This is a genomic window from Corynebacterium sp. HMSC06D04 (assembly GCF_001807315.1).
Lineage (GTDB): Bacteria > Actinomycetota > Actinomycetes > Mycobacteriales > Mycobacteriaceae > Corynebacterium > Corynebacterium simulans.
Genome location: NZ_KV788564.1, coordinates 56,281 through 105,781, shown reverse-complemented (window position 1 = coordinate 105,781; position 49,501 = coordinate 56,281). Strand labels below are relative to the sequence as shown.

The following is a 49,501-nucleotide window of genomic DNA, read 5'->3' as shown; positions in this document are numbered from 1 at the left end:
TATCAGGTGTCTACCAAACAGGGGTCAGGTCCAACAACCAGCGCTAGTACAAAACAGCCAGCGGCCAGTCTTCCCTACTTTGTGGCGGAAGCCCCGGCCGATGTTGTGGTTTTTATCGGGCGCCTGCTTAGTTGTAGTAACTGGCCTTGCCGATGATGCCGTGGACGATTTCAGCGATGTGTTGGGCGTTTGTGCCGGTGCCCTGTTCGATCTGAGTGCGGCAAGAAAAGCCATCAGCGATGACAACCTTGCCTTCCGTGGCTGCCTTCTTCACCTTCGGGAATAGTTCGCGCTCCCCCAGCGCCATGGACACTTCAGCGTGGCCTTTCTCAAAGCCCCAGTTGCCGGCCAGGCCGCAGCAGCCGGTAGCGATCTGTTCCTCGTTGATGCCCAATGCCCGCAGCACGGCAGCGGAATGTTGCGGATCGCCTAATGACTTTTCGTGGCAGTGCACCTGTGTCAACGCGGAGACATCGCCCGGCGCGATGACGCCGGCGGCGACGAATTGCTCAAGGCGCTTGGCAATAAACTCGCTAAACGAGTGGGTGTTGCGCGCCAGGTTTTTAATCACTGCGCCGTATGTCGGGTCGTCGCAAAGCTCAGCGGCTTCATGTTGCAGCATCACGGTGCACGAGGGCTCCACGCCAATCACAGGCAGCCCGCGGTCCAGGTAGGGCTTCATCACCTTGACCGTCTGCCGCAGCACGCGCTTTACCATGTCGAGCTGCCCAGTCGAGTGCCAGGTCAAACCACAGCACACAAACTCCTGCGGTATGACCACCGTGTACCCGAGCGCTTCGAGCACCTCCACCGTGGCCGTCGCGGGTGAAGTACCCAGAGAGGAATTGAAAGAATCCGGCCACAACACCACGGTGCGTTCCCCCGGTGGCAATGGTGGAACTGGAGCGGCCGAAGAAACTGCCTCATCGCTACTTTCCGTGCTTCGGTTTACCGCGGCGTCGCCAAGCACGGGCACCGGCTCATGCTCTTTGTGCCACTTGCGCAGCGAGGTATGCGCGAAGTGGATGAGCGGACGGCCAGCATCCAACCCGGAGACTTTCGCTATAAGCGGCGCCAGTCGCGGCGCAGACATCACCTTATCCAACAGCGTGGGCACCACCGGAATCTTGTGCGCCACGTAGCCCAAAAGCGGCAGCCAGCCCATCACATAATGCGCACCCGGACGCAACTTGCCCTTGTAGTGGTTGTGCAGGAACTCCGCCTTGTACGTCGCCATGTCCACGTTCACCGGGCATTCGGAAACGCACGCCTTGCAGGACAAGCACAGGTCGAGAGCTTCCTCAACCTCTTTGGAACCGAAGCCGTCCTTGATGGACTCGCCACGGAACATCTCACTGAACATGCGGGCACGGCCGCGGGTCGAGTGCATCTCGTCGCCGGTAATCTGGGAGGACGGGCACATCGAGCCTGTCTCACTGCGGCACGCGGATACACCCACGCACCTATTGATGGCGTTGACCAGCGAGCCCTTGTCCTTGCCCAACTTGTGCACCGGCGTGAGCTCAAAGCGTCGCTGCCCCGGCGCCATGCGCAGCCCCTCAGTCACTGCCTCCGGCTTTACTAGAACGCCCGGGTTAAAGAAATTCTCCGGATCGAAAATCTCCTTGAACTGTTCGAATAGCTCGCGCATCTCCTGCGAGTACATGCGGTCCAGCAACGCCGAGCGTGCGCGGCCATCGCCGTGCTCGCCCGAGAGCGAACCACCGTGGGCCGAGACCAACTCCGCTGCCTCATTCATGAAGGATTCGAACTGCGCGATGCCCTCATCCGTGCCGAAGTCGAAGGAGATACGCACGTGCACGCAGCCCTTACCGAAGTGACCAAATGGAATACCGCGCAGCTCATGCTTTGCCATCAAAGCGTACAAATCCCGCAAATAGGCCGCCCGCTTGCTCCTGGCCCACCTTGGAGCGCAGCGCCTCCAACAGGCCGCCGCCCATGCCCTCGATTGTTACCACGTCCGGCATGCGAAGCTTCGCCGCTGCCGCCGCCCTTCTCGACGCACGAGTCGAGGAAATCTGGGACGCTCACACTGGCGAGTTTTAAAGGCGCTTCTTCTTGCGCAGCGGGATTCGGCGGACGATAGCGCGGCGTTCTTGGAGAGTCTCACGGCCGCACAGCCAAGCCACGAGCCCCATGGCGGCCACGCCCGCGCATACCGCGAAGGCTTTGGCGAAGCCGAAGTAGTCCGCCAGGCCGCCAACCACGATGGGACCAAGAATCTGGCCAAAGTCACCGGCCATCTGGAAGGTGGAAAGCACCTGACCGCCGGAGCGCTTGTTGCCCACGACGTCGCCAATAGCGGCAGTCTGCGCCGGATTGATAAGCCCGGAGGCGACGCCGGCAAAAGCCGAGACAATGAGCAGCGTCGGGATGGTATCGGCCAAGCCCATAAGCCCCACGAACACGCCCGTGCCCACCAATCCGATGAGGATCATAGGACGACGGCCGTAGATATCGGCCCACCTGCCAGAAAATTGCAGCACCACAGCGTTTCCCGCAGCGAATACAGCTAGAGCAAAGCCGGAGGCAGCGGCGCCGTTATGAAAGACCGAGGCGGCAAACAACGGCAGCACGGAAACTCGCACGCCCATGTTGATCCAGCCCTGCGCAAAGTTTGAGGTCAACACCGCCCGATACGCGGTATCGTGCCATGCCTCGCTGAGCTTCATCGGCGGCAGCGCCGCGCCCGCAGAACCATCGCGCGAAAGCGAAGGCATGAGAACCCAGACCACAACCGCCGCAAGCGCGACGCCCGCGCCATAAAGCACGAAAGGCCACCTAAAGCCCATAAACGCGAGGCTGGCGCCAAGCAGCGGGCCGATGATATTGCCAAGCAGGAAGGCCGTGGCATAGGTTGCAGAACACTTGCCGCGGATAGTCGGCGGCGAAAGCTTCACGATAAGCCCCATGGCAGAGACCGTGAACATCGTGGAACCGATACCCGCCAGGGCGCGAAAGAGCACGATGTGCCAATACTCCTGGGCCACCGCTACGAGCGCCGTGGTAATCGCCACCGTAAATAGGCCCGTCAGATAGACCCAGCGCGAGCCAAACTTGTCCACGAGCTTGCCCGCACCGGGCGCAAAGATGAGACGGCTGGCGGAGAAAATCGAGACCACCATGCCCGCGGCGGCCATGGATACATCGAAGCTCACCACGAACTGTGGAAGCAGCGGCGCGATGATGCCGTAGCCCAAGGCGATAATGAAGGCCGCCGAGACCATAATCCAAATTTCACGGGGGATCTTTGGCACTGCTTGCGGTTTGGGCTCACCGGCACTTAATTCATCTGCTGCAATAGCTGCTTTTTCATTGTGGGGCATAGCAACATTTACCTTAACCCGCTTGGCAAACCGGCAGCTAAGGATGGAAATGACACTAGAAATAGTTTAGAAAAATCCCAATTCGAACAAATTTTCGCACAATTTTCTTTTCATGTCAGCTACACCAATTAGGTTGTGCGCCATGAAGAACTTCAAGAACTCCCCTGCTTCCACAAACACCTGTTTCGGCATCCGCCACGCCGCAAGCCGGCGTGCACGCACTACCCATAGCCATTCGCATGTGTCCGAGCGCCTCCGCGCCGGCGAGATAGCCGCTGACATCCTCTTCCATGAAACAGAAACGCTCAACGCTCTAAACGGGATAGTGCGCCATCCACGCTCGCTGGCGCGGCCCACGCCAACATGGCGGCCACCATTAAAGGAGCTTCCGGCAGTAGCAGGCTTTCCGGCACTAACCATGGCAATAACGCGCCATCGTGTGGGCGAGCGCGCCCGCGCACGAGTCTTGGGCTATGGCGAAGACCGAGTGCCCGCGTATCTCGTCTCAGTACGAATTACTGATTCGACAGGAGCCTCTGTTACCCCGGAGCTTGCCGAAGCATGGGTGCGTGCAATGGTGCCGCCGGAGCTAGCAAACGCTGTCCACGAGCTAACCAATGCCGAAGCGCAGCGGTTCGTGTGGCTGGTTGACAGTGCCTACCTTCCGGTTCACTCTCCAGTCTCACTCTTCGCAGGCTTTAGCCAGGCAGCATAGCGGCTGATACCACGGTCCATATAGCGCAAACCGCGGCGAATGCCATCGCCGTGCCCAAGGTTTTCGCTATTTTCACGGAAGACGCTATCCGCAATTGCTGCGTTTCCGGGATAGACGGCATAGGACCGCAAGCCGGCAGGGGCAAAACGGATGAGGAGACACGCCGCAACGACCGTGAAGGCCTTGTCAATGGAATCAGAGGTAAGCGCCTGGCAGATAATGGCCAAGCGGTCATTTCCAGTTACCATCTGGTAGAAGTTCAACAGGCCTTCACGCCCGATATCGCCTTCCCCACCGAGCGAATAGATCGTGGGATAGACGACAAGCATGCCGGACAAGCATCCGGCCAGCAGGCCAATCACGATGGTGGTTGCCACGTAACGGAACATGCGCCGTTGCGCCAGCGCACCGAAGATATACCCTACGAACATGGACACAGGGATAAAGGCTAAAGGATGCGCAGCATAACTAGCGCTCAGCACAGAAGCGCCGAGGCCTGTAGCCATACCCAAGGTAGGCCCATACAAAATGGCAACCACGATAGTGCCCAAAGTATCGAAATAAAAGGGGATGTTCGTTCCTACCACCAAAGAGCCAATAAGCATATTCAGCGCCATCCCCATCACGGGGTTGAACATCATATAGCGCGGAAATAGCCCGTACCTAGAAAGTAATAGGCCCGCAGTTGCAACCAAGCCCAACGCCCAAATGGTGATGGTCAAAGGGCTCGAGAAGGTATAGGTTATCTCCCGGAACTGCGGGGATGTCGACATAGACCACGCGCCTGCGGCAACCAGCACCGAGAAGAGGACGCTTAGTTGACGCCAGCGATTGCGGAAGAGGCCCGATACGGCGCCCAGTTTAGAGCTCATCCTCGTCATCGTAGTCATCGATGACATCATCATCTTCATCATCTAGCGCTTCATCCTCATCGTCGTCAGCGCCGAAGATGTCGTAGACGTCGGGCTCCTCAAACTGTGCATCGTCGAAGGAAACCAACTGACACTCCCAGTCCAGAGCTTGATCGGAGACCAAGCTCAGCACATCAAAGAGGCGATCGAAGTCAGTGTAGGTACCAAGCTCCAAGGCCTCGGCCGGGACTTCAATGATTGGGGCGGAATCGTGAGCCTCGCCGGCTTCAAACAATGCAAGACGCTGCTCCTCGCTCAAGTCATCGTCCTCGTCCTGCTCCCACAGCTCGTTGATAGCTTCATCCTCGAGCTCGTCAAACTCTTCCTCGTCAAAGTCGAATGCCAAGAAACGCACGATGGCAGAGGGCACGCCATCGACAGTCTCAACGAGCACGCGCAGCTCAGAGTCGTTAGCTACCTCAGCCACGACGAGGTTCGGGTTGAACTCATCCTGCATAAACTCAAGGTCCGCAATGCGCTCATCGGTGCCTTCCAGCAGGTCCCGCAAAACCGTCACTACCTGATCGGTAGCGATGTGCTTTGCCACAGCCTCAACTGCATCATCCACGGAGAAGGCCACCGAGACCAGCACGGCCTCAAAGTCTTCATCGTCTTCATCCACATCCGCTGCCGCAATGTAGACATTCGCGGCAGGCAGGATTGGGTCAATTTCCACTAGTTGAATCTCAAGATCCGAAGTAATGGGCACAAACATCACGTCATCATTGACGCGGGACTCAATTCCCTCAGCGTCCAACGCAGAAGCGATATCTTCAAAAAAGCTCATCAGTGCAATCCGTCCATGTGGCAGTTGGTCACCATGGCAATCACCAAGGCTCCTCAAAGCCTACCCGTTATCCTGCTGCCGTGTTTCTAAACCGAGTGCAGCCAAAAGCTCGGGTCGACCGCTTCCCCACTCGAGCATGTGATAGTTCTGCCATGCTTGGCGACGCCGCTCGAAGGGCGCATCCACGACCTGCGGCTCCGAGTCAAAAATCATGGTCTTGCGCTGGCTTGGCTCATAGCGCGGCCAGTTCTCGTTTGGCCGGCCAGTATGGATGAAAGAGGACCACTGCGACTGCATGAGTTGGGTCATGTCATCCATCAGGGCACTATCACCCATGCGGGTCAGTGCGGAGACCCGGGAAGCGCCAGGATCGCCGAAGATATTGGACAGCTCCATCGAGTGCATCGCTCCTAGCCCAAGCCACTTCAACGCCGCTGGCGCAAAATCGAAGCGATACATCCAGGTCTCGTGCTCCCGCGAGTGCGCATCGGCAACTCGTACGGTGGGCGCCCAGAACAGGGCGTCGGTAAGCAGGTGCGCAAAATCCTGCCGAGCAACTGCCCCGCCATAGGCCTCCACCACCGCTGGGGCGTTGACCTCGTCGAAGGAAGCAAGCAGGCGCAACGCGGCGCGCCGGCGCGCACTCTGACGCTGGTAGAGAAACTTGCCAAAGCTCGCCTCGTCCGAGTTCGTCCCCACCAAAAGCGGTACATCGGCTTGTTTGCCTTGGGCGAAAGCCTCCAACGGATGCAAAGGAATCAGATCGTCATCCACCGTGGGCGCGTAGCAGGAATTCAAGTGGAAAAGCTCGCCCGCACGCCACATCATCGATTGGCCGGCGCGCACTATGTCGCCGAATTCAGCCTCGCGCAAATCATCCACGCTGGCCGCGCGCGGCAAGGCCATACGGTTGACCAACTCGCGCGCCCAGAACGTTGATTGCGCCCGCGAATGCAGCATGCCAATCGGCGGCGACTGCGCAATCGCACGATGAAACAGCCCGTGCGCACGCGGCACCGTCATCAGTGTCAACACCGCTGCGCCACCGGCAGATTCACCCATCAAGGTGATGTTGCCATCATCTCCGCCGAAAGCGGCGATATTTTCCTTAACCCACTGCAAGGCCAGGAGCTGATCCGATACCGCTGGATTGGCCGAGCACTCGCCTCCCAGGCTGCGCAGATCCAAATAGCCCAGCGCCCCCAAACGGAAGTTGATGGAAACGTAGACCACGTTCATCTGCGCAGCCAGTTCGAATCCACGCAGCATAAGCATGTGCGAGGAGCCAACGATGAAACTGCCGCCATGGATGTAGACCACCACCGGCAGCTTTTCGTCGTTGTCTGGGCGAACGACGTCGAGATGCAAGCAACCCTCTCTGCCCGCGACGCGATCTTGCCAAGAATAGATAGGCTGCGGGGCTACTGGACCAAAGTCATAGCACTCGCGTACGCCTTCCCAACTGGGAGCTTTCTCGGCAGCACGAAAACGCTGGGCGCCGCTGGTATCGGCGCCGAATGGAATGCCCCTCCAAGAGCGCACGGGCGCGGAAATTGGGCGATCTGTACGGAGATCTTCTTCCCTCGTGCCACGTACCCAGCCAGATGAAGTCCGTACCGTCAGCTCGTCTTCCCACACGTTGGCTGCGGCCTCCGCCGCAGCGCGCGCACGACGATGCGCATCCGCTGCATGCATGCGGGCAGCGGCGGAACTAGTTTCACGGGGTACATCCCCGAAGCTCCCCTCAGCTTTCATACTTCTAAGACTAGAAAAGTTTCTGTCATTTAGACGAGTTTGGATACTTAAAAAGTTCTCGACCAACGCTATCGCTAAATCCACAGCAAGCGCTCAGGAAAAAGCAGAGACACTTCGCTACGGTGGTTTTACAACAGGCAACCAAATACCGGTTGTCATAAACAGTTTTAGAGGTGATTTAGAAGATGAGCATTTTAGATAAGGCAAAAGGCGCAATTGAAAAGAGGGTTTCTAACAACGCGACGGGCCCGGCAAATCCCACCAACTCCGACAATGTTTATGAGATCAACCCGGAGGAAGCCAACCGCGTCACCAACGCGCTTTTAGATGGCCTAGACAAAGCAGTCGCAGCGCAGTCTGGTGTTATCAAGAAATACGTTGATGGCCTTCGCAAACGCAATCCGGAGTCAAGCCCAGCACAAATCCAAGCAATCCTCGATAAGCACTTGCTTAACCTAGTCTCTGGCACTGGTGCTGCTGCCGGTGCTTCCGCCGCAGTTCCGGGTGTAGGCACCATCGCCGGCATCGCTGCTATCGCGGCAGAATCCGTGGTTTTCCTGGAAGCTGCCTCCTGGTACGTATTGTCTTCTGCTTACCTGCGCGGTGACAACATAGAAGACGAAGAACGGCGCCGTGCCCTGGTTCTGCTGGTGCTGACCGGTTCTAAGGGCAGCGCCTTGGTTGACACCTTGGTCGGCGACATGGGCACCGTCAAGGGCGTTACTTCCGCAGCCACCCTGTCGCGCTTTACCGGCCCAACCCTAAGCGGTCTCAACGGCCGTCTCACCAAGCTTTTTGCCAAGCAGGTAACCAAGCGCCTGAAATGGGCATGGGTCTCCAAGCTGATGCCAATGGGCATCGGTGCAGTGCTCGGCACTTCTGCCAACCGGAAACTTGCCAAGAAGGTAATTGAGCATGCTGGCGAGCAACTTTCGCCTTTGCCCACCTCATAAGGGGCGCTTTCACCCCTGACCTAGTGAGCAAAACAACTCGGAACGTATCATGGTTGAAGACACTTTTCGGGGTGCTGTGTGCACCCGCGCAAAGGCCCTACTAAAGTCCCATTAACGAACCGTAATTAACAAGGAAATGAGGCGAATTCCTGCCGTGAGCAACTCGAGCATTTTCGGCCCCAATGCGTGGCTGATTGACGAACAGTTCCAGCAGTACTCAAAGGATCCCAACTCCGTAGATAAGGAGTGGCGCGATTACTTTGAGGCCAACGGAGCACCGAAGAACGCGGTTTCTGCCCCAGCAGCCGCTGCACAATCCTCCGCGAAGAAGTCCACTCCGGCGAAGCCAGCTGCAGATTCTGCTACCCCGAACGGTGCGCCAGCAGCAAAGCCAGCGAAGGTAGCAGAGAAGCCAGGCAAGGATTCTGACTCCAAGAAGAACTACCCAGATTCCCCGCTCGATCGCATCGGCGAGGCTCCGGAGGCTGGCGAGCGTCAGCTCAAGGGCATGTTCAAGGCAATCGCTAAGAACATGGACGAGTCCCTCGAGATTCCAACCGCAACCACCGTGCGCGACGTTCCAGTCAAGCTGATGTGGGAAAACCGCGCGATGATCAACGATCACCTCAAGCGCACCCGCGGTGGCAAGATTTCCTTTACCCACATCTTGGGCTACGCCTTGGTCAAGGCGACCCAGATCCACCCCGACATGAACGTCCGTTACGAGGTCAAGGACGGCAAGCCGACTGTCGTACAGCCAGAGCACGTCAACCTGGGCCTCGCTATCGACCTCCCGCAGAAAGATGGCTCCCGCGCACTCGTTGTGGCAGCGGTCAAGGAAGCCGAGAAGATGTCCTTCTCCGAGTTCGTTGACGCATACCAGGACATCGTCAACCGCTCCCGCCAAAACAAGCTCACGATGGATGACTTCTCCGGCGTCACCATCAACCTCACCAACCCGGGCGGCATCGGCACCCGCCACTCCATCGCCCGCCTGACCAAGGGCTCCGGCGCCATCATCGGCGTCGGCTCCATGGATTACCCGGCTGAGTTCGCCGGCACCTCCGAGGACCGTCTGGCTGACATGGGTGTAGGCCGTCTGGTCACTCTGACCTCCACCTACGATCACCGCGTCATCCAGGGCGCGGAGTCCGGCGAGTTCCTGCGCACCTTGGGCCAGCTGATCACCGATGATCGCTTCTGGGACGAGCTGTTTGAGTCCATGGGCGTTCCTTACCAGCCATTCCGCTGGGCACAGGATGTCCCGAACACCGGCGTGGACAAGAACACCCGCGTCATGCAGTACATCGAGGCTTACCGCTCCCGCGGCCACCTCCTCGCCAACGTCAACCCACTTGGCTGGCGTCAGCCGGGCCTGCCTTGGCCGGATCACCGCGACCTTGACCTTAAGACCCACGGCCTGTCGATCTGGGATCTGGACCGCACCTTCAACGTCGGCGGCTTCGGTGGCCAGGAGACCATGAAGCTGCGCGACGTCGTCAAGCGTCTGCGTGATGCTTACACGCTGAAGGTCGGCTCCGAGTACGCCCACATCTTGGACCGCGATGAGCGCAGCTGGCTGCAGGATCGCCTCGAGGCTGGCATGCCAAAGCCATCCAACGCTGAGCAGAAGTACATCCTGCAGAAGGTCAACGCTGCTGAGGCATTCGAAAACTTCCTGCACACCAAGTACGTCGGCCAGAAGCGCTTCTCCCTCGAGGGAGCTGAGTCCCTCATCCCGCTGATGGATGCCATCGTGGACACTGCTGCGGGCCAGGGCCTCGACGAGGTCGTCATCGGCATGCCGCACCGTGGCCGCCTGAATGTCTTGTTCAACATTGTTGGCAAGCCACTGGCTGACCTCTTCGGCGAGTTCGACGGCAACTACAAGGGTGGCCAGCTCGGTGGCTCCGGTGACGTTAAGTACCACTTGGGTTCCCAGGGTCACCACATCCAGATGTTCGGTGACGGCGAAATCGACGTCAGCCTGGCTGCTAACCCGTCTCACCTCGAGGCCGTTGACCCAGTCTTGGAGGGCATCGCCCGCGCTAAGCAGGACCTGCTGGACAAGGGCCAGGACGGCTTCTCCGTTGTCCCAGTCATGCTGCACGGTGACTCCTCCTTCAACGGCCTGGGCATTGTTCAGGAGACCATCAACCTGTCCCAGCTGCGTGGTTACACCACCGGCGGTACCGTCCACATCGTGGTCAACAACCAGGTGGGCTTCACCACTACCCCGGATTCCGCACGTTCTACCCACTACGCCACCGACCTGGCAAAGGGCTTCGATTGCCCGGTATTCCACGTCAACGGTGACGACCCAGAGGCAGTTGTCTGGGTTGGCCAGCTGGCTACTGAGTACCGCCGCAAGTTCGGCAAGGACGTCTTCATCGATCTCATCTGCTACCGCCTGCGCGGCCACAACGAGGCAGATGATCCTTCGATGACCCAGCCGGAGCTGTACTCCATCATCGATGACCACAAGTCTGTCCGTGAGATCTACACCGAGGAGCTCATCGGCCGTGGCGACCTGTCCGAAGCAGACGCTGAGGCTGCAGCTCGTGACTTCCACGACCAGATGGAATCCGTCTTCACCGAGGTCAAGGAATCGGAGGCCGGTGCCCCTGGCGAGCAGCACGGTATCACCTCTGCGCAGGAGCTGACCCACGGTCTGGATACCTCCATCACCGCCGAGGAGATCGAGGAAATTGGCCAGGCCTACGCCAACGGCCCAGAGGGCTTCGAGTACCACAAGCGTGTTGCCCGCGTTGCCAAGGAACGCCTGAAGACCTCCACCGAGGGCGGCATCGACTGGGGCTGGGGCGAGCTTATCGCCTTCGGCTCCCTGGCTAACCAGGGCAAGCTGGTCCGCCTGGCCGGTGAGGATTCCCGCCGCGGTACCTTCACCCAGCGCCACGCTATCCCGGTCGATCCGCGCGATGGCTCCGAGTACAACCCGCTGAACTACCTGGCTCAGACCAAGGGCAACGGCGGCCGCTTCCTGATTTACAACTCCGCCCTGACCGAGTACGCAGGCATGGGCTTCGAGTACGGCTACTCCGTGGGTAACCAGGACGCACTCGTTGCATGGGAGGCACAGTTCGGTGACTTCGCAAACGGTGCACAGACCATCATCGACGAGTACCTGTCCTCCGGTGAGGCAAAGTGGGGCCAGCTCTCCAGCCTGGTTCTGCTGCTGCCGCACGGCTACGAGGGCCAAGGCCCAGACCACTCCTCTGCCCGCATCGAGCGTTACCTGCAGCTGTGCGCTGAGGGCTCCATGACGGTGGCTCAGCCTTCTACCCCGGCTAACCACTTCCACCTGCTGCGTCGCCAGGCGCTGGGCTCCATGAAGCGTCCGCTGGTCGTCTTTACTCCGAAGTCCATGCTGCGTAACAAGGCATCCGCTTCTGCTATCTCCGAGTTCACCGAAATCAAGCACTTCCAGTCCGTCATCAATGACCCGAACTTCGTTGACCACGAGGGCAAGGTTGTAGGCGACGCCGAGAAGGTCAAGACCATCATGCTGGTCTCCGGCAAGCTCTACTGGGAGCTGGCTAAGAAGAAGGAAGCAGACGGCCGCGATGACGTCGCAATCGTCCGCCTCGAGATGCTGCATCCGATTCCGTTCAACCGTCTCGCAGAGGCATTCAAGGCCTTCCCCAATGCCACCCAGGTTCGCTTCGTCCAAGACGAACCAGCAAACCAGGGCCCATGGCCTTTCTACAACGAGCACCTGCGTGAGCTCATTCCGGATATGCCGGAAATGGTCCGCGTATCTCGCCGTGCGCAGTCCTCGACTGCAACCGGTATCGCCAAGGTCCACCAGATCGAGCAGAAGAAGCTGCTTGAAGAGGCCTTCGATGTCTAAGGCTTAAAAGCCAGATATAACGGCTAAAGCGCCCTTGCCGCCTCGAATAGAGGTAGCAAGGGCGCTTTAGTATATTTTCGAAAAAGCAAGCTCTACGAGGAGCTGCTCAGCAGCCAAGCTAGGACTTCGGCTTGCTCGAATTGTCCTTTTTCTCATCGCCGGAGGTCAGATCGGATCCTCCGGAAGAGTTGGAATCACCGCCGGTATCCATGACTGTGCCCGCATTGGATTGCGAGTTCCAATCACTTACGGTTTGCTCCAGAGAACCGGACTCGTCGGTCTTTTCCAGCAGCTCACGGATTTCCCCATCGGTCAAAAACTTGGTCAGGGAAGACACTGCGAGGCGTTCCTCACGGTCAAAAAGACCCTTGTAATAAACCACGACGTAGTTCTGCGGCAGATCCGGCTCCGCTTCCTTGCACCCCTGCGCGCTGGAAGGCGCTACCACCGCGAGGTCCGGCGGTAGCGCATTCATCAGCGCCACGTGGGTAGTAGCCAAGAAATCCTCGCCCGAGGGGTCCTTTTGGTCTTCCTCGTAGCGCTTCGAAATCTCGCGTGCGGCAACAGGGTTGAAGGCATCGAGCAATTCACCGGTGCAACCGATGTAGAAGTTCGTTGCGCCGTCGCCGCTCTCGATAAGCGGGAGGTTCTGCTCGTTAGCAGAGGTGGCCTCCAGTTCCTCATTACTGGCCACATTTGCGGCTCTGCCCTGGGACTCCAAAGTCTGCTTATACAACTCAGCGAGCAACAGCTGCCGCTTGGACTTTGGGTTGACGGATATGGTTACCGCTTGGTGCAAGCCAGGCTTTTCATCCGCCGAAGGATCAAATTTGGTGCAGGAGCTCAATGCAGCCAATGCCAGTCCGGCAGTCGCTAGCGTCGCTACAAGGCGGCGGGATCGCATCGGCACAGTTCTCCTTAAAGTTATGGTTCTTCCTAAATATTCCTAAAATTCTACACGGCACTGCTGGGCTTTCCGACGCCGCCTTATCCCAGCGTTTTCCTGTATTTAATAAGGGGCTAAGATGGGTTGGGTTATGACTAGCGCTATTACTGAATCCGCCGTTCGGGAGGCCCTTAGCCGGGTTGAAGACCCAGAAATCGGCCGCCCTATCACCGAGCTCGACATGGTGAAATCCGTCGCCATCGACGGCAATGACGTCAGCGTCGAAATCTATCTGACCATTGCCGGCTGCCCGATGAAAAACACCATCGAAGCCAACACTCGAGCCGTCCTCGAGGACATCGAGGGCGTTGGCAATGTCAGCGTGACCATGGATGCCATGAGCGATGAACAGCGTCGCGCTTTAAAGCAGAAGTTGCGCGGCGGCCAGGCTGAGCCGGAGATTCCTTTCGCCAAGCCAGAATCCACCACGCGCGTGTTCGCGGTGGCCTCTGGTAAAGGCGGCGTCGGCAAGAGCTCCACCACCGTCAACCTCGCAGCCGCGCTTTCGGCCAAGGGCTTAAAAGTTGGCATTGTCGACGCCGATATCTACGGCCACTCCGTACCGGGCCTGCTGGGTTCGACCGCCGGCCCCACCGTCATTGATGATGAAATGCTGCTGCCACCAATTTCCCACGGCATCAAGCACATCTCCATTGGCCAATTCGTCGAGGGCAACGCCCCTGTGGTCTGGCGCGGCCCGATGCTGCACCGCGCGCTGCAGCAATTCCTGGCTGACGTCTTCTGGGGCGATCTGGACGTTCTACTGCTCGATCTCCCACCCGGCACTGGCGACGTCGCGCTTTCCGTGGCTCAGCTCATCCCGAACGCCGAGCTGCTCATCGTCACTACCCCGCAGGCAGCAGCCGCGGAGGTGGCAGAGCGTGCAGGCTCCATCTCGCAGCAGACTCGCCAGCGCGTAGCCGGCGTTATTGAGAACATGGGCGCCATGGTGCTGCCTGACGGTTCCACGATGGATATCTTTGGTACCGGCGGCGGCAAGGTTGTAGCAGAGCGCCTTAGCACCATCTTGGGCTACGAGGTGCCTGTCTTGGCTGAGGTGCCGCTCGATCCGGCTCTGCGCACCGGCGGCGATGCCGGCGAACCAATCATCACCGCCGCCCCGGATTCTCCTTCTGCAACGGCAATCAAGCAGCTAGCGGATAAGCTCGCCATCCGCAACGACTCTCTGGTGGGCAAGACCTTAGGTCTGGGCGTTACCCGCCACTAAAAAATTAGGCAGACGCCTAAAGCAGTTACTGCTTAGGTAACATCAGCCCAAGAAAAGCCGGTTCCTTCTGCGTTGTCATTTGCCGCAGTTGGTGCCGACTTTGGCGCCGACTTTGGCGTAGGTGCCTGCGGCTGTTGAGCCGAGCTCTGCTGCGGTTGTGCCGGTGCCGCGTAAATCTGGGAGTAGTCGAAGGTCGGGCGCTGCTGGCCCTGCTGACCTGAATTCGCCTGTTGACTGCGCTGACTGTGTTGGGCACGTGGCCCGGAAGCACCGCGCTGCGCTGCGGAGTGCGCTTGCTCATCGCCCGCGCTTAGATGCGGTTTGCCCATTCCCTCTGTCAGCTTGCGCGGGTCGAAATCATCCCAAGCGGAATCGTCTCCGTCAAAAAGAGCCTTGGTGATAGCACCGCGTGGGCCCAAGCGCGTCCATTCGGCGGCCTGGCTGATGGGGCCACGCAAAGTTTCAAATTCCTCGCTCAGGCCGCCCATTTCACCTTGTAGTTCGGCCTTGGCATTGTTGATTGCCTTACGCGCAGCATAGATTGCCGCACGGACATCCATGATTACGCCGGGGAGCCTCTCTGGACCGATGATCACGATGCCAAGAAGCACGATGACGGCAATCTCTGTCCAACCGATTGAAGAAAACACTATGCTATCTTAGCCCTCCGTTAGCGCCTGTGCGCTATGTGAAACGGGCACCAACCTCATTCGCCTTGACTCCGCTGCTAATAGCGCCACTTAGCGCCACTGCATTAACGCCTCTGATTGTGCTTGATGGCGCGAATGACCATCTCGACCTTGTCAAGGATATCGCGCTCGCCGACGCCACTGGTACCGCCGTGTGCGCTGAAATTGTTTCGCCCTTTTTCAGGTGTGGCGGCGTCCTCGTCAGCTGCTTCAGCTGCGATTCCGGCCAGCTTGGCCATCAAATCTTTCGGTGCACGCACTTGGTGGTCAACGTTGCAGTTGCGCACCCACTGGGAAGCACGGCGCTGCTCACGGACGTCGGCGCGACATTCAGCGCAGTGCACCAGGTGAACATGCACACGATGAGTGGCTTTGGGATCCATCTCGCCATCGACGAAGGCTGCCACAGCTTCGGGGCCTAAGTGCCCAATGGAATCAGCCCGCCGAGCCCTTGCTTTGGCCTTATCACGGGCCTTGGCAAGAGTCTTGTCAAAGGTGGTGGTGGCGCCTTCTACTCCACGCATATGAAACGAGGCGCGGTGCTGATGTGCAGAATCCTCCACGGGAGTTTTGCCACCTACCTTTCTATCGAACGTTGGGTTCGTTAATTAGTCTCCACAATAGACCTCATTGCACTTTAGCGTGGGCGGCCTAGCGGCTACGGAGCAAAACTCGGGCTTCGTCGTTGGTCTGCGCGGCGGTTTCGAGAGCCGCGCGCAGCTGTGCACGGCCGCGGTGGATGCGCGAACGAACGGTACCCATCTTCACGCCCAGGGTCTCTGCGATTTCGTCGTAGCTCATTCCCACGACGTCACACAGAACAACTGCTACACGGAAGTCAGGGGCCAGCTCGTCGAGCGCCTTTTGCAAGATCGGGTCCAAGTTGGCCACGGTATAAGCTTGCTCCGGGGTCATATCGGTGCCGGGCACGCGCTCATAATCTTCCGGCAGGGCCTCCATCCGTATCTTGGCACGATGGCGGACCATATCTAAGAAGAGGTTGGTGGTAATCCGGTGCAACCAGCCGCGGAAAGTACCGGGCTGATACTTATCAAGCGAGCGGAACACACGCATGAAGGTCTCTTGGGTCAAGTCCTCTGCATCATGCTGGTTACCGGACAAGCGGTATGCCAGGCGGTAAACGGAGTCTGCATGCTCGTCCACGAGCTCCGACCACGAAGGCATCGCAGCCTGGCCGGCGTCGAACGCGGCTGTGCCGCTGAGTTCTTCGGAAGCAGCGACGTGAGGCTCCGTTGGGCTAGTGGCCACACCAGTTTCCTGGCGCAAAGACGAATCGACGCGATGCTTCCTTTTCATGCTTTCATCTTCCTATACCGAGCTTCAAAACGCCAGACAGTACTCTGCGAAGTGACTGTGAGCGTCACCGAAAAACAAAAACTTCTACCTCATCAGTAACAATCCTGGCGTCTTGACACCGCATACACAGAAAATTACCTATGGTTTAGGTTGTGACTAATACGGCATACGACGCACTGCGTTCTTACATCGAATCCACCAGCGAAGTTTCTACGGCACTCGCCGGGGCCCGTTCCCATGCCGAGGAATTTGGCTTGTCCGTACCGGACGAAGCAACCGGGCAGCTTCTTTCCTCCCTTTCCGCAGCCAGCTCTGGCGCTGATCGCCCCCAGGCCATCGCCATTACTCCGGCTGCTGCTGTAGCCGGAATCTACCTCCTGCAGGGCCTGCCTAACAATGGAATCGTCACCTGCATCGATCCGGAGGCAGAGCATCAGGCCATGGCGAAGTCCACCTTCCGTGAGGCTGGCTTTGCCACCACCCGCGCGCGCTTTTTGCCCTCCCATCCTCTGGAGGTCATGGGACGTCTCGCCACCGATTCTTATCAATTGATCTTCGCAGACGTTCCCGCGCTGGATATGCCGGCTCTTATCAACGCCGCTTTCCCACTGCTGCGTAAGAACGGCACGCTGGTTCTCGCGAACTCTTTGTTGGATGGCACCCTCGCCGACACCACCCGCAGCGACCGCGACACTGCCGCTGCCCGAGAAGCAGACGAGCTCGCCCGCTCACTCGAAGACGCCGTAGTAACCCGTCTACCACTGGGTTCCGGCCTAACGCTTATCACCAAGCGCTAAGAAAGTAGAAACCTCACACGAGATACAGGCGGCTGCCCCTTCATCTCGTGTGAGGCTTCTGTGTTTTCTCCCCGCCGCGGTGCGCTAGACGGTTTCGTTCTTGCCCACGACGACAACGCCGCCGGCAGAGACCTTAAAGCGGGACTCGTCGCGCTCGCGGTCGCAGCCGATGATGGCACCTTCGGAAACCACCACGTTCTTATCCAAAATGGCATGGCGGACAACCGCGCCCTTGCCCACGCGCACGCCTGGCAGCAGCACCGAGCCTTCTACTGAAGCTCCGTCGGCCACATGCACGTCCGAGGACAGCACAGAGTTGCGCACGGTGCCGCCGGAGATGATGCAGCCGGGGGCCACCATGGAAGACTGCGCGATGCCGTTTTGGACGAACTTCGCTGGCGGAAGGTTGGACTCATCCGTGGAGTGGATGGGCCAATGATTGTTATAAAGATTAAAAATCGGGTGCACCGAAATTAAGTCCATGTGCGCTTCGTAGAAAGAATCGATGGTGCCCACATCGCGCCAATAACCATGGTCGCGCTCAGTGGAACCTGGCACGTCATTCGCCATGAAGTCATAAACATGCGCCTGCCCGCGCTCCACAAAGTACGGAATGATGTCGCCGCCCATGTCGTGGTCGGAGTTTTCGTTCTCCTCGTCCTTGAGCAGGGCCTCAATCAGAGCATCGGCCGTAAAGACGTAGTTACCCATGGACGCATAGGTCATGTTCGGATCATCCGGAGTCGAAGGCGGATTATCCGGCTTTTCCAAAAACTCCGTGATGGTTCCCATGCCGTCTGCCTGAATGCAGCCAAATGCGGTGGCCTCGCTACGCGGCACGCGAATGCCCGCCACGGAGCAGTCGAGCCCAGTAGCGATGTGTTCCTGAACCATCTGCTGCGGGTCCATGCGATAGACGTGGTCGGCGCCGAAGACGATGACATAGTCCGGCTTTTCGTCATAAATCAAGTTAAGCGACTGGACAATAGCGTCGGCGGAACCGTTGTACCAACGCTTACCGCGACGCTGCTGGGCGGGCACGGAGGCGATGTACTGGGAAGTCGGGCCAGACAAATTCCAAGCCTGCGAGATGTGGCGGTCGAGGGAATGGGACTTGTATTGGGTGAGCACCGCAATCTTGAGGTAGCCCGCGTTGACGAGGTTAGACAGGACGAAGTCGATGAGACGGTAGGAGCCGCCGAAGGGGACGGCGGGCTTTGCGCGATCTTCCGTAAGGGGGAATAGGCGCTTGCCTTCACCGCCGGCGAGGACAATGGCGAGGACATTAGGCTGGGTTTTCACATGTTCCAACCTATTCAGTTTTAGGCCGCTTCGCAGAGGAAATAGGTCAGAAACTACCCCCACGGGAATTTTCTGCACGGTATGGATTTTCTCCGTATTCTGGGAGGACATGAGAGCCGGAATTTTTTCCAAGGAATACCCACCTGAGATTTACGGTGGCGCTGGCGTGCACGTCGCCGAGCTAACCCGCTTCATGCGGGAGTTAATCGATGTTTCCGTTCACTGCATGGGTGGCCCACGCGAGGAAAAGGACGTCTTCAACCACGGCGTTGATCCAGAACTTTCCGCAGCCAACCCCGCCATCCAAACTCTTTCCACGGGTCTGCGCATGGCTAATGCAGCTTCCGATATTGATATCGCGCATTCCCACACCTGGTACTCCGGCCTCGGCGGCCATCTCGCCGCCCGCCTCTACGACATCCCGCATGTGGTCACCGCCCACTCTTTGGAGCCGCACCGCCCATGGAAGCGTGAGCAGCTCGGTGGCGGCTACGAGATTTCCTCGTGGTCCGAGAAAAACGCCATGGAATACGCCGACGGCGTCATCGCGGTTTCCGCCGGCATGAAAGCCTCCATTCTGGATGCTTATCCCCGCATCGATGAGTCCAAGGTGCATGTTGTGCTCAATGGCATCGATACCGAGCTGTGGCAGCCGCGCGAGGCAGACTACCTGGACAAACTCGGCGTCGACAAGCAGCGCCCCATCGTTGCCTTCGTCGGCCGCATCACCCGCCAAAAGGGCGTGAAGCACCTGCTGAAGGCCGCGGCCCAGTTTGATTCAGACGTCCAGCTGGTGCTGTGCGCAGGCGCTCCCGATACTCCAGAAATCGCCGCGGAAACCGCAGCTTTGGTCGAAGACCTGCAGGCCAACCGCGACGGCGTGTTCTGGGTGCAGGAAATGCTCTCTCGCAGCCTCATCCAAGAGGTGTACTCTGGCGCCGACGTCTTCGTGTGTCCTTCTATCTACGAGCCTTTGGGAATCGTTAACTTGGAGGCCATGGCGTGCGGGACTGCAGTAGTTGCATCTGACGTCGGAGGAATCCCCGAGGTTGTCGTCGACGGTGAGACCGGAATCCTCGTCCACTACGACGAAAATGCGGTCGCTGACTTCGAGGCCAACCTCGCTGCTGCCGTCAACCAGGTCGTCGCCGACAAGGAGCACGCAACCGCATTCGGCCAAGCCGGCCGCACGCGAGCTGTGGAGAAGTTCTCGTGGGCCACCATCGCCTCCCAGACCGTAGATATTTACCGCGCACTGATTTAAATCGAGAATCTTTAGAAAGGCACTTTGTGACAACCCATCGCCCCGAACTGCACTTCACCCCTGAGTCTGGAGTCCTCGAGGCTCCGGCCGGCGTGCTGCTAGACGGCAATACGTGGCACCTGTTTTTCCAGTACCGCCACGAACTTTCCGCCCCGGCGCGCTGGGGACACAACTATTCTGAAGAATTTCCATTCGATTGGTTGGAGTGCGACGACGCACTTGCCCCTGTCGGCGGTGAGCTTTCCTTGCGCGCCGGTTCTGTAGCCGCGGGCGAAGATGCTATCAACCTCTACTTCACCTCCGTGACTTCCACCGGCACCTCGGTGCGTTTAGCACGCTACACCGATTTCAACGATGTCTGCGAAATTTCGGATGACTCCAACGCACTAGACCCGAATGTCGTGCGCTATGGCGAGGTAGCCGCCAACGTCACCAATTACTCCCGCTTCCGCTCGCCTTCCGTGGTTCCAGACTGGGTCGCGGCCGACCGCGATGAAGGCCACGAGGGCTGGCTCATGCTCGCACTAACCGGCCACTCCGACGCGCCGCTGCCCGTTATCCTGCGCTCGGCCGACGGCTTGACCTGGGATGTGGAAGGCCCGCTCGAGTTCAATGGCGATCCTGGTTTCAACGAGGGCGAGGTCCCGGCAAACTCGCCGATTCCACCGGTTGTCTCTCCACGCCTGGTCCGCTTGCGTGACGAGGTAGATGAGCGCATTTACGACGTCCTCCTGGTTACCCTTGAGCGCGATAACCGCGATGTCTCCGGTTACCTCGTCGGCCGCTTGGAGGGCACCACCTTCACCGTCGCCTCCGGTTTCCAGCGCATCGACTTCGGCCACGATTTCTCCCGCCCGCGCAACACCAACGCCACCGAGGGCACCGTCCCGCAGGAGACCCGCTACGACGAAGCGGTTGTCCTGGGTCTTCTCAACGGCAATGGCCGCGGCGACGATCCTGCAGCGCATCCTTCCTTCGAGGAGGAAGGATGGGCCAATACCCTCGCACTGCCGCGTCGCATCACCCTCCAGGGAGGCAAGCTCTTCCAGACTCCGCCGCGCGGCCTGCCGGATGCCATCCGCCAGTCAGAGCGCGCCCGCTCCTGGGTCGGCGTAATGGATGTCCCGGAAGGCTCCTCCGTCACCGTCACCTTGCTCGACGGCAACGGCAAGCCCGCGGCAGTCATCACCCATGCTGGCAGCACACTGACCTTAGATCGTTCCATGGGCACTGCTTTCGATTCCTATTTCAAGGACTCGGCTCCTGCCGTAGCGCATTTGGCTGAGGGTGATTCCGATTCCCTCACCGTCGTGGTCGACGGTGCCACCGTAGAGGTCTACGCCGACGGCGGCCAGGTAGCCATGGGCTCCCGCGTCTACTTCGACGGCGGTTGCTCTGATCTCCAGGTCGAGACCGCCGGTGAGGCCGTCATCGAGCAATCCTGGCAGCGCAAAGGCTCGCAGCTCTAAGCGCGACGTGTTTTAACACTCAAAGCGACAATAGGGAAAGGCAGAGCATCTGTGCTCTGCCTTTCCCTATTGTTTGTGCAACCGGCCAGACCTTTGGCCTTGCCCACCGCTATTTAGACTGCGCGCAGACGGTCCAGGCGGGCATGAGCGGTGACCTGCATGGTCTCTGGCAATTTTGCCATGCGCTCAGCAAGCTCTTCCTTTTCAAGGTGGCGGGCAGACGGGCTCATGCCAACCTGCGCGGCAATAGAGGCGCGATCCAGGGTCATCGGATAAGAGATATCAACCGGATCTGCTGCCTGCTCCAGGTAGCCGGCGGCCTGCTCGTACATGCGCTCGATCTTGCCTTCTTCCACGCCCAAGATTCCCAGCGGCTCGCGCAGTTCATCCAGATGGCCGAGGTCCGGAGTCAAGACAATGACCTCGCCGCCTGGACGCAAGATGCGCTGGAACTCCGCTGGGTTGCGCGGGGCAAAGACCACCGATACCGCATCGATGGAATCATCCTGCAGCGGCAACCGCTCCCACACATCCGCCACCACGGCGCCAACGCGCGGATGGCACTTTGCCAGATGCTTGGCAGCATGTGGGGAAATATCCAAACCAACGCCACGGGCCTCAGCGATGGAATCCAAGGTATGTGCTAGGTAATAGCCGGTGCCGGCACCGACTTCAAGCAGCATAGGCTCGGCAGTCTCAGGCAACTCGTTGGCATCAAGTGCGTCCTGCACTGCGCCAGTGACAGCCTCCACAAATGGGGCGAAGTGGCCCAAAGACAAGAAGGTCTCACGCGCGGAAACCATCTCACTGGAATCGCCCTTATGCTTTAGCCCTGCCCCGGGGGCAAGGGTGACATAGCCTTGTTTGGCCACATCAAAAGAGTGCCCAGACTCAGAGACGAGACGAGCAAAATCGTCGGCGCCGCTTAGCGCGGTGCCATCGTTTGGGTCGGCCAGAACATCGATGACGTGTGAAAGCATGCCTTAAAGACTAGCTGGAAACTTCGGTCAGCAATGAACCAAGTTCCGCAGCCTCCTCTTTTGTGAGCTCCACAACAATACGGCCACCACCATCGGAGGGGATTCGCATGACAATTTTGCGGGACTCCTCAACCGCTTCCATTGGCCCACCTGTCGTGCGTGGCTTCATAGCTGCCATAGCTGTACCGCTCCTTTGGGATGTAAAATTTTTGGGTTACCCAAACCACTCTACGCCTTTATTGCTAGTCAAGGGGCGGTTACGAAATTGGTCTAGCTGTTTCGCCCTCGCTTCGGTAGCGCTTTTCTACCTCCGCCAGCAAGGCATCCACCTGGGATTGGCGGTATCCATGGGAAACGACGTCGAACTTGATGTCATCAAAGTTGCCATCTTGAAGCGCTCGCTGATTGTTTGCCAACACATCGCGTTTTTCATCAAGATCGTCTAGCACTTCCCCCCGCCCAAAAATCGAGCCCCACGCCCATGTCCCTAAAACCACCAACGCGAGCAGAACGACGATAAGCAAAATCCACGACAGCATGGGCTAAAGCTTACCGCCGGATGGTTCACGTTGAGCAACAGGACCTATTACTCCGTCGCGTGACAAAATCGTGCGCGCGACCACCTCAGCCATGGGCGCAAGCTCATGCAGCGGCCGGTTGCGGTGGATGCGCTCGCCAAGGTCTACTTCGGCGATGGAAGAAACACCGCAGCGCTTAGCGACGTCGATAAGCAGCCCGGCTTCCACCCCGTAGCCATCAACAAATGGCAATGCCCGAGCCAGCGACGTGCGCAGCGCATATTCGCCACCCAAGGGCTGTGCGATATCTCCGAGCTCCGGGAAGAAGGTGCGCAGCAAAGGCTTAGCGGTCAACTCCGTGACCCGCCCGCCGCCGCTTGGGGCATCGTTGAAGGTACGACGATAAGTAGCTTTGACCATCTGGATCTCTGGATCCGCAAACGGCGCAGCCAACTGCGCGACCATCCCTGGACACGCAGACTCCAAGTCGGCATCAACGAAGACCACGATGTCACCTTGCGCTGCGGCGACCCCGCGCCAGAGGGATTCACCCTTGCCCGGCCGCGGCGCAATCTCCGGCAGGATTTCGCGCCAGTTGTATACCTTTGCTCCGGCAGCGGCAGCGCGCTGCGCGGTGTGATCCGTGGAGTCAGCATCGACAACGATGACCTCCATTGGGTCATCTGCCAAACAGGCTCGTACCACGTTCGCGACGGTTGCTTCCTCGTTGAGCGCTGGGATGATGACAGAAACGCTCATGCGAGCCCACGGGTGGTGTTCAGCGGGGCCATCGTGCCTTCGATAGCTGCGGTCATACGAATGACGTCGAGGGTCTCCGCGACCTCGTGGACGCGGAAAGCGGCCACACCATGCGCCGCCGACCACGCGGTTGCGGCCAATGTCCCTGCCACGCGCTTGCCGACGCCGCGGTCCAAAGTCTCGCCTACGAAGTCCTTGTTAGACAACGCCATCAGTACCGGCCAGCCCGTGGCAACAACCTCGTCGATGCGGCGCAGCAACTCCAGCCCGTGAAAGGTGTTCTTGCCAAAGTCGTGGGTTGGGTCGATAAAGACCAGCTCCTCCGGGCACCCCAGGCTCGCCGCCTTTTCTGCCAGAGCAGTCGTCTCCGCGATGACATCCGCTACGACGTCGTCAAAGTGCACGCGGTGTGGGCGCGTGCGTGGGGTGACGCCGCCCGTATGCGAGCAGACATAGCCGACCTTATGTTCTCCGGCGACTTCGATGAGCTCAGGGTCCCAGCCCGCCCATGTGTCATTGATGAGCGTCGCCCCGGCTGTGATGGCGGCTTCGGCAACGCTTGCGCGCCATGTATCTACTGAGATGGTGACATCCGGGTAGCGCTCGTGCGCCGCGGCAATCGTGGGAACCACGCGCTCGATCTCTTCCTGCGCGTCCACGGCTTCGCCAGGCCCTGCCTTCACGCCACCGATGTCGACGATGCTGGCACCCTGCTCGATCACCTCGGCACAGCGGCGAAGGGCCTCAGCTTCGGCGAAGGTTGCGCCCTTGTCATAGAACGAATCCGGCGTGCGATTGACAATTGCCATCACCTGCGCCAACTTGGCGCTACGCGGATTAGCGCTCATCACGAATCCGCTTATCGCTCATCACCTTGTGCGAGTTCACGATGTGTGCGACCGCTTCGTCGACGTCATCAGTAAGCAGGAACAAGTCCATGTCTGATGCGCTGATAAGGCCGCGTGCTGCCATGGTGGACTTCATCCACTCTAGGAGTCCGGACCAGTACTCGGTGCCCATCAGGACGATTGGATAATTGGTGACCTTTCCGGTTTGCACCATGCAGGCCACCTCAAAGAACTCGTCCATGGTGCCCATGCCACCAGGCAGACAGATAAAAGCCTGGGAATACTTCAAGAACATCGTCTTGCGGGCAAAGAAGTAACGGAAGTTCAATCCCAGATCGACGTATTCGTTAAGTCCCTGTTCATGCGGAAGCTCGATGCCAAGGCCTACCGAAAGGCCTTTTTCCTCATAAGCACCACGATTCGCAGCCTCCATTAGTCCTGGGCCGCCACCGGTGATGACCGCGTACTGGGCATTGGTTAGCGCTTTGCCCACGCGAACGCCCAAGTCATATTCCGGCGTGCCCTCGCCCAGACGTGCGGAGCCGAAGACGGTGACAGCCTTCGGCAGCTTTGCCAAAGCATCAAAACCCGAGACGAATTCCCCCTGGATGCGCAGAACCCGCCACGGGTCCGCGTGCTGCCATTCGTGGTCGGCCCCGGATTCCAGCAGGCGCTGGTCATAGGTTGAGGTCTGCTCGCCCTCGGTGCGCAGCAATAATGGTCCGCGCAGGGTGCGATTACGTTCTGGCGACATATTGGTTAGGCCTCCTTGGCGTTTGCGCCGCTTAAATACTCAATCAAAGCATCGGACACGGAAGTAATTTGCGCAATTGGAACCTGCTCGTCTTTCTTATGCGCAAACCCCGGATCACCCGGGCCAAAATTCACGGCCGGAGTGCCCATCTCGGAAAAACGAGCAACGTCAGTCCAGCCGTATTTCGCACGGAAGTTACCGCCGACGGCGTCGACAAGCGCGCGAGCGGCGGGCTGGCCCAGGCCTGGAAGGGCTGCGGAGGATTCGTCATCAACCTCAATGGTGACGTTTTCATGCTCTCCGATAACCTCACGCATATGCGCCATGGCCTCGCGCAAGCTCCGGTCTGGCGCGAAGCGGAAGTTCACAAACATCCATGCCTCATCTGGAATGGTGTTGGTTGCTACTCCGGATTCCAGATGCACGATGTTGAGACCTTCCTTATAGGTACAACCATCAATGGTGACCTCGCGCGGAGCGTAGTTCGCCACGTTGACCATGATCGGTGCCAGTTTATGAGCAGCATTAGACCCCAGCCAGGCACGCGCGGAATGAGCGCGGGTTCCGTGCGCCGTGATGCGGAGACGGATGGTACCCTGGCAACCGGCCTCGATCATGGCGCCGGAAGGCTCTCCCAAAAGAGCTAGATCGCCGTGCAGCCACTCGGGGTGGTCTTTTTGCAGATGTCCCAGCCCATTAAATTCCGAGGAGACTTCCTCCCCCTCGTAAGCAATGACTGTTAAGTCATGGGCGAGGTCGGGGGCGTCGTAAAGCGCAGCAAAAGCGTGCAGGTACACGGCCATGCCAGACTTCATATCGACGGTGCCACAGCCCCACATGACATCGCCTTCCATGTGGTGGGGAACGTTATCCGCCAGCGGGACGGTATCGATGTGGCCAGCCAGAATCACGCGGGATTCGAGCCCGCGATTGGTGCGGGCGCAGACGGTGTTTGCGTATCGCACCACTTCGATCTTGTCATTATCAAGGCCCCGTAGGGCTGCCTCTATTGCATCAGCGATCTCCTCCTCATGATGAGAGGGGCTCGGGATGTCTACGAGCGCTTTGGTCAATTCGATTGGGGAGGCAAAGAGATCTAAAGTCACAAAGCGCCATCGTAGCGACCTTGCACGATGGCTGCATTGTGTAATATACCTCTCAATACTTTGTTCTAAATCACAAAAGGTGCATCGATATGGCAGAAACCTCACAGCAGCTCAAGACACGCCACCTCACGATGATGGGGCTCGGGTCTGCGGTTGGCGCAGGCCTCTTTCTAGGCGTTGGCCTGGGAATCCAAATGTCCGGTACCTCGGTTCTGCTTTCCTATGCAGTCGCCGGCCTCTTGGTCGGCGCCATCATGTGGATGCTCGGCGAGATGGCAGCAGCCCGCCCCTCGCTAGGATCCTTTTCCACCTATGCCGGCCAAGCTTTTGGCAATTGGGCACGCTTTACCCTGGGCTGGTTGTTTTGGTTCATGCTAGTGATGGTGATGGGAGCCGAGATTACGGGCGCTGCCGCAATCATCGCCTCCTGGTTTAACATCGCAGCGTGGATTCCCGCCCTTATCGCAGTCTCCTTCTTCGCGGTGGTCAACTTTGCAGCCGTTCGTGGATTCGGCGAGTTCGAATTCTGGTTCGCCATCATCAAGGTGGCCGTCATCCTAGCCTTCCTGGCAGTGGGCGTACTGATGCTGATTGGCGTGCTGCCAGGCTTCAACGGCGACCTCGCAACCACCAACTTCACGGAGAACTTCCTTCCGAATGGCATGCCGGGCTTTGCTTCCGGATTGCTCGCCGTTGCATTCGCCTTCGGCGGTATTGAGATGGTAACCATCGCCGCCGCCGAGTCGGAGGATCCTGCACGCAACGTCGCGACCGCCGTGCGTGCGGTTATCTTCCGCATCATGGTCTTCTACATTGGCGCCATCGTGGTCATCACCATGGTTTTGCCATTTAAATACATCCAAGATGCCGATGCAGCCGCCGATTCCCCATTCACCCTGGTGCTAGAGGCCGCGCAAATCCCATTCGCCGCGGGCTTTATGGAAGTCATCATCGCTTTGGCCCTGCTTTCTGCATTCAACGCGCAGATCTACTCCACCTCCCGCGTAATTTTCGACATGGCTAAGGACGGCTCGGCACCGGCTATCTTTAAAAAGCAGAACCCATCGGGCTCCCCAGTCTTCGCCGTCATCTTGTCCATGCTTTTCGCATTCGGCTCCGTGCTGCTGCAGTTCTGGAATCCGCCAGGACTTCTGTCCTTCCTCTTCAATGCAGTCGGCGGCTGCCTGCTAGTGATCTGGACCTTCGTGGTTTTGTCCTACTTGAAGCTGCACCCAATCATGAAGAAGAACGGTGAGCTTTCCGCCGTCGAGGTCATCGCCTACCCGGTTCTGCCATGGGCCACCCTGCTGGCGATTGCCGCATTGGTTGTTCTCATGCTCTTCGACCCATCCGCACGCAACCAGGTCCTTGCAGTGAGTGCGCTGACCGTCGTGCTCATCGTTGCGTCCCGCCTCACAAAACCTCGCCAAGTAAACACGGTGTCGAAGTAGCTGTGTATGCTCTAGCGGTGAAAGAAATGGCCTAGTTTTCGCTAGGCTCTACCCCGCATTTGTGAAGGTTTTTCCTAAAGCTATGACTTCTGCATCCGCACGCGGCCTTGCCACCCTTACCCACGATGGGACCGTTCTCGACGTGTGGTTCCCCGCCGTTCATATCGGCGATGACGCCCCGGTAACCGAGTCCGGCACCACTCGCTTGGAAGAGACCCCTCAGCAGTTCGCCGCCTTGGCGGGCCCGGATGAGGAGCGCGGCGTCGCCCGCGTGGCGGTTGAGACCGCCATTAAGGACTTGGATGATGCGCCGCTGGACGCATATGACGCATACCTGCGCCTACACCTGCTCTCGCACCGTGCCGTCAAGCCGCACGGTCTGAACATGGACGGCATCTTCGGACTTCTGGCCAACGTTGTGTGGACCAACTACGGCCCATGCGCTGTGGCTGACTTCCAGATGATCCGCGGCCGCCTGTCCTCCCGCGGCCCGGTCACCGTCTACTCCGTAGACAAGTTCCCGCGCATGGTGGACTACGTTGTGCCAACCGGCGTGCGCATCGGCGATGCTGACCGCGTCCGCTTGGGCGCTCACCTGGCTGAGGGCACCACCGTCATGCACGAAGGCTTCGTCAACTTCAATGCTGGCACCCTGGGCGCCTCCATGGTCGAAGGCCGCATCTCTGCAGGAGTTGTTGTCGGTGACGGCTCCGATATCGGCGGCGGCGCCTCCATCATGGGCACGCTTTCCGGTGGCGGCAAGGAAGTCATCTCCATCGGTGAGCGCTGCCTGCTCGGCGCTAACTCCGGTATCGGCATATCGCTTGGCAACGACGCAGTTGTCGAAGCCGGCCTCTACGTCACCGCCGGCACGAAGGTAAGCGTCTTCGGAAAGGTTGCCGAGGCACTGGGCGTGGAGGAAGGCTCCACCGTCAAGGGCTCCCAGCTCTCCGGCGCATCGGGCTTCCTGCTGCGCCGCAACTCCGTTTCCGGCGCCGTTGAGGCCACCGAATGGAAGTCTGATGCAATCGCTCTCAACGAGGATCTGCACAAGAACTAAGCCCGCCGACTCGTGGATTTAGTCATGGCTTAAACTATTCGGGTGACCGATAGCAATAAATCCACGCAAAATCTTGGCAAAGGCCTCAAGGTCCGCCATCTGACCATGATGGGCCTGGGCTCCACCATCGGCGCCGGTCTCTTCCTCGGAACCGGCGTCGGCATCTCGGCTGCAGGCCCTGCCGTCCTCCTCGCCTATTGCATCGCAGGCTTATTAGCCATCTTGGTAATGCAAATGCTCGGCGAGATGGGTACCGTCATCCCCGCCTCCGGCTCCTTTTCCGAATATGCCGAACACGGCATCGGCCGCTGGGCAGGCTTTACACAAGGCTGGATTTATTGGCTAGCCACCGTGGCCGTGCTGGGCGCTGAGATCACCGGCGCCGCCGGCTTCATCGGTTCTTGGTTCGGTGTTTCCCCATGGATTCCCGCGGCTATTTGCGTGGCGTTCTTTGGAATCGTGAACCTGCTGCGCGTTCGACTCTTCGGCGAGTTTGAGTACTGGTTCGCCGCCATCAAGGTCCTCGTCATCGTGGCCTTTTTGATTGTCGGCTTCCTGCTTATTTTTGGTCTTCTGCCTGGGCATGAAGCAATTGGCACCAAGGTCTTTTTGGATGACGGCTTCATGCCGAATGGCTTGGGCGGCGTCGCCGCTGGCCTGCTCGCCGTGGCATTCGCTTTCGGCGGCATTGAGGTCGTCGCCATCGCGGCGGCTGAGTCTGAAGATCCGGAAAAGTCCTTGGTCAACGCCGTTCGCACGACCATCCTGCGCATCTCGGTGTTCTACTTGGGCTCCGTTTTGGTAATTACCTTTCTGCTTCCCTACTCCTCGCTGGGTAACGCTGATACCGCGGCGCAATCGCCATTCACTCAGGTTCTCGACCATGCAGGAATTAAGGGCGCTGCGGGATTCATGGAAGTCATCATCGTGTTGGCACTGCTTTCCGCATTCAATGCTCAGATCTACGCTTCCTCCCGCATGATGCACTCGCTGGCCTCTCGCCACGAAGCACCGAAGATCTTCACGAAGACCAATGCACAGGGTGTTCCGACGCACGCGATTGCGCTTTCGGTCATTCTCTCGGTCATCATGGTCGTGCTCAACTATGCCGACACCGGCTGGTTGTTGTCCTTCATGCTCAATGCGGCGGGCGCCTCCCTGCTCATCGTGTGGGTCTTCATCGCGGTCAGCCAGCTGCGCCTGCGCCGCCAGCTTGAGGCCATTCACCCGCTGCCCATCCGCATGTGGGCTTTCCCGTACCTGACGTGGTTTGCATTGGCCGTCTTCGCAGCGATTGCGGTACTCATGCTGACTGACGCCTCCGCTCGCGTCCAGCTACTGTCCGCCGGTGCGATGTTCGTCGTCCTTGCGTTTGCGGGCGTACTCAACGCCAAGGCGCGCGGCATTTCGCCTACTTCGACGCTGCCGCTGCCGGACGTCGCCAAGCCCTAGCAATTCGCCTCGAATAATCCCCGGGCCAGCTGTTTCCTTCCAAACGCTGACCCGGGGATTTGACGTTTTGCGGCACCACTCTTGACATGATGACAATGAGCCTTTACATTTAGGGATGTAAGCACGACATAGAAACTTGAAAGCTTTACATCATGCCCGAACACTCCAATATGGTTCGCAAGTGGCGTCGATGGCTGGAAATGACCCAGGCAGACCTCGCCGCTGAGGTAGGCGTTTCCCGGCAGACCATCGCGAACATCGAAAAAGGTAACTACTCGCCTTCCGTGTACTTGGCACTAGACATCTGCAAGGTGCTCGGCAAGTCCGTGGAAGAAGTCTTCAACAACAACCCAGAAAGCGTGAACGATAATGGCTAATAACAACGATGGCTTCTTTGCCAACCTGACCTTCAAAGAGATTGCAAGCTACTCGCTCGATGAGTTCGAAGAGGAAACCTACTTCAAGACCTATGCCATTGGCTACACCACTGCCTTGTTTACCGTCTACTGCGTGTCCGCGCTATTAGCGTGGGTCCTGCCGGGCCGACTTTCCTTGTGGAGCCTCTCGCCCATCGTCGCGCTCGCGATTGCAGAATTTGTCTCGGCGCATTGGATGAAAAAGCGTGTTCCGCGTCCGAACAAGATGCGTTCTTGGACAGGCATAATCTTGATGCTGGTCCCCACCATTGCGCTTTTCGCTGGACTCGCTATGAAACTCAGCATCGACAGCGATTTCGACAACGGTCTCGTAATCGGCGCATTCACAGGTATAGCTGCGGTACTCATCCTCGGTCCCATTTTCCTAAAGTGGCAAAATGGCCGCGACCAGCAGCGCTTGGACAGCCAGCTAGAGGGCTAATCAAGAGGTTCCTCACCATCTGGCTTCCTAGTCCCCTCGTGTGACACTCCTCTTTTGGTCCTTTTGCTCGGCGCCCTTTGCCGGGGGAAAGGACCAAACAGCTCGTTTTCAGCGGCCGTCGAGAGAGCCCAACCTGGGCCAGCCAGCTTAAGCCGGCTCGGTGTGCTCGACCAAGACTGGGGCCTTCGGGCTAGAGCGGAAGGTCCACAGCTTATTAATGATGAAGTTAATCGGCATCGCAAGCAGGATGGATCCCGCAGTAGCCCAGTAAAACTTGGTGCGTAATCCAGTGGAATTATCGAAAATATCCGTGGGTAGACCAACCGGCGAATTCGGGTTCATAAACAAGGTCAAAAGCAAAAGGCTGACGACATACGCCCCCAGTCCCGCAACAAGAAACGCAACGTAGCCCCGAAGCCAGGAGACCTTTTCCACCGATTTGAAAGTCCACATGCGATTGAGCTGGTAGTTCCAGGTATTCGCTACGAGGAAAGCGATGGTCTGAAACACATGGTACCAACGAACATGGAACGCGGAACCGAAAAGATTCACAAAGGGGTCATCGGGCGTAATGCCACTGGTGGCTAGTGCAATTTTGACTGCGATGTATGACACCGCCAGGTTGACCACCGTGCCCGATCCGCCGACCATGCCAAACTTGATAAATTGGCCCATATTGGACGCAAAACGCCCAGCGGCAACTGATGAGCTCACGCGTTCCTCTTTCCGGTTAATCGATAACTAAATCAGGTTACCGCCCAATTGCCGCAAAGTGGAAAATTCGCGGCGTGTGCCGGATAACGGATCTGCAAACTCTAGGCGGTGCGCCACGAGTTGGAGAGGCGAGGAAAAGTCGTAGAGGTCGAGTCCGCGGTCTACCGGGTAGGTGTCGTCGCCTTGGATGGGAGCGCCTAAGTAGTTACAGACCACCCGCAGCTGGTGGGTATGCCCCGTGTGCGGAATGAGCGAGGCCGTATAGCCGTGTGCCTCCACTTGGGTCAACGTGGGCGTACCGCCGAGCGAGACTTGGCGGCTACCTTTGACCTTGTGCATGGAAAGCTCAACCGTTCCGGAGTATTCCAGGCAGGCAGAAAGGCGCGCATGGTAGGTCTTGGTTACTTTGCGCTCAGCAAAAAGCCTCTGATACCTCCCGCGTGTGCGAGGGTTGCGTGAGCACACCACTACCCCGGCAGTCAGGCGGTCGAGGCGGTGCAGCGGCACAATGTCATCTTCACCGAAATCCACGCGCAGGCGTGTCTGTAGGGTCTCGCGCACCAATCGCCCATTGCTGGTCGTGGGTAAAAAGTGTGGCTTGTCCACGACGATGAGGTCGCGGTCTTCATAAAGCACCGTGTAATCGAAGGGAATCGGCTTCTCTTCGGGCACATCAGGGTGATACCAGGCAGGGACCGGACGTGAAAGCGCCATTCCCGCAGGCAGAAGCTGCCCCGGTGAAAACGGCGAATCGCCCGCCGCGGCCGCGAAGTACTCGGTGTCCGCGGGCACGACTGCCTGCAGGACTACTTTGCGCGGAGAAATCCCCTCGCGGGCTGGCGGGCGATAGGTCACGGGCTAGTTGTCAGCAGCAAGGCGGGCCACAGCGGCATCGATACGCTCATCAGTGCCGTTCAAGCCGATGCGCACGAACTTATCACCCGATGGGCCATAAAAGTCACCCGGGGCAACCAAGATTCCGCGCTCGGCCAGCCAATCTACGGTAATGCGGCACTGCTCATCGCGGGTCGCCCACAGGTACATGCTGGCCTCAGAGTGCTCGATGCGAAAGCCGGCGCCAGTTAGTGCGCGCAGGAGCTTAGCGCGGCGGGCGGCATAGCGGCGCACCTGCAGCGTCTCAGAATCGTCGTCGTTTAGCGCTTCAACCATCGCAGCCTGAATCGGCCCTGGAACGATAAGGCCTGCGTGCTTGCGCAGCTCGAGAAGCTCCGCGATAAGCGCCTCATCACCCGCGAAAAAGCCCGTGCGATAAGAGGCCAGGTTATGGGACTTCGACAACGAGTGCATCGCGATAAGACCCGTGTTATCGCCGTCAGTCACGCGCGGATCCAAGATGGAAACCGGCTTCTTCTCGTCGTCCCATGCCAACGCCAAGTAGCACTCGTCAGAGGCCACAATGACGTTGTTCTCACGCGCCCATGCCACCACGGCACGCATCTCTTCCACGGTCTTTACTCGGCCGGTCGGGTTCGACGGCGAGTTGATAAAGGCCAGCTCTGCATCGCCAAAGTCGCGAGGATCGTCCGCGCGCTCTGGGTATGCGCCAGCAATCAGCGCGCCCACCTCGTAAGTCGGATAAGCCACGGAAGGGATGATGACGCGCTGGCCGCGCATGCCCAGCAGCGTCGGCAGCCAAGCGATAGACTCCTTCAAGCCGATTACCGGCAGTACGCCGAAGGAGGAAGGTTGAGCGCCCGTGCGGCGCGCAACATTACCGCGGATGGCTTCCTGCAGCTGCGCAGTGCCCGCCGTGGTGGGATAGCCGGGAGCCTCCGCGGTCGAAGCCATCGCCAGCTGCACGCCCGGAGCTACTGGATCGACCGGGTTGCCCACGGAAAGATCCACGATGCCATCTGGGTGCGACTGAGCCTTCTTCTTCGCCTCAGCAAGCGAGTTCCACGGAAAGTCCGGCAGGCTATTTCCAAGCGGTTGACGAGCCATTCTTAGGTCAAGCTCCTTATTTACAAGGTAGGCAGCGGGAAAAGTTAAAGCCCGGACCCAAATGCGTGAGGTCCGGGCAGCAGAAATTAATCCTGGTTCTGCGGAGGCAGGGCCGCAATCATTGGAGCGTCGAAGTCCTGTGGACCAAGCGCTGCAGCACCACCCGGGGAGCCAAGATCATCAAAGAACGCAGCGTTAGCGTCGTTGTAATCAATCCACTCATCCGGAACGTCATCCTCGTAGAAGATTGCCTCAACTGGGCAAGCAGGCTCACAAGCGCCGCAGTCTACGCACTCGTCAGGATGGATGTACAGGGAGCGCTTGCCTTCGTAGATGCAATCGACGGGGCACTCTTCAACGCAAGCGCGGTCCATCACATCGACGCATGGCTGCGCGATAGTGTAAGTCATGAGGTGCTAAAACTCCTGTTTTCACGGGTTTTGGGATGTCTAACAGTATGTCACTTTTGGACAAAAAATGGGAAAATTCCGCCCCCGATTCCGGCGATTAACAGCAGGAGCGAAAGAATATTATTGGCCAGCCATATATCGCCGGTCACGACCACACCCAGCACGAATGCGAAGTATCCCAGCAGCCAAGCCGCCAAAGGAACAAGCCCGATGTAGGCATTATCACTCCAGAGCCTTGCTGTGCGCGTGAGCACTGTATTAAACCACCAGGCTAGAACGATCGTGATGGGAAAAGCCACGCTCGTCCCACCCGGCAGCGGCAACCTGGCGGTGAGGTAGACAACTTCTAGAACCAGGGAGGTCAGCGCGCCTAGGCACAGCCAGGCCAGGCCGGTTATCTGCTCGCCGCGTGAGTATTCATTCAAAATCACAGGCCCTCCAGCAGCGCGTCTGCAGGCTCGCCCTGCCCCAGCTGGTAGTGCTCAGCACGCAACAACGGCATAACAAGGAGGTTGGACAGGCCATATGCGCTTGGCGACGCCGCCGGGTCCCCAATGGCCGCCGCAGCCGCTACCGGGTTCGTCTGGGTCACTGTGGAGTCAGCCACCCAAATCTGCGTGGCATGGGCGACCATGGCGCGACGCTTGGCGGCTAGCGCGGCATCGTCAAGCCGGTATTCCACGTCAGCGCCCTCGTTGGTGAAATTGTCGAGGTAACCCCGGTCCGGCTTTCGCCAGCCTTCCGGTCCGCCGATGGTTTCAAGCGCGCTGTAGTGCGCACCACGTTCGAAGATTGCCCACCAGATGCGCTGGTCTGGTGCTGCGGCCGCGTGGACTGCCTGGTGCACGGCGATGTGGTCCGGGTGGCCATAGCCGCCGTCCGGTCCGTATGTCAGCACGATATGCGGGCGAAGCTGCGCAAAGTGCTCGCGCAACAAGTCTGCCGCCTCGTCAATGCGGCGCACCAAGGCACGCGGATTCTCGTGAGCCGGTGAGCCCTCCATGCCGGAATCGCGGAAGAAGCCAAAGCCGCCGAGTTGAATACCGTGGACGCCCAAGATATCGAGGGCGTCGGAAAGCTCACGTGCCCTGAAACCGCCTAGCTGGTCTGCATTGCACAGGCCTTGATAAGGCTTGCCAATGACCTCGCCTTCCTCGCCGAGCGTGGCCGTGATGACCGTGACCTCGGCGCCCCTTGCAGCCATGTCAGCGAGCGTTCCGCCGGTAAAAAGCACCTCGTCATCTGGGTGAGCATGTACGGCCACCACGCGGTAACCGCGCAAATCATTATTTTTCATCTTTCCTCCACATCGGTGCCGTAATAAGCCCTGCATCCCAATCTTCGATGCGTTGACCGGGCCCAAGGATACCCCTGCCCAAAGCATGGATACGCACCTCGTCCATCAAAGGTACGTAGAGCACCTCGTCAGAATTGAGTTTGCGGACCTTTTCCAAGGCGGCATCAGGATTGATACGCCCAGACAAGATTTCGCCGCGCATGTCCTCTGCCTCGGCAGGGCAAAAGCCGGAGATATCGCCGGCGCGTACCTCGTCGTTTTCACACATATAGAGGCTCGCCAGACTCTCCGGAGACACGTTTGCATTCTCCCAGGCCACCACGGCATCCACCTCTGCCTCCGGCAGCATCTCGCCGGCAATGGTTTGAGTGCGGTCAGAGACTACCTCTGCACTAATTGCTTGCGCTTCGAGGACGTCGACGATGGTGCTGGCAGCCGCCATAGCTTCCGGATGCGTGGGATCAGCTGCAATGCGCAGCGGCTTGCGGCCCGCGCGCTCGCGAAGTGGCGTCAGGTCTACTTCTTCGTTGACCGGGTTTTGGCCCGGACGCAACTCCGAGGCACGGCCCGCCGCCAGGCGAGCGACCTGGTCGGTCTCAATGAGCGAGGCCAAAGCACGACGCTGGCGTTGCTCTGGCAACGCGCCTTCCCGGGCGGAAAGGTGCAGGCGCAGCTGGCGATTACGGGTCACGGTCCCGGCGTTGACGTTGCTCAGCAAACTGAGGCTCTCCAGCGAGGTTTGTTCCGGAGTAAAGTCCACGAATCCCACCTGGCCCGAGCGCAACATGTTGACCGCCTGACTGGTATCACGGACAGCACGCAGCTGGACGACGTCGACAAGCGCGGGCCCCGCACCCCAGAAGCGGTCGTTGCGATTCAGGGTAATAACTCCCCTGCCGCGATCGACGGCCTCGACGGCATAGCGCCCAGCGGATGCAGGGATGCCGTCGGCAAGAGCTGCCGTGAACTCGGCGTCCTGCAGCAGGTGCGAAGGAAGAAGGTGAGCGAAAAGGCGGTGCCAATCGGATACGCGCTGCTTAAAATCCACCACCACAACGCGCCCTGCCGAGGTCGTGCTGATGTCCTCGATGGCGAAGTAGCCCGCTGGGTCCACCACTCCGGGGGTGGAGGTCATTTGGGTCCACAGGTAGTGAAAGTCACTGCCGCTAATCGGAGTGCCATCGGACCATTGCGCCGGTGAGGCAATCTTGTACACCACGCGCTGGGCAACACCTTTCGGCGGCTCTACCTCCGCCGCGCTGGCCAGCACATCGGAATCCATGTGTTCGCCGTGGAAAGCAGAAGGAAGGACGAGCTCTGCAATCTGGCTGACCAGCTCGCTGTTGTTGGCTACCAGATGCGGATTGAGTCCGCCGCGGAGCGGGTCGACGCCGATGGCGACAGTCTCGCGCTCGACGCCGTCCTCTTTTTCCTTCTTCTCGGGCGTCGGTGTTTCGGTCTGGGTGCTCTCGGCAGCCGGTTTGTCCTCGACGGGCGGCGGGCCCGGATTGGCCATGCACGAGGTGAGCACGCAAAGTGATGAGGCAACCACTGCCGCGCCAAGCTTTCGCACTTTGATACCGCCCTTCTACCTAGATCTGAAACCACTTTAGTCGGAGGGCCGGCATTGCTTGGAATCTGACGCTGTGTTTACGGCGCTCTCCAGCTGCATTCGAACCATCGAGTAGCTCTCTTGGGTGCCTTTTGGCGCCCTTCGATGGTTCGAATGCAGGTTGTTTTAATACATGAAGAAATGTGGATTGAGAAGCCGCAAGACCGCCAGGTGCCACGTACCAGTTTGCTGATGAGGAGCACTGCCAAAATCCGGTTGGTCCGCAGTACGAACTTGCTCGATGATGGCTGGGAGATGATGCGCCACGCAATGCCCCGTGTAGCGCAAGGTGCGCCACCCGCGAAGCACGGCGTCATTGTTCTTCCAGTGATCCTTTATCCAGGTATCCAGTGCTGAGTGAAATTTCCGACCATTAATTTCGATGGCAATTCGCTTGTCCTTTAATACGATGTCCCATGCATAAACACCGATGAAGTAATTGCACTCAACGTCCATTCCCGCATCTTGTAATCCGCGGGCCACCTTAATTTCCGCCGAAGAATCGGTGAATAGGACTGCTTCTGACAACGCTTCCTGCGTTCTCGAGTCTAGGCGAGCAAGCTTTCTTCTATCTTCTTCAAGCCGCGTTCTGCTACGTCGTCCTCGGTAGACCGCTTCGAGCATTTCTACTGCTTGAGTGCGCTCTGCAAAAGCCGCGGCCGCGAGCGGATTGTGTACTTTAAGACCTTCATATTCAAAGTGGTCTCTGACTTGGCTGCGTTTATAGGTAAACAGTGCACCGCTTCGCATCTTGTGTGGGCCTGCCACGATGACTGGAAAACTAAGGTCTTGTTCACTCAGCAATTGAGCTGCTGTATTCCCCGTTGCGCAACATCCGTGCTTGGCTGTTAGCAACGTGAGGACATCCCGCGGGTTCGGTTTACCCCACACATAAATCCCGCGAGCAATTTTTGTTATTTCCCCCGAGCGCACGCGGGCAGCTATTTTCGATCGACTAAGCCCCGATACTGGTTGCATGCTTGCCCCTCCCCCTTGCATTGGCATCATCCAGTTTCGATGCTCAAGCTAGCACGAGAGAAAGCAACCTGCATTCGAACCATCGAGTGGCTCTTTTGGGCGCCTTTTGGCGCCCTTCGATGGTTCGAATGCAGGTTTTCTGGCAAAAGAAAAAGCGCGACCCCAAAACGGCCGCGCTTTAATCTCCTAAGCGTTACTTGTTGAGCTGCTTCGCACGGGAAGCTGCACGCTTACGGTCGGTAGCGGAAAGCTCGACCTTACGCACTCGCATGACGTTCGGAGCAACCTCGACGCACTCGTCGTTGCCACAGAACTCAAGCGCCTCGTCCAGGGAAAGGGTACGCGCCTTTGCCAGGGTGACGGTTGCGTCTGCGGTGGCAGAACGCATGTTGGTCAGCTTCTTTTCCTTGGTGATGTTGATGTCCATATCCTCATCACGGTTATTAGCACCAACGACCATGCCCTCGTAAGCCTCCATGCCTGGCTCGACGAAGAACTCGCCACGGTCAGCCAGCTGCTGCAGTGCGTATGCGGTGATCTGGCCGGAGCGGTCAGCAACCAGGGAGCCAGTCGGACGGGACTTGATCTCGCCTGCCCAGACATCCAGGCCATCGGCGATGGAGTTAGCGATACCTGCACCGCGGGTCTCGGTCAGGAACTGGGTGCGGAAGCCGATGAGGCCACGCGCCGGAACGCGGAAGATCATGCGTACCCAGTCACCCTCGCGGACGTCCATGGACTGCATCTGGCCCTTGCGGGTAGCCAGTAGCTGGGTAACGGCGCCCTGGTACTCGGAAGGTGTATCGATGGTGAGCATCTCGTATGGCTCCATGGTCTTGCCATCGACAACCTGGGTAACAACCTGTGGCTTACCCACGGTCATTTCGAAGCCCTCTCGGCGCATGTTCTCAATCAGAACGGACAGCGCCATTTCGCCGCGGCCCTGTACCTCCCAAGCGTCAGGACGCTCGGTCGGCAGAACCTTCAGGGACACGTTACCGATAAGCTCCTGTTCCAAACGAGCCTTGACCATACGTGCGGTCAGCTTGTCGCCACCGCCCTGGCCAGCCATTGGGGAGGTGTTAACGCCGATGGTCATAGAGATTGCCGGCTCATCAACGTGAATCTGTGGCAGAGCAACCGGGTTTTCAACGTCGGCGATGGTATCGCCAATCATGATCTCTGGGATACCAGAAATGGCGACGATGTCGCCGGCAATAGCCTCGGTCTCTGGCTGGCGCTCAAAGCCGACGGTACGCAGCAGCTCGGCAACCTTAACGTTCTTAACTACCTCGTTGCCGTCCTCATCCCAGGAGATCCAGGCAACCTGCTGCCCCTTCTTGATCTTGCCGGAGTAGATACGCAGCAAAGCGATACGGCCCAGGAAGTCAGAGGAGTCAAGGTTGGCCACATGCGCCTGCAACGGGCCGTCGACGGAAGCGGATGGCTCCGGCAGAACCTCGTAGATGACGTCGAAAAGCGCCTGCAGGTCCTCAGCCGCAGGAACGTTGCCGTCTCCTGGGTTCTCGGTGGAAGCCTTGCCCTCACGGCCAGAAGCGTAGAGTACCGGCAGATCCAACAGTGTTTCTGCAGCAGCAGCTGCTTCCTCATCCTCTAGGCCGGAGGCGATTTCCAGCAGGAGGTCGTGGGACTCGTTGACAACCTCGTCGATACGAGCGTCTGGGCGGTCGGTCTTGTTAACGCAGATGATGACCGGCAGCTTGGCTTCCAGAGCCTTGGTCAGAACGAAGCGGGTCTGTGGCAGCGGGCCTTCGGAGGCGTCGACAAGCAGCACGACGCCGTCAACCATGGAGATACCGCGCTCGACCTCGCCACCGAAGTCGGCGTGGCCTGGGGTGTCGATGACGTTGATGATAAGGTCGCCGCCGTCCTTGCCCAGGCCCTTGCGGTGAATAGCGGTATTCTTCGCCAGAATGGTAATGCCGCGCTCGCGCTCCTGGTCATTGGAGTCCATGACGCGGTCCGTGTGCTCGCCGTGGTCACCGAAGGCACCGGACTGCTCCAGCATGCCGTTGACGAGGGTGGTCTTACCGTGGTCAACGTGGGCGACGATGGCGACGTTACGGAACTCGGTATTAGTCACTGGTGGAGTGCTCCTTAAAGCAAAGTTGGAACGCTTAAGCGCAAGATTTTGAACGGGGTCTAAATATACTCTGCAACTTTGCAATTTGCAGCATTGGAACACCCCTCTGAAGCGGGAAATCGCAGGAGCCAGCGTTTTGTAACAAATCTATAACCCCGGACGAAAGACGGGTTGAGACACACTTTCGCTTCAGAAACTGGCTTGACCGTAAGAAACTTGACCGCAAGAAAAAGGTGAATATTGTTACCAGAGATACTATTGTGACCAATGTGCCGAATGTTATTGTCAAGCATCTCGCACCCATTTCCGTCTCCTGCACCCAATTCAAGGAATCTGATAATCGTGAGCACCTCGAGCACCGCACCTAGCTCCGAGCACAACAACGGACGCCGCCTCCGCGCGAGCTCCGGCATGATTGCTGCCGCTACCGCGGCGCTCATCGGTCTAGCTACTCCCCTTATCGCACCGGCCCAGGCAGACGCCCCGGACCTGGCCGCCCTGGAAGCACAGGCAATGTCGCACTCCCCGCTGGATTCGCTGGGACGTCCCAATGAGGCAACCCAGAATCGTATCCGCGAATTCGCCGCACAGCTATGGATTCCCAACGACATTCGCAGCGCCATCCTCTCCGGACTTGCTTTCAGCATGGGCCAGGGAGGTGATCCAGGCGTGAAATTGCCTGAGGGCCAAAGCCCAGCATTCCGCCAGTTCTACTGGCCTACCGTCTCCGCAAAATGCATCGGGGGCCAGGGCGATTCCATGGGTTCTGCCATCGCCGTCCCGGGCCCTACCAAGATGCCAGCACCGGGTGCAGGTCCAGGAGAGGCAGTCTTCCTCTTCACGGCACTAGGCACTTCCCCTGCAGCTAAGGAGCAGGGCAACATGAAGGTCCAGTGGTTCAACCTGGACACCTTCCAGTCCGGCGTTACCCCGCTTTTCAACAACGGCATCAACGCCGACGGCCCCACCACCGTCTCAGGCCGCGCCACCACGGGCAAGGGCACCGTCGTGGCCATCTTGTCCGGTTCCGTCAACACCCAAGATTCCGCGTGCGCATTCCCGCCAACTGCCGCCTTCCTTGAGGTCAATTAATGAGCGTCGATCTGCACCCTGTCAAGCAAGAAACCTTTAATACAGCGGAAAACATCAACGTCGATCCAAAGGGTTTCTTACGCGAGGTAGACACCTACAAAGAAACCGAATTCGGTCTTTACATGGCCCGCGGTGCTAATCATCCGCGCTTTGGCTACCTCGAATCTTGGTTGCTGCCTAAACTGGGCCTGCGCGCGAATATCTTCCACTTCCGGGAAGGGGTCGAGGCACACCAGGACTTCTACTTCGATATCGCTGACATCGATAACAAGGATGGAGTCTGGACTACCCGTGACCTTTACGTCGATCTGGTCTCGAACACGGGCGAGCCAATCGACGTTCTCGACATCGACGAGTTGGCCGCAGCCACCTCCGCGGGTTTTATCTCGGCAGAAGAGGCAGAGCGCGCTATGGACCGTACCCTCGTCGCGGTTGAAGGCATTACCCGATACGGCGACGATTCCATGGCTTGGCTGCGCGCCCTCGGCATCGAGCTTTCTTGGGCAGACTCTGTCACCCTGACGCCTGCGGAGTAGTTGCGTAAGATATTTAGGGTTATTTGTCCCTATCATATTAAGGATGCTTTCCCCATGGCCGGTGGACTTTTTGCATTGCTTGACGACGTCGCGGTAATCGCTCGCGCGGCAGCCTCCAGCGCCGACGACGTCGCTGCCCTAGCTGGCAAGACCTCGGTAAAGGCGGCGGGCGTCGTGGTTGACGATGCCGCCGTTACGCCACAGTACGTCTCCGGCGTTACCCCAGCCCGCGAGCTGCCTATCATTTGGCGCATCACCAAAGGCTCGCTCATCAACAAGATCGTCATCATCTTGCCGATCGCACTGTTGCTGTCTTGGATTGCGCCGTGGGCGCTGACCCCCATTCTCATGTGCGGCGGTACTTATTTGTGCTTTGAAGGCGCAGAAAAGATCCTCCACTACTTCGCAGCACATGGCGCAGAAGAAGAAAAAGAAGAACAGGCGGACACAAAGGATCCAGACGCCGAAGACAAGTTGGTTAAGTCTGCCGTTACCACGGACCTTATCTTGTCCGCTGAGATCATGGTGATCTCGCTCAACGAGGTCATTGACCAAAGCTTCTGGATGCGCCTAGGCGCGCTGCTCATCGTCGCCTTCGCTATCACTTTGGCGGTCTATGGCGCTGTCGGCGTGCTGATCAAGATGGACGACCTTGGCATTAAGCTGCTGGAGCGCAACGAAGGAAAGTCCGCCGTCGGCAACGCCTTGGTCAAGGGCATGCCGGTAGTTCTGGACATCATCTCCGTCATCGGCACGGCGGCAATGCTGTGGGTAGGTGGACACATCGTTATCAAGGGTCTGCACGAGTTCGGCATCAACCAGCCGCACGGTTTTATCCATCACCTGACCGACCCCATCTCCAACGGCGCGCTGGCCTGGACCGTAGATACCGTCTGTTCCATGGCCTTCGGCCTTGTCCTGGGCGCCATCGTCTTGGGCATCGTCACAGGCTTCAAGAAGGCTCTCGGTAAGTAGTCGCGAACCCCTCCAGGTTTTCTCGTCTACACGATTACAGGAACATAAGCAGCGACAGCGCCATCACTGCCATTCCGGCAATCAGCCCGTAGATGGCGTGGTGGTGTTCACCGGTTTCCTCTGCGGTGGGCAAAAGCTCATCAAGCGAGATGAAGACCATGATGCCGGCGATGGCTGCAAAGCTAGAGCCCATCGTGGCGGGCCCCATCAGTGGCAGCAGGAGAACGAAGCCCACCGCTGCCCCGACTGGCTCAGCGAGCCCCGAAACCGTAGCCCACCAGAAGGCTTTGGCTCTCGAGCCCGTGGCTTCCCGTAGTGGCACCGCGACTGCGATGCCTTCCGGAATATTGTGAATCGCAATCGCCACGGCTACCGGAATCGCGATACGTGGGTCTTCCAAGCCGGCGAGGAAGGTGGCAAAACCTTCCGGAAAATTATGAAAGGCCAAGGCGCAGGCCGTAAACACGCCCGTCTTCATCAGCCGCTTGCGGCGTGCTTCTTCTTCCGTGGTGGCAGGCTCGTGCGGATTAATCTCTTCCGGAACGATCCGGTCAATAACCGCAATTATCGCGATGCCGGAGAAAAACGCGAGCACCACCGCCCAGGTTCCTGTCTTCTTTCCGCCAAAGGCCTCAGTCAATTGCTCGAGGCCCGTCGGCAGGATCTCCATGAAAGAGACATAAAGCATAACGCCAGCTGAAAGGCCTAACGCGGCAGCCATAAAAGCCGAACCAGCATGGCGTTTACTGACGGCGATGCCGGCGCCGATGGACGTCGATAAGCCGGCCAAGAGCGTAAGACCGAAAGCCACCGCCAAGGAAGACGCTGTATACATAACTTAAGACTCTAGAACATTAGCGCGTCCCAGCCCCCACTCCGTGGTGCGTAGGCTTTAAATGCGTAGGCTAGAAGCCTATAAACCTTTAAAGATTTGGAGGCCCTCGTTGGACGTGAGCATGTACCCACTAGCTAAAAGCTACTTCGGCGTCACTCACGTCGCAGTTCTCGAGCATGTAGTCCACTCGGTAGCGCTCAGCCTCCCGCTTTTGCACAAAGGGCCGCTTGCGCTGGCGGTCACGCTCGAGCCCGAGGCTTTCAGCGGCGGCTGGCGTGTGCGCAGTGAGTTTGGCATCTTAGGCTATCTCGACGCCGCGGAAACCGCGGAGTTTCCTGCCCTGCAGCGCGTGCGTGCATCAGGGTTTAGAGTCGCAACTGACGCTACGGTCGAGCTCGTGCCTGAGGACGCGACTATCGACGTCGCGGTTAACCTCGGTCTTGCCCCGTGGATGGTGCCTGTCAATGAGCAACCCGCAGGCTCCGTACTATTGCAGGGCGGCCTCGGCCTCCTCATCGATACCGCAAACGGGCAGCTCAATGAATCTCAACTTTCGCGCTTAAATACCCAGCAGATCTTCGTCTCGCTGCATCTGGTTGAAAGCGATATTGTCGCCGCTACCCCAGGCTCCGTCCTGGGCCGCGTGTGCACCACACAACAACAGCCACACCTCGGTGCGATCCTGGAACGTGGCGCTGCACAAGGTGCCGCTATTGCTGCCCGTGCTTACTGCGCCGACGGCCGCATCGCTGTCGACGTGCCCGAGGTGGGTGCCACCGAGTTCTTCTCCCCCGCCGTCCCCGCCCTGCGCGTGCCGCCCGAAGCACCCGCCATCCCTCCTGCCGTCGAGCCCGTGGCCACGCAGGCTTGGGAGACCGGCCTCGAGGCCGCAGACTTCCATGCCGACCTGCCGCGCGGAGCCAAGAAAATCGCGCGCCTGGTGACTCTAGCGGCACAGCCTGCCCCGGAAGCAGTAGTAAAACCGGAACCAGCGGACAAACCTGAACCGCTGGCAGAGCCTGCACCGCATAGCGAGCTCGCAAGCCTCGTCAACCACGTCCCAGGCCAACAAGCGTTAGCATGGCGGCAGCTTCCCATCGCTGCAGCGCCGGGTCGCTTCTCCTCGGAGTCAGCGCGTGTGCGCGCACGACGCTCTGAACGTGCGGCCTCCCGGCAGCGGGGCGGGCACCACCGCAAGTAGACTTGCAGCTTTCCCACCGAAAGGACTTAACAATGCTTTCCCACAACCGGCGCTTGCTGCGCATCGGCGCGACCGTGCTGGCTGGCAGCCTCTTTTTGGCTGCCTGCGGCGAGGGCGAGTCCGCCAACCCGCGCATCATCCAAGGCTTGCACCAGAAAAAGCCGAAAGAGCCGATTGCCCGCCCGATGTCGGAGATGGTCCCAGCAGAGGTCGCCGCAGGACTCGGCAGCGAAAAGTACGGACTGCCCACCGCCCACGGCGCATCCATCGCATCGGGAGCGATGGAGCAATGCCGGGATTTCAAAGGCGATACCTTCCAAGCTGTTGCCGAGGCCAAGACTTTGGAGGACCACGAAATCGAGGTGGACTACGGCCTCGACGATGCCGACATGAAGTCCTGGGATGGCATGTGCGCACCCATCAAATTCGAAGGCGCCAATGCCTTTGCCACCGTGGCGACAGTGCCGTATAAGCAGGACAAGAACGAAGTCACGGGCCCGATGCTCTACATCTTCAACGGCGGTAACGGCGCTCCCCTGGTCACCCAACCTTTCGAGCTGCCGCACGAATTTGCCGGGAAGAAGATGAGTGATTTCGCCATCACCCAGGTGGGCGAAAAGCTGGTCTTTTCCCTAAACGATGTGCCGGAGGACAAAGCCCCACAAATCTTCACCCTCTCGCTTGCTGATGCCACCTCAAAGACCATCAATCAGCCAGAGCCGCCGGCGAATACCTCGCAGCGCCGCCTGGAGGAATTCCGCATTCAGGATTCCTATGTTTATATCGCCGAACGCAACAGCGAGGCCGGATATCAGCTCGTTGCTGTCGATGCCCTAAGCGGCGAGGAAACCGTCTTGGTGGATGCGGGTTCCCCGGGCTTCGACAACGTCGAGCTGCCGCCCGAGGCCAAGGGCTATACCTTGCTGCACAACAACGACTTCCTAGTGGGAATCTCCGACAACGCAGCGCGCCCGACCTTTGTCTACGACAAGCAGCAGGGCCCGCGCATGCTTGGCGATGCCTTCCCACTCGACGACCCCGGGGAACCCGCCCACGTCTCCAGCCCGACGGGCACCATCGTGCGCAATCACCTAACGCTGCTGGATAAGGATGCCGGCATCAAGGTCATCGATCTGGCCAGCGGCGAGCAGATGGGGGAAGTCTCCAACGAGGAGATGACTGAGCCTTTCGAGACCGAGGATTACAAGGAGAAGGGTATTTCTGCCATCTCCGACGGCCAGTCGCTCTACTTGTCTACCGGCAAGACCGAGGAATCCACCGAGCGCTACAAGCTCAACCTGGAGACCTTGGAGGTCGAGGAAAAGAACCCGAAGGCCGTGCCGCTCTTCGATACCCAGAACCTCTTCTTTGCTGGCTCCACCCTATTCGCCAACTTCGGCGAGGCCGGCGAGACCATCCCGGCCACCGGCGTTTACGCCTACTACGACTAAGCAAGCTCGCGCAGACTGCCATCGAGGCGTCGGGTAATCCCCTTCGCATCCAGTTGCTCTAGCAGCGGGATGGCAACCCGGCGCGTGGTGCAAAGCGCCTGACGCGCCTGCGAGGTGCTAAAGGGCTGCTCGATTCCTTGCAGGCGGGTTCTCGCCTCCGCGACTGCCGCGGGCAGCAACACCACGCCGTCCTTTAGGCGCAGCAGTCTCCCGGCGCGCTCAGCTGCGGCAAGCTCCTTGTTTCCCAGACCAAGCTCGCGTAGGTCCGCGGCCTCCGGCGCGGCGAAGGGCTCTCTCTTTAGCCGGCGTTCCAGCTCGGCAACGCTTGCTTCTGCCTCGCCCAAGTTAACCGCAGCGCCGGGCAGCCGAATAACGCCTTCGGCGGACTCCAGCTTCGCCGCGGCGACAGCTAGGTTGAGCAGGCTATCTTCTTCGACACCCAATACATCACGGGCGGCACCGCGCGGCAGGCCGACAGACAGCGGCTTAGCCGCCATGTGTTCCTGTACCGCATCATTAAGCGCCTGCTTCCACTTTCCCACCTGGCCGGCGGTGATCCACCACTTGTTAAAGGCAATCACTCCGGCAGGCGGCGCGGAGGTCTCATAGCCATCCTGTTCTAACTCGCTGAGCAACGCGTAACCGCGGTGGCGCAGGCTTTGCGCCGGATTGCGGTAGTCTTCCAGCTGCGCGAGTTCTTCCGCGCGGCGGGCTGCAGCTCCCCGCCGGCGCAGCGCGGGCGGGACAAGGTCAACAATTTCCACGCCGGCCAACACATGGCGAGCGCCGGGCCCGCGCAGCACGAAGCGATCCCCCAGCCCAAGAGCCAGCGGGGCGCTGAGTCGAATGCGCGCGAAGTCGCCGCTGAGAGGTCGCACGCGTGCTTCCACGCCCGCCGTGCCGGTATGGGCGATGAGCTCCTGGGCAATGCCATCCAAGCTTTCGCCAGAGACCCGGCGCACGTCGAATTCTTGCGTGACCCGCCATGTGCTTGGGCTGAGCAGGCTATCGCCGCGGCTAATCGCCTCTGCCTCCACGCCGCGCAGGTTTACCGCAACGCGGGTGACTGGCTGGGCTGAGACAACCGCCGTATTTTCACTGTGCAGGCCGCGTACCTCGACTGGGACCAGCTCCCCGCCGCTGAGCAGATCAAGTCGATCGCCCACGGCAATGCTGCCTGCCCCAAGTGTTCCGGTGACCACGGTGCCCGCGCCCTTCACGCTGAAGGAGCGATCTACCCACAGGCGAACGCGCTGCTCGGCATCTGGAGCAGGCGCGGCGGCCAGCACGGTGTCGAGCTCAGCGCGCAGCTTCTCGATGCCCTCCCCGGTCTTAGCGGAGACCTCGATGATGGCGGCGTCGGCAAGCGCGGTGCCCGCGAGCTGCCTGCCTACCTCCGCGCGCACATCCCGACGACGCTGATCATCCGCACGGTCGGCGCGGGTCAGCGCCACGACGCCGTGGCTAATTCCCAGCGCGGCGATGGCATCGCGGTGATCGGTGGACTGAGCCTGCCAGCCTTCATCGGCGGCGACAACGAAAAGCACCACCGGCGCAGGCCCCAGGCCAGCCAGCATATTGCCCAAGAATCGCTCATGGCCTGGGACATCAACAAAGGCAACATCGGCGCCCGAGGGCAGGTGCGTCCACACGAAGCCCAAGTCGATGGTGAGCCCGCGGCGCTTTTCCTCTTCCCAGCGATCCGGGTCCATGCCCGTAAGTGCCCGCGCGAGCGTGGACTTTCCATGGTCCACGTGGCCGGCGGTGGCGACGACGTACATCTTTTACTCCTCAGACTGTAGCTTTTGGGCTTTGCGGATGGCCGCGATGAGCGCGGCGTCTTGGGAGGCAGGGATGCAGCGGACATCGATAAGACACTGCCCCTGGTGTACGCGCGGCAGCACGGCCGACTGCCCAACGCGCAGAAGAGCGGCGAGTTCTTCCGGCAAAGCCACGGCAAAGCCTTCGAGCGGGTACTCAGGTGCCCCACCACCGCCAACACGTCCGGCGTGTGCAACCACCTCGCCGCCTACCGCCTGCGCCACCTCTTCGGTGCGGCGGCGGTACTCGGCGGAATCAATATGCAGGGCCTCCTCGACTGCATTCGCCGGCGCATTCAGCGCTGCTTCCAGGGCATTTAGTCGCAGCTTATCGATACGCACCGCACGCGCGAGCGGGTGCTTCTTCAACAAAGCAATGGCCTTCTTGGTGCCCAAGATGATGCCGGCCTGCGGCCCACCGAGCAGCTTGTCGCCAGAGGCGATGACCACGTCCGCGTCGGCATCCAGCTGCTCCTTAAGGCTCGGTTCCTCGGGCAGGGTCGGGTCCGGCACCAACAGCCCGGAGCCCAGATCGACGATGAGGCTGACCTGCCCCGCGCCCTCTCCGCGAGACTTATTGTGCTTCTGCAGCACCCCACGCAGCTGCGGCACATCCACGGCGGTGGTAAAGCCCTCGATGCGAAAATTGGAAGGATGTACCTTGAGCACCGCGCCGGTGTTGTTACCCAGCGCAGCCTCGTAGTCAGCGAGGTGGGTGCGGTTGGTGGCGCCAATCTCTTTGAGCGCCGTGCCGGAGGATTCGATGAGTTCCGGCAGCCGAAATCCGGCGCCGATCTCGATGAGTTCGCCGCGGGAGATGATGACTTCCTTGCCGGGGGCAAGAGCGGCGGTGGCCAGCAACAACGCTGCAGCTCCGTTGTTGACCACGAGCGCATCTTCCGCGCCCGGGCAGGCTGCGAGCAGCGCATTGATGGCGCCGCGGCCGCGATCCTTAGAACGCACGCCGGCCGGAAGATCGAGCTCGACGTCGGTGTAGGCGGCGGCATCGGCAAGCGCAGCGATGGCAACCTCCGGAAGCGGCGCGCGGCCCAAGTTCGTGTGCACGATAACCCCGGTGGCGTTGAGCACCGGGCGCAGGCTATACGGGCTTGCGTTGTTTAGAGCATCCCGGACCTTGGCGGTGACATCCGCTGGCGCGATGACTCCCCTTTGCGCCTGCTTGACGACGCCCCGGATAACAGCCCGCACTGCATGTTCCGCGAGCTTCTCGCGCGCGGCTTGGGCCTCCGGCAGCGCCAAAAGTTGATCGGTACGGGGGATGTTGCGGCGCTCGTCCTGCCGCTGCGAATCGCTCTTGCTTGTCACAAACGTTCCTTGGGTTGCGGGGAGATGCCACGGGGGCCAGATACGCTGGCG

General features: G+C 59.3%; 45 protein-coding genes, 1 tRNA gene and 1 pseudogene (1 of these 47 cut by a window edge). 17 read left to right on the top strand and 30 right to left on the bottom strand.

Going from position 1 to position 49,501, the window contains the following annotated elements; all coding sequences use genetic code 11:
- Positions 1 to 127 precede the first annotated feature (127 nt).
- Both HMPREF3155_RS12390 and HMPREF3155_RS12385 read right to left on the bottom strand, forming a co-directional pair.
- Positions 128 to 1,930: pseudogene (locus HMPREF3155_RS12390) on the bottom strand (FAD-binding and (Fe-S)-binding domain-containing protein); the annotation flags it as partial.
- A gap of 133 nt (positions 1,931 to 2,063) precedes the next feature.
- On the bottom strand, positions 2,064 to 3,347 hold the full coding sequence (locus tag HMPREF3155_RS12385) for an MFS transporter (protein WP_082778585.1): 1,284 nt from the start codon (positions 3,345 to 3,347) through the stop codon (positions 2,064 to 2,066).
- A gap of 142 nt (positions 3,348 to 3,489) precedes the next feature.
- Here HMPREF3155_RS12385 and HMPREF3155_RS12740 point away from each other — a divergent pair, with 142 nt between their 5' ends.
- Positions 3,490 to 4,062: a hypothetical protein gene (locus tag HMPREF3155_RS12740; protein ID WP_246815057.1), complete on the top strand. Its 573-nt coding sequence runs from the start codon at positions 3,490 to 3,492 to the stop codon at positions 4,060 to 4,062.
- Here the strand turns inward: HMPREF3155_RS12740 and HMPREF3155_RS12375 are convergent.
- Genes HMPREF3155_RS12375 through HMPREF3155_RS12365 form a run of 3 tightly spaced genes read right to left on the bottom strand, consistent with a single transcriptional unit; the run spans position 4,017 to position 7,515 of the window.
- Positions 4,017 to 4,934, bottom strand: coding sequence for an ECF transporter S component (locus tag HMPREF3155_RS12375; protein ID WP_141744855.1), 918 nt, complete (start codon positions 4,932 to 4,934; stop codon positions 4,017 to 4,019). The two genes, HMPREF3155_RS12740 and HMPREF3155_RS12375, sit on opposite strands and share 46 nt — an antisense overlap.
- Positions 4,924 to 5,760 (bottom strand): DNA primase, encoded by an 837-nt coding sequence (locus tag HMPREF3155_RS12370; protein ID WP_070433464.1) that lies wholly within the window; start codon positions 5,758 to 5,760, stop codon positions 4,924 to 4,926. The genes HMPREF3155_RS12375 and HMPREF3155_RS12370 overlap by 11 nt, the downstream gene beginning before the upstream one ends.
- A 60-nt stretch (positions 5,761 to 5,820) precedes the next feature.
- Complete coding sequence (locus HMPREF3155_RS12365) at positions 5,821 to 7,515, bottom strand: carboxylesterase/lipase family protein (protein WP_070433463.1); 1,695 nt, start codon at positions 7,513 to 7,515, stop codon at positions 5,821 to 5,823.
- Between the two features lie 185 nt (positions 7,516 to 7,700).
- On the opposite strand from HMPREF3155_RS12365, the gene HMPREF3155_RS12360 reads away from it, so the two are divergent.
- Both HMPREF3155_RS12360 and HMPREF3155_RS12355 read left to right on the top strand, forming a co-directional pair.
- Positions 7,701 to 8,468 carry a hypothetical protein gene (locus HMPREF3155_RS12360; protein ID WP_235591029.1) on the top strand — a complete coding sequence of 256 codons (768 nt, stop codon included), beginning with the start codon at positions 7,701 to 7,703 and terminating at the stop codon, positions 8,466 to 8,468.
- Positions 8,469 to 8,622: 154 nt separating this feature from the next.
- Positions 8,623 to 12,339 carry a multifunctional oxoglutarate decarboxylase/oxoglutarate dehydrogenase thiamine pyrophosphate-binding subunit/dihydrolipoyllysine-residue succinyltransferase subunit gene (locus tag HMPREF3155_RS12355; protein ID WP_210385674.1) on the top strand — a complete coding sequence of 1,239 codons (3,717 nt, stop codon included), beginning with the start codon at positions 8,623 to 8,625 and terminating at the stop codon, positions 12,337 to 12,339.
- A gap of 118 nt (positions 12,340 to 12,457) precedes the next feature.
- Here the strand turns inward: HMPREF3155_RS12355 and HMPREF3155_RS12350 are convergent, their stop codons facing one another.
- Positions 12,458 to 13,243, bottom strand: coding sequence for a hypothetical protein (locus HMPREF3155_RS12350; protein WP_070433461.1), 786 nt, complete (start codon positions 13,241 to 13,243; stop codon positions 12,458 to 12,460).
- 133 nt (positions 13,244 to 13,376) lie between these two features.
- Here HMPREF3155_RS12350 and HMPREF3155_RS12345 point away from each other — a divergent pair, with 133 nt between their 5' ends.
- Positions 13,377 to 14,513 (top strand): Mrp/NBP35 family ATP-binding protein, encoded by a 1,137-nt coding sequence (locus HMPREF3155_RS12345; RefSeq protein ID WP_070433470.1) that lies wholly within the window; start codon positions 13,377 to 13,379, stop codon positions 14,511 to 14,513.
- A gap of 32 nt (positions 14,514 to 14,545) precedes the next feature.
- Here HMPREF3155_RS12345 and HMPREF3155_RS12340 read toward each other — a convergent pair whose 3' ends face one another.
- The 3 genes from HMPREF3155_RS12340 to sigE all read right to left on the bottom strand — a co-directional run bounded on the left by HMPREF3155_RS12340 (position 14,546) and on the right by sigE (position 16,519).
- On the bottom strand, positions 14,546 to 15,163 hold the full coding sequence (locus HMPREF3155_RS12340; RefSeq protein WP_061921800.1) for a twin-arginine translocase TatA/TatE family subunit: 618 nt from the start codon (positions 15,161 to 15,163) through the stop codon (positions 14,546 to 14,548).
- A 104-nt stretch (positions 15,164 to 15,267) separates the two neighbouring features.
- On the bottom strand, positions 15,268 to 15,726 hold the full coding sequence (locus tag HMPREF3155_RS12335) for an anti-sigma factor family protein (RefSeq protein WP_062039033.1): 459 nt from the start codon (positions 15,724 to 15,726) through the stop codon (positions 15,268 to 15,270).
- Between the two features lie 127 nt (positions 15,727 to 15,853).
- The gene (sigE, locus tag HMPREF3155_RS12330; RefSeq protein ID WP_070433460.1) at positions 15,854 to 16,519 is read right to left on the bottom strand and encodes an RNA polymerase sigma factor SigE; all 666 of its coding nucleotides are present in this window, start codon (positions 16,517 to 16,519) and stop codon (positions 15,854 to 15,856) included.
- A 152-nt stretch (positions 16,520 to 16,671) separates the two neighbouring features.
- Here sigE and HMPREF3155_RS12325 point away from each other — a divergent pair, with 152 nt between their 5' ends.
- Entirely contained in the window at positions 16,672 to 17,316 is a 645-nt protein-coding gene (locus tag HMPREF3155_RS12325; protein WP_070433459.1) for an O-methyltransferase, read from the top strand.
- An 84-nt stretch (positions 17,317 to 17,400) separates the two neighbouring features.
- On the opposite strand, the gene glgC is transcribed toward HMPREF3155_RS12325, so the two are convergent.
- Complete coding sequence (gene glgC, locus HMPREF3155_RS12320; protein ID WP_070433458.1) at positions 17,401 to 18,618, bottom strand: glucose-1-phosphate adenylyltransferase; 1,218 nt, start codon at positions 18,616 to 18,618, stop codon at positions 17,401 to 17,403.
- 109 nt (positions 18,619 to 18,727) lie between these two features.
- Between glgC and glgA the strand changes: the two genes are divergently transcribed.
- A complete protein-coding gene (gene glgA / locus HMPREF3155_RS12315; protein WP_070433457.1) occupies positions 18,728 to 19,882 on the top strand; it encodes a glycogen synthase in 1,155 nt (384 codons plus the stop codon).
- 26 nt (positions 19,883 to 19,908) lie between these two features.
- Positions 19,909 to 21,351, top strand: coding sequence for a GH32 C-terminal domain-containing protein (locus HMPREF3155_RS12310; protein WP_070433456.1), 1,443 nt, complete (start codon positions 19,909 to 19,911; stop codon positions 21,349 to 21,351).
- A 113-nt stretch (positions 21,352 to 21,464) separates the two neighbouring features.
- Here the strand turns inward: HMPREF3155_RS12310 and HMPREF3155_RS12305 are convergent, their stop codons facing one another.
- From HMPREF3155_RS12305 to dapE, 7 genes are all read right to left on the bottom strand, one after another.
- A complete protein-coding gene (locus HMPREF3155_RS12305; RefSeq protein ID WP_062035438.1) occupies positions 21,465 to 22,331 on the bottom strand; it encodes a methyltransferase domain-containing protein in 867 nt (288 codons plus the stop codon).
- 10 nt (positions 22,332 to 22,341) lie between these two features.
- Positions 22,342 to 22,509, bottom strand: a complete 168-nt coding sequence (locus HMPREF3155_RS12300) for a DUF3117 domain-containing protein (protein ID WP_005531903.1) — start codon at positions 22,507 to 22,509, stop codon at positions 22,342 to 22,344.
- Between the two features lie 79 nt (positions 22,510 to 22,588).
- On the bottom strand, positions 22,589 to 22,870 hold the full coding sequence (locus HMPREF3155_RS12295; RefSeq protein WP_062035440.1) for a hypothetical protein: 282 nt from the start codon (positions 22,868 to 22,870) through the stop codon (positions 22,589 to 22,591).
- 3 nt (positions 22,871 to 22,873) lie between these two features.
- The gene (locus HMPREF3155_RS12290) at positions 22,874 to 23,608 is read right to left on the bottom strand and encodes a glucosyl-3-phosphoglycerate synthase (protein ID WP_070433455.1); all 735 of its coding nucleotides are present in this window, start codon (positions 23,606 to 23,608) and stop codon (positions 22,874 to 22,876) included.
- On the bottom strand, positions 23,605 to 24,456 hold the full coding sequence (gene folP, locus HMPREF3155_RS12285) for a dihydropteroate synthase (RefSeq protein WP_062035444.1): 852 nt from the start codon (positions 24,454 to 24,456) through the stop codon (positions 23,605 to 23,607). Before folP ends, HMPREF3155_RS12290 begins: the two co-directional genes overlap by 4 nt.
- Positions 24,446 to 25,210, bottom strand: a complete 765-nt coding sequence (locus tag HMPREF3155_RS12280) for an LOG family protein (RefSeq protein WP_062035446.1) — start codon at positions 25,208 to 25,210, stop codon at positions 24,446 to 24,448. The genes folP and HMPREF3155_RS12280 overlap by 11 nt, the downstream gene beginning before the upstream one ends.
- Positions 25,211 to 25,215: 5 nt before the next feature.
- Complete coding sequence (gene dapE, locus HMPREF3155_RS12275; protein ID WP_062035448.1) at positions 25,216 to 26,316, bottom strand: succinyl-diaminopimelate desuccinylase; 1,101 nt, start codon at positions 26,314 to 26,316, stop codon at positions 25,216 to 25,218.
- Positions 26,317 to 26,405: 89 nt separating this feature from the next.
- On the opposite strand from dapE, the gene HMPREF3155_RS12270 reads away from it, so the two are divergent.
- The 5 genes from HMPREF3155_RS12270 to HMPREF3155_RS12250 all read left to right on the top strand — a co-directional run bounded on the left by HMPREF3155_RS12270 (position 26,406) and on the right by HMPREF3155_RS12250 (position 31,137).
- Positions 26,406 to 27,767, top strand: coding sequence for an amino acid permease (locus HMPREF3155_RS12270; RefSeq protein ID WP_062035450.1), 1,362 nt, complete (start codon positions 26,406 to 26,408; stop codon positions 27,765 to 27,767).
- 82 nt (positions 27,768 to 27,849) lie between these two features.
- Positions 27,850 to 28,827 (top strand): 2,3,4,5-tetrahydropyridine-2,6-dicarboxylate N-succinyltransferase, encoded by a 978-nt coding sequence (dapD, locus tag HMPREF3155_RS12265; RefSeq protein WP_062035452.1) that lies wholly within the window; start codon positions 27,850 to 27,852, stop codon positions 28,825 to 28,827.
- 105 nt (positions 28,828 to 28,932) lie between these two features.
- Positions 28,933 to 30,279 (top strand): amino acid permease, encoded by a 1,347-nt coding sequence (locus HMPREF3155_RS12260; protein ID WP_246815625.1) that lies wholly within the window; start codon positions 28,933 to 28,935, stop codon positions 30,277 to 30,279.
- Between the two features lie 152 nt (positions 30,280 to 30,431).
- A complete protein-coding gene (locus tag HMPREF3155_RS12255; protein WP_062035457.1) occupies positions 30,432 to 30,656 on the top strand; it encodes a helix-turn-helix transcriptional regulator in 225 nt (74 codons plus the stop codon).
- Entirely contained in the window at positions 30,649 to 31,137 is a 489-nt protein-coding gene (locus tag HMPREF3155_RS12250) for a hypothetical protein (protein ID WP_062035459.1), read from the top strand. The genes HMPREF3155_RS12255 and HMPREF3155_RS12250 overlap by 8 nt, the downstream gene beginning before the upstream one ends.
- A gap of 147 nt (positions 31,138 to 31,284) precedes the next feature.
- On the opposite strand, the gene HMPREF3155_RS12245 is transcribed toward HMPREF3155_RS12250, so the two are convergent.
- The 9 genes from HMPREF3155_RS12245 to typA all read right to left on the bottom strand — a co-directional run bounded on the left by HMPREF3155_RS12245 (position 31,285) and on the right by typA (position 40,214).
- Entirely contained in the window at positions 31,285 to 31,812 is a 528-nt protein-coding gene (locus HMPREF3155_RS12245) for a GtrA family protein (protein ID WP_062039037.1), read from the bottom strand.
- Positions 31,813 to 31,878: 66 nt separating this feature from the next.
- On the bottom strand, positions 31,879 to 32,706 hold the full coding sequence (locus HMPREF3155_RS12240; RefSeq protein WP_062035461.1) for a pseudouridine synthase: 828 nt from the start codon (positions 32,704 to 32,706) through the stop codon (positions 31,879 to 31,881).
- Positions 32,707 to 32,709: 3 nt separating this feature from the next.
- Positions 32,710 to 33,813 (bottom strand): succinyldiaminopimelate transaminase, encoded by a 1,104-nt coding sequence (gene dapC / locus HMPREF3155_RS12235; protein ID WP_070433453.1) that lies wholly within the window; start codon positions 33,811 to 33,813, stop codon positions 32,710 to 32,712.
- 86 nt (positions 33,814 to 33,899) lie between these two features.
- Entirely contained in the window at positions 33,900 to 34,223 is a 324-nt protein-coding gene (gene fdxA / locus HMPREF3155_RS12230) for a ferredoxin (RefSeq protein ID WP_005531876.1), read from the bottom strand.
- 50 nt (positions 34,224 to 34,273) lie between these two features.
- Positions 34,274 to 34,654 carry a hypothetical protein gene (locus HMPREF3155_RS12225; RefSeq protein ID WP_070433452.1) on the bottom strand — a complete coding sequence of 127 codons (381 nt, stop codon included), beginning with the start codon at positions 34,652 to 34,654 and terminating at the stop codon, positions 34,274 to 34,276.
- Entirely contained in the window at positions 34,651 to 35,520 is an 870-nt protein-coding gene (locus HMPREF3155_RS12220) for a PIG-L family deacetylase (RefSeq protein ID WP_070433451.1), read from the bottom strand. Before HMPREF3155_RS12220 ends, HMPREF3155_RS12225 begins: the two co-directional genes overlap by 4 nt.
- Positions 35,510 to 37,093, bottom strand: coding sequence for an ABC transporter family substrate-binding protein (locus HMPREF3155_RS12215; protein ID WP_246817738.1), 1,584 nt, complete (start codon positions 37,091 to 37,093; stop codon positions 35,510 to 35,512). Before HMPREF3155_RS12215 ends, HMPREF3155_RS12220 begins: the two co-directional genes overlap by 11 nt.
- Positions 37,094 to 37,258: 165 nt before the next feature.
- On the bottom strand, positions 37,259 to 38,110 hold the full coding sequence (locus tag HMPREF3155_RS12960) for a type IV toxin-antitoxin system AbiEi family antitoxin domain-containing protein (RefSeq protein WP_062035472.1): 852 nt from the start codon (positions 38,108 to 38,110) through the stop codon (positions 37,259 to 37,261).
- Between the two features lie 193 nt (positions 38,111 to 38,303).
- Positions 38,304 to 40,214 carry a translational GTPase TypA gene (gene typA / locus HMPREF3155_RS12205; RefSeq protein ID WP_062035474.1) on the bottom strand — a complete coding sequence of 637 codons (1,911 nt, stop codon included), beginning with the start codon at positions 40,212 to 40,214 and terminating at the stop codon, positions 38,304 to 38,306.
- A 411-nt stretch (positions 40,215 to 40,625) separates the two neighbouring features.
- On the opposite strand from typA, the gene HMPREF3155_RS12200 reads away from it, so the two are divergent.
- The 3 genes from HMPREF3155_RS12200 to HMPREF3155_RS12190 are packed head-to-tail and all read left to right on the top strand — an operon-like array spanning position 40,626 to position 42,817.
- Positions 40,626 to 41,306, top strand: a complete 681-nt coding sequence (locus tag HMPREF3155_RS12200) for an Rv1157c family protein (protein WP_070433469.1) — start codon at positions 40,626 to 40,628, stop codon at positions 41,304 to 41,306.
- On the top strand, positions 41,306 to 41,842 hold the full coding sequence (locus HMPREF3155_RS12195; protein WP_070433448.1) for a ribonuclease FAU-1 family protein: 537 nt from the start codon (positions 41,306 to 41,308) through the stop codon (positions 41,840 to 41,842). The genes HMPREF3155_RS12200 and HMPREF3155_RS12195 overlap by 1 nt, the downstream gene beginning before the upstream one ends.
- Before the next feature lie 54 nt (positions 41,843 to 41,896).
- On the top strand, positions 41,897 to 42,817 hold the full coding sequence (locus HMPREF3155_RS12190; protein ID WP_070433447.1) for a DUF808 domain-containing protein: 921 nt from the start codon (positions 41,897 to 41,899) through the stop codon (positions 42,815 to 42,817).
- 34 nt (positions 42,818 to 42,851) lie between these two features.
- On the opposite strand, the gene zupT is transcribed toward HMPREF3155_RS12190, so the two are convergent.
- Positions 42,852 to 43,652, bottom strand: a complete 801-nt coding sequence (zupT, locus tag HMPREF3155_RS12185) for a zinc transporter ZupT (protein WP_070433446.1) — start codon at positions 43,650 to 43,652, stop codon at positions 42,852 to 42,854.
- Between the two features lie 121 nt (positions 43,653 to 43,773).
- Between zupT and HMPREF3155_RS12180 the strand changes: the two genes are divergently transcribed.
- Together HMPREF3155_RS12180 and HMPREF3155_RS12175 are read left to right on the top strand one after the other, a co-directional pair.
- The gene (locus tag HMPREF3155_RS12180) at positions 43,774 to 44,853 is read left to right on the top strand and encodes a hypothetical protein (RefSeq protein WP_061921713.1); all 1,080 of its coding nucleotides are present in this window, start codon (positions 43,774 to 43,776) and stop codon (positions 44,851 to 44,853) included.
- A gap of 32 nt (positions 44,854 to 44,885) precedes the next feature.
- On the top strand, positions 44,886 to 46,304 hold the full coding sequence (locus HMPREF3155_RS12175) for a hypothetical protein (protein WP_061921710.1): 1,419 nt from the start codon (positions 44,886 to 44,888) through the stop codon (positions 46,302 to 46,304).
- Here HMPREF3155_RS12175 and selB read toward each other — a convergent pair.
- The 3 genes from selB to HMPREF3155_RS12160 form a co-directional block, all read right to left on the bottom strand.
- On the bottom strand, positions 46,301 to 48,085 hold the full coding sequence (selB, locus tag HMPREF3155_RS12170; protein WP_070433445.1) for a selenocysteine-specific translation elongation factor: 1,785 nt from the start codon (positions 48,083 to 48,085) through the stop codon (positions 46,301 to 46,303). The genes HMPREF3155_RS12175 and selB overlap by 4 nt on opposite strands.
- Before the next feature lie 3 nt (positions 48,086 to 48,088).
- Positions 48,089 to 49,450: an L-seryl-tRNA(Sec) selenium transferase gene (selA, locus tag HMPREF3155_RS12165; RefSeq protein ID WP_070433444.1), complete on the bottom strand. Its 1,362-nt coding sequence runs from the start codon at positions 49,448 to 49,450 to the stop codon at positions 48,089 to 48,091.
- A 46-nt stretch (positions 49,451 to 49,496) separates the two neighbouring features.
- Positions 49,497 to 49,501 (bottom strand) — tRNA-Sec (locus HMPREF3155_RS12160) (it continues 90 nt past the right edge of the window).

What these genes read in the sequence shown, in the direction of transcription:
- HMPREF3155_RS12385 (WP_082778585.1), bottom strand. Translation starts at nt 3,347, where the DNA reads ATGCCCCACAATGAAAAAGCAGCTATTGCAGCAGATGAATTAAGTGCC.
- HMPREF3155_RS12740 (WP_246815057.1), top strand. Translation starts at nt 3,490, where the DNA reads ATGAAGAACTTCAAGAACTCCCCTGCTTCCACAAACACCTGTTTCGGC.
- HMPREF3155_RS12375 (WP_141744855.1), bottom strand. Translation starts at nt 4,934, where the DNA reads ATGAGCTCTAAACTGGGCGCCGTATCGGGCCTCTTCCGCAATCGCTGG.
- HMPREF3155_RS12370 (WP_070433464.1), bottom strand. Translation starts at nt 5,760, where the DNA reads ATGAGCTTTTTTGAAGATATCGCTTCTGCGTTGGACGCTGAGGGAATT.
- HMPREF3155_RS12365 (WP_070433463.1), bottom strand. Translation starts at nt 7,515, where the DNA reads ATGAAAGCTGAGGGGAGCTTCGGGGATGTACCCCGTGAAACTAGTTCC.
- HMPREF3155_RS12360 (WP_235591029.1), top strand. Translation starts at nt 7,701, where the DNA reads ATGAGCATTTTAGATAAGGCAAAAGGCGCAATTGAAAAGAGGGTTTCT.
- HMPREF3155_RS12350 (WP_070433461.1), bottom strand. Translation starts at nt 13,243, where the DNA reads ATGCGATCCCGCCGCCTTGTAGCGACGCTAGCGACTGCCGGACTGGCA.
- HMPREF3155_RS12345 (WP_070433470.1), top strand. Translation starts at nt 13,377, where the DNA reads ATGACTAGCGCTATTACTGAATCCGCCGTTCGGGAGGCCCTTAGCCGG.
- HMPREF3155_RS12335 (WP_062039033.1), bottom strand. Translation starts at nt 15,726, where the DNA reads ATGCGTGGAGTAGAAGGCGCCACCACCACCTTTGACAAGACTCTTGCC.
- sigE (WP_070433460.1), bottom strand. Translation starts at nt 16,519, where the DNA reads ATGAAAAGGAAGCATCGCGTCGATTCGTCTTTGCGCCAGGAAACTGGT.
- glgA (WP_070433457.1), top strand. Translation starts at nt 18,728, where the DNA reads ATGAGAGCCGGAATTTTTTCCAAGGAATACCCACCTGAGATTTACGGT.
- HMPREF3155_RS12305 (WP_062035438.1), bottom strand. Translation starts at nt 22,331, where the DNA reads ATGCTTTCACACGTCATCGATGTTCTGGCCGACCCAAACGATGGCACC.
- HMPREF3155_RS12300 (WP_005531903.1), bottom strand. Translation starts at nt 22,509, where the DNA reads ATGGCAGCTATGAAGCCACGCACGACAGGTGGGCCAATGGAAGCGGTT.
- HMPREF3155_RS12295 (WP_062035440.1), bottom strand. Translation starts at nt 22,870, where the DNA reads ATGCTGTCGTGGATTTTGCTTATCGTCGTTCTGCTCGCGTTGGTGGTT.
- HMPREF3155_RS12290 (WP_070433455.1), bottom strand. Translation starts at nt 23,608, where the DNA reads ATGAGCGTTTCTGTCATCATCCCAGCGCTCAACGAGGAAGCAACCGTC.
- folP (WP_062035444.1), bottom strand. Translation starts at nt 24,456, where the DNA reads ATGAGCGCTAATCCGCGTAGCGCCAAGTTGGCGCAGGTGATGGCAATT.
- HMPREF3155_RS12280 (WP_062035446.1), bottom strand. Translation starts at nt 25,210, where the DNA reads ATGTCGCCAGAACGTAATCGCACCCTGCGCGGACCATTATTGCTGCGC.
- HMPREF3155_RS12270 (WP_062035450.1), top strand. Translation starts at nt 26,406, where the DNA reads ATGGCAGAAACCTCACAGCAGCTCAAGACACGCCACCTCACGATGATG.
- dapD (WP_062035452.1), top strand. Translation starts at nt 27,850, where the DNA reads ATGACTTCTGCATCCGCACGCGGCCTTGCCACCCTTACCCACGATGGG.
- HMPREF3155_RS12260 (WP_246815625.1), top strand. Translation starts at nt 28,933, where the DNA reads ATGATGGGCCTGGGCTCCACCATCGGCGCCGGTCTCTTCCTCGGAACC.
- HMPREF3155_RS12255 (WP_062035457.1), top strand. Translation starts at nt 30,432, where the DNA reads ATGCCCGAACACTCCAATATGGTTCGCAAGTGGCGTCGATGGCTGGAA.
- HMPREF3155_RS12250 (WP_062035459.1), top strand. Translation starts at nt 30,649, where the DNA reads ATGGCTAATAACAACGATGGCTTCTTTGCCAACCTGACCTTCAAAGAG.
- HMPREF3155_RS12245 (WP_062039037.1), bottom strand. Translation starts at nt 31,812, where the DNA reads ATGGGCCAATTTATCAAGTTTGGCATGGTCGGCGGATCGGGCACGGTG.
- dapC (WP_070433453.1), bottom strand. Translation starts at nt 33,813, where the DNA reads ATGGCTCGTCAACCGCTTGGAAATAGCCTGCCGGACTTTCCGTGGAAC.
- fdxA (WP_005531876.1), bottom strand. Translation starts at nt 34,223, where the DNA reads ATGACTTACACTATCGCGCAGCCATGCGTCGATGTGATGGACCGCGCT.
- HMPREF3155_RS12220 (WP_070433451.1), bottom strand. Translation starts at nt 35,520, where the DNA reads ATGAAAAATAATGATTTGCGCGGTTACCGCGTGGTGGCCGTACATGCT.
- HMPREF3155_RS12960 (WP_062035472.1), bottom strand. Translation starts at nt 38,110, where the DNA reads ATGCAACCAGTATCGGGGCTTAGTCGATCGAAAATAGCTGCCCGCGTG.
- HMPREF3155_RS12200 (WP_070433469.1), top strand. Translation starts at nt 40,626, where the DNA reads ATGATTGCTGCCGCTACCGCGGCGCTCATCGGTCTAGCTACTCCCCTT.
- HMPREF3155_RS12195 (WP_070433448.1), top strand. Translation starts at nt 41,306, where the DNA reads ATGAGCGTCGATCTGCACCCTGTCAAGCAAGAAACCTTTAATACAGCG.
- HMPREF3155_RS12190 (WP_070433447.1), top strand. Translation starts at nt 41,897, where the DNA reads ATGGCCGGTGGACTTTTTGCATTGCTTGACGACGTCGCGGTAATCGCT.
- zupT (WP_070433446.1), bottom strand. Translation starts at nt 43,652, where the DNA reads ATGTATACAGCGTCTTCCTTGGCGGTGGCTTTCGGTCTTACGCTCTTG.
- HMPREF3155_RS12180 (WP_061921713.1), top strand. Translation starts at nt 43,774, where the DNA reads ATGTACCCACTAGCTAAAAGCTACTTCGGCGTCACTCACGTCGCAGTT.
- HMPREF3155_RS12175 (WP_061921710.1), top strand. Translation starts at nt 44,886, where the DNA reads ATGCTTTCCCACAACCGGCGCTTGCTGCGCATCGGCGCGACCGTGCTG.
- selB (WP_070433445.1), bottom strand. Translation starts at nt 48,085, where the DNA reads ATGTACGTCGTCGCCACCGCCGGCCACGTGGACCATGGAAAGTCCACG.